Source organism: Sinomonas flava (assembly GCF_039531875.1).
GTDB classification, from domain to species: Bacteria; Actinomycetota; Actinomycetes; order Actinomycetales; family Micrococcaceae; genus Sinomonas; species Sinomonas flava.
In genome coordinates, this window is the sequence record NZ_BAAAQW010000003.1 from 834158 (window position 1) to 890761 (window position 56604).

At 69.1% G+C, this 56604-nt stretch carries 55 protein-coding genes (1 of these 55 running past the window's edge); 10 read left to right on the top strand and 45 right to left on the bottom strand.

The window, feature by feature from the left end; genetic code table 11:
• Positions 1-30: 30 nt before the first annotated feature.
• The 4 genes from rpsK to infA form a co-directional block, all read right to left on the bottom strand.
• Positions 31-435, bottom strand: coding sequence for a 30S ribosomal protein S11 (gene rpsK, locus ABD298_RS06500; RefSeq protein WP_043120112.1), 405 nt, complete (start codon positions 433-435; stop codon positions 31-33).
• Positions 436-475: 40 nt separating this feature from the next.
• The gene (gene rpsM, locus ABD298_RS06505) at positions 476-853 is read right to left on the bottom strand and encodes a 30S ribosomal protein S13 (RefSeq protein WP_066499470.1); all 378 of its coding nucleotides are present in this window, start codon (positions 851-853) and stop codon (positions 476-478) included.
• 218 nt (positions 854-1071) lie between these two features.
• The gene (rpmJ, locus tag ABD298_RS06510; RefSeq protein ID WP_011775570.1) at positions 1072-1185 is read right to left on the bottom strand and encodes a 50S ribosomal protein L36; all 114 of its coding nucleotides are present in this window, start codon (positions 1183-1185) and stop codon (positions 1072-1074) included.
• Positions 1186-1251: 66 nt separating this feature from the next.
• Positions 1252-1473, bottom strand: coding sequence for a translation initiation factor IF-1 (infA, locus tag ABD298_RS06515; RefSeq protein ID WP_011775571.1), 222 nt, complete (start codon positions 1471-1473; stop codon positions 1252-1254).
• A gap of 272 nt (positions 1474-1745) precedes the next feature.
• Between infA and ABD298_RS06520 the strand changes: the two genes are divergently transcribed.
• From ABD298_RS06520 to ABD298_RS06530, 3 genes are all read left to right on the top strand, one after another.
• Positions 1746-2855 carry an NYN domain-containing protein gene (locus ABD298_RS06520; RefSeq protein ID WP_344298829.1) on the top strand — a complete coding sequence of 370 codons (1110 nt, stop codon included), beginning with the start codon at positions 1746-1748 and terminating at the stop codon, positions 2853-2855.
• A 60-nt stretch (positions 2856-2915) separates the two neighbouring features.
• Positions 2916-3278 (top strand): hypothetical protein, encoded by a 363-nt coding sequence (locus ABD298_RS06525; protein ID WP_344298830.1) that lies wholly within the window; start codon positions 2916-2918, stop codon positions 3276-3278.
• 303 nt (positions 3279-3581) lie between these two features.
• Entirely contained in the window at positions 3582-4427 is an 846-nt protein-coding gene (locus tag ABD298_RS06530) for a type IV toxin-antitoxin system AbiEi family antitoxin domain-containing protein (RefSeq protein ID WP_344298831.1), read from the top strand.
• A gap of 424 nt (positions 4428-4851) precedes the next feature.
• On the opposite strand, the gene ABD298_RS06535 is transcribed toward ABD298_RS06530, so the two are convergent.
• Positions 4852-5901, bottom strand: a complete 1050-nt coding sequence (locus ABD298_RS06535; protein WP_344298832.1) for a P1 family peptidase — start codon at positions 5899-5901, stop codon at positions 4852-4854.
• 247 nt (positions 5902-6148) lie between these two features.
• On the opposite strand from ABD298_RS06535, the gene ABD298_RS06540 reads away from it, so the two are divergent.
• From ABD298_RS06540 to ABD298_RS06550, 3 genes are all read left to right on the top strand, one after another.
• The gene (locus ABD298_RS06540; protein WP_344298833.1) at positions 6149-7099 is read left to right on the top strand and encodes a carbohydrate ABC transporter permease; all 951 of its coding nucleotides are present in this window, start codon (positions 6149-6151) and stop codon (positions 7097-7099) included.
• The gene (locus ABD298_RS06545; protein WP_344298834.1) at positions 7096-7995 is read left to right on the top strand and encodes a carbohydrate ABC transporter permease; all 900 of its coding nucleotides are present in this window, start codon (positions 7096-7098) and stop codon (positions 7993-7995) included. The genes ABD298_RS06540 and ABD298_RS06545 overlap by 4 nt, the downstream gene beginning before the upstream one ends.
• A 75-nt stretch (positions 7996-8070) precedes the next feature.
• Positions 8071-9414: an ABC transporter substrate-binding protein gene (locus ABD298_RS06550; protein WP_344298835.1), complete on the top strand. Its 1344-nt coding sequence runs from the start codon at positions 8071-8073 to the stop codon at positions 9412-9414.
• Positions 9415-9492: 78 nt separating this feature from the next.
• Here ABD298_RS06550 and ABD298_RS06555 read toward each other — a convergent pair whose 3' ends face one another.
• Positions 9493-9726 (bottom strand): hypothetical protein, encoded by a 234-nt coding sequence (locus ABD298_RS06555; protein ID WP_344298836.1) that lies wholly within the window; start codon positions 9724-9726, stop codon positions 9493-9495.
• 144 nt (positions 9727-9870) lie between these two features.
• On the opposite strand from ABD298_RS06555, the gene ABD298_RS06560 reads away from it, so the two are divergent.
• Positions 9871-12807: an AAA family ATPase gene (locus ABD298_RS06560; protein ID WP_344298837.1), complete on the top strand. Its 2937-nt coding sequence runs from the start codon at positions 9871-9873 to the stop codon at positions 12805-12807.
• A gap of 4 nt (positions 12808-12811) precedes the next feature.
• On the opposite strand, the gene map is transcribed toward ABD298_RS06560, so the two are convergent.
• The 24 genes from map to rpsJ all read right to left on the bottom strand — a co-directional run bounded on the left by map (position 12812) and on the right by rpsJ (position 27239).
• Entirely contained in the window at positions 12812-13639 is an 828-nt protein-coding gene (gene map / locus ABD298_RS06565) for a type I methionyl aminopeptidase (RefSeq protein WP_344298838.1), read from the bottom strand.
• Between the two features lie 108 nt (positions 13640-13747).
• Positions 13748-14323 carry an adenylate kinase gene (locus tag ABD298_RS06570; RefSeq protein ID WP_208713057.1) on the bottom strand — a complete coding sequence of 192 codons (576 nt, stop codon included), beginning with the start codon at positions 14321-14323 and terminating at the stop codon, positions 13748-13750.
• Between the two features lie 5 nt (positions 14324-14328).
• On the bottom strand, positions 14329-15645 hold the full coding sequence (secY, locus tag ABD298_RS06575; protein WP_208709922.1) for a preprotein translocase subunit SecY: 1317 nt from the start codon (positions 15643-15645) through the stop codon (positions 14329-14331).
• Between the two features lie 305 nt (positions 15646-15950).
• Positions 15951-16418: a 50S ribosomal protein L15 gene (gene rplO / locus ABD298_RS06580; protein ID WP_208709923.1), complete on the bottom strand. Its 468-nt coding sequence runs from the start codon at positions 16416-16418 to the stop codon at positions 15951-15953.
• Positions 16418-16624: a 50S ribosomal protein L30 gene (rpmD, locus tag ABD298_RS06585; RefSeq protein ID WP_208709925.1), complete on the bottom strand. Its 207-nt coding sequence runs from the start codon at positions 16622-16624 to the stop codon at positions 16418-16420. Before rpmD ends, rplO begins: the two co-directional genes overlap by 1 nt.
• Positions 16625-16627: 3 nt before the next feature.
• Positions 16628-17293, bottom strand: coding sequence for a 30S ribosomal protein S5 (gene rpsE / locus ABD298_RS06590; RefSeq protein ID WP_344298841.1), 666 nt, complete (start codon positions 17291-17293; stop codon positions 16628-16630).
• A gap of 35 nt (positions 17294-17328) precedes the next feature.
• The gene (gene rplR, locus ABD298_RS06595) at positions 17329-17712 is read right to left on the bottom strand and encodes a 50S ribosomal protein L18 (RefSeq protein ID WP_208709929.1); all 384 of its coding nucleotides are present in this window, start codon (positions 17710-17712) and stop codon (positions 17329-17331) included.
• Between the two features lie 2 nt (positions 17713-17714).
• The gene (gene rplF, locus ABD298_RS06600) at positions 17715-18251 is read right to left on the bottom strand and encodes a 50S ribosomal protein L6 (protein ID WP_208709931.1); all 537 of its coding nucleotides are present in this window, start codon (positions 18249-18251) and stop codon (positions 17715-17717) included.
• A 19-nt stretch (positions 18252-18270) separates the two neighbouring features.
• Positions 18271-18669: a 30S ribosomal protein S8 gene (gene rpsH, locus ABD298_RS06605; protein WP_208709933.1), complete on the bottom strand. Its 399-nt coding sequence runs from the start codon at positions 18667-18669 to the stop codon at positions 18271-18273.
• An 88-nt stretch (positions 18670-18757) separates the two neighbouring features.
• Positions 18758-19336, bottom strand: coding sequence for a 50S ribosomal protein L5 (gene rplE / locus ABD298_RS06610; RefSeq protein ID WP_208709935.1), 579 nt, complete (start codon positions 19334-19336; stop codon positions 18758-18760).
• Positions 19336-19698, bottom strand: coding sequence for a 50S ribosomal protein L24 (gene rplX, locus ABD298_RS06615; protein WP_208709937.1), 363 nt, complete (start codon positions 19696-19698; stop codon positions 19336-19338). The genes rplE and rplX overlap by 1 nt, the downstream gene beginning before the upstream one ends.
• A 3-nt stretch (positions 19699-19701) precedes the next feature.
• Positions 19702-20070, bottom strand: coding sequence for a 50S ribosomal protein L14 (gene rplN / locus ABD298_RS06620; RefSeq protein ID WP_208709939.1), 369 nt, complete (start codon positions 20068-20070; stop codon positions 19702-19704).
• 456 nt (positions 20071-20526) lie between these two features.
• Complete coding sequence (locus ABD298_RS06625) at positions 20527-21573, bottom strand: type IV toxin-antitoxin system AbiEi family antitoxin domain-containing protein (RefSeq protein WP_344298843.1); 1047 nt, start codon at positions 21571-21573, stop codon at positions 20527-20529.
• A gap of 289 nt (positions 21574-21862) precedes the next feature.
• Positions 21863-22156, bottom strand: a complete 294-nt coding sequence (gene rpsQ / locus ABD298_RS06630) for a 30S ribosomal protein S17 (RefSeq protein ID WP_344299065.1) — start codon at positions 22154-22156, stop codon at positions 21863-21865.
• Between the two features lie 17 nt (positions 22157-22173).
• On the bottom strand, positions 22174-22491 hold the full coding sequence (rpmC, locus tag ABD298_RS06635; protein WP_208713058.1) for a 50S ribosomal protein L29: 318 nt from the start codon (positions 22489-22491) through the stop codon (positions 22174-22176).
• A 2-nt stretch (positions 22492-22493) separates the two neighbouring features.
• Positions 22494-22910 (bottom strand): 50S ribosomal protein L16, encoded by a 417-nt coding sequence (gene rplP, locus ABD298_RS06640; RefSeq protein WP_344298844.1) that lies wholly within the window; start codon positions 22908-22910, stop codon positions 22494-22496.
• The gene (gene rpsC, locus ABD298_RS06645; RefSeq protein WP_208709947.1) at positions 22911-23744 is read right to left on the bottom strand and encodes a 30S ribosomal protein S3; all 834 of its coding nucleotides are present in this window, start codon (positions 23742-23744) and stop codon (positions 22911-22913) included.
• Complete coding sequence (gene rplV, locus ABD298_RS06650; RefSeq protein WP_208709949.1) at positions 23745-24110, bottom strand: 50S ribosomal protein L22; 366 nt, start codon at positions 24108-24110, stop codon at positions 23745-23747.
• 54 nt (positions 24111-24164) lie between these two features.
• Positions 24165-24446 (bottom strand): 30S ribosomal protein S19, encoded by a 282-nt coding sequence (gene rpsS, locus ABD298_RS06655; protein WP_208709951.1) that lies wholly within the window; start codon positions 24444-24446, stop codon positions 24165-24167.
• Positions 24447-24458: 12 nt separating this feature from the next.
• Positions 24459-25298, bottom strand: a complete 840-nt coding sequence (gene rplB, locus ABD298_RS06660) for a 50S ribosomal protein L2 (RefSeq protein WP_208709953.1) — start codon at positions 25296-25298, stop codon at positions 24459-24461.
• A 30-nt stretch (positions 25299-25328) separates the two neighbouring features.
• A complete protein-coding gene (gene rplW / locus ABD298_RS06665) occupies positions 25329-25637 on the bottom strand; it encodes a 50S ribosomal protein L23 (RefSeq protein WP_208709955.1) in 309 nt (102 codons plus the stop codon).
• Positions 25634-26254: a 50S ribosomal protein L4 gene (rplD, locus tag ABD298_RS06670; protein ID WP_344298845.1), complete on the bottom strand. Its 621-nt coding sequence runs from the start codon at positions 26252-26254 to the stop codon at positions 25634-25636. The genes rplW and rplD overlap by 4 nt, the downstream gene beginning before the upstream one ends.
• Before the next feature lie 4 nt (positions 26255-26258).
• Positions 26259-26909 (bottom strand): 50S ribosomal protein L3, encoded by a 651-nt coding sequence (rplC, locus tag ABD298_RS06675; protein ID WP_344298846.1) that lies wholly within the window; start codon positions 26907-26909, stop codon positions 26259-26261.
• Between the two features lie 21 nt (positions 26910-26930).
• Complete coding sequence (rpsJ, locus tag ABD298_RS06680) at positions 26931-27239, bottom strand: 30S ribosomal protein S10 (protein ID WP_043119398.1); 309 nt, start codon at positions 27237-27239, stop codon at positions 26931-26933.
• A 415-nt stretch (positions 27240-27654) separates the two neighbouring features.
• On the opposite strand from rpsJ, the gene ABD298_RS06685 reads away from it, so the two are divergent.
• Positions 27655-29142, top strand: coding sequence for a GH1 family beta-glucosidase (locus ABD298_RS06685; protein WP_344298848.1), 1488 nt, complete (start codon positions 27655-27657; stop codon positions 29140-29142).
• 4 nt (positions 29143-29146) lie between these two features.
• Here the strand turns inward: ABD298_RS06685 and ABD298_RS06690 are convergent, their stop codons facing one another.
• From ABD298_RS06690 to rpoB, 7 genes are all read right to left on the bottom strand, one after another.
• A complete protein-coding gene (locus ABD298_RS06690) occupies positions 29147-33340 on the bottom strand; it encodes a hypothetical protein (protein WP_344298849.1) in 4194 nt (1397 codons plus the stop codon).
• Between the two features lie 187 nt (positions 33341-33527).
• Complete coding sequence (gene tuf, locus ABD298_RS06695) at positions 33528-34718, bottom strand: elongation factor Tu (protein WP_208709963.1); 1191 nt, start codon at positions 34716-34718, stop codon at positions 33528-33530.
• A gap of 202 nt (positions 34719-34920) precedes the next feature.
• Positions 34921-37035, bottom strand: coding sequence for an elongation factor G (fusA, locus tag ABD298_RS06700; RefSeq protein ID WP_344298850.1), 2115 nt, complete (start codon positions 37033-37035; stop codon positions 34921-34923).
• Between the two features lie 75 nt (positions 37036-37110).
• A complete protein-coding gene (gene rpsG / locus ABD298_RS06705) occupies positions 37111-37581 on the bottom strand; it encodes a 30S ribosomal protein S7 (RefSeq protein WP_077490634.1) in 471 nt (156 codons plus the stop codon).
• The gene (rpsL, locus tag ABD298_RS06710) at positions 37581-37955 is read right to left on the bottom strand and encodes a 30S ribosomal protein S12 (protein WP_077490633.1); all 375 of its coding nucleotides are present in this window, start codon (positions 37953-37955) and stop codon (positions 37581-37583) included. The genes rpsG and rpsL overlap by 1 nt, the downstream gene beginning before the upstream one ends.
• Positions 37956-38532: 577 nt before the next feature.
• Positions 38533-42432: a DNA-directed RNA polymerase subunit beta' gene (locus tag ABD298_RS06715; RefSeq protein WP_344298851.1), complete on the bottom strand. Its 3900-nt coding sequence runs from the start codon at positions 42430-42432 to the stop codon at positions 38533-38535.
• A 56-nt stretch (positions 42433-42488) separates the two neighbouring features.
• Complete coding sequence (rpoB, locus tag ABD298_RS06720) at positions 42489-45989, bottom strand: DNA-directed RNA polymerase subunit beta (protein WP_344298852.1); 3501 nt, start codon at positions 45987-45989, stop codon at positions 42489-42491.
• Positions 45990-46341: 352 nt separating this feature from the next.
• On the opposite strand from rpoB, the gene ABD298_RS06725 reads away from it, so the two are divergent.
• Together ABD298_RS06725 and ABD298_RS06730 are read left to right on the top strand one after the other, a co-directional pair.
• Positions 46342-47535, top strand: coding sequence for an acetyl-CoA C-acetyltransferase (locus tag ABD298_RS06725; RefSeq protein WP_344298853.1), 1194 nt, complete (start codon positions 46342-46344; stop codon positions 47533-47535).
• A 9-nt stretch (positions 47536-47544) separates the two neighbouring features.
• The gene (locus ABD298_RS06730; RefSeq protein WP_344299067.1) at positions 47545-48039 is read left to right on the top strand and encodes an aminoacyl-tRNA deacylase; all 495 of its coding nucleotides are present in this window, start codon (positions 47545-47547) and stop codon (positions 48037-48039) included.
• Positions 48040-48175: 136 nt separating this feature from the next.
• On the opposite strand, the gene rplL is transcribed toward ABD298_RS06730, so the two are convergent.
• From rplL to ABD298_RS06770, 8 genes are all read right to left on the bottom strand, one after another.
• Positions 48176-48556: a 50S ribosomal protein L7/L12 gene (gene rplL, locus ABD298_RS06735; protein ID WP_344298854.1), complete on the bottom strand. Its 381-nt coding sequence runs from the start codon at positions 48554-48556 to the stop codon at positions 48176-48178.
• Positions 48557-48627: 71 nt separating this feature from the next.
• Positions 48628-49209 (bottom strand): 50S ribosomal protein L10, encoded by a 582-nt coding sequence (gene rplJ / locus ABD298_RS06740; RefSeq protein ID WP_344298855.1) that lies wholly within the window; start codon positions 49207-49209, stop codon positions 48628-48630.
• A 243-nt stretch (positions 49210-49452) separates the two neighbouring features.
• Positions 49453-50988, bottom strand: coding sequence for an ATP-dependent DNA ligase (locus tag ABD298_RS06745; protein WP_344298856.1), 1536 nt, complete (start codon positions 50986-50988; stop codon positions 49453-49455).
• Between the two features lie 126 nt (positions 50989-51114).
• Positions 51115-52365 carry an MFS transporter gene (locus ABD298_RS06750; protein ID WP_425564334.1) on the bottom strand — a complete coding sequence of 417 codons (1251 nt, stop codon included), beginning with the start codon at positions 52363-52365 and terminating at the stop codon, positions 51115-51117.
• Positions 52366-52380: 15 nt separating this feature from the next.
• Entirely contained in the window at positions 52381-53136 is a 756-nt protein-coding gene (gene narI / locus ABD298_RS06755; RefSeq protein WP_344298857.1) for a respiratory nitrate reductase subunit gamma, read from the bottom strand.
• Complete coding sequence (narJ, locus tag ABD298_RS06760; RefSeq protein ID WP_344298858.1) at positions 53136-53765, bottom strand: nitrate reductase molybdenum cofactor assembly chaperone; 630 nt, start codon at positions 53763-53765, stop codon at positions 53136-53138. The genes narI and narJ overlap by 1 nt, the downstream gene beginning before the upstream one ends.
• Positions 53762-55489 carry a nitrate reductase subunit beta gene (narH, locus tag ABD298_RS06765; RefSeq protein WP_344298859.1) on the bottom strand — a complete coding sequence of 576 codons (1728 nt, stop codon included), beginning with the start codon at positions 55487-55489 and terminating at the stop codon, positions 53762-53764. The genes narJ and narH overlap by 4 nt, the downstream gene beginning before the upstream one ends.
• Positions 55489-56604 carry the 3' end of a nitrate reductase subunit alpha gene (locus ABD298_RS06770; RefSeq protein WP_344298860.1) on the bottom strand. 2622 nt of this gene lie beyond the right edge of the window, so the window shows 1116 of its 3738 coding nt (coding positions 2623-3738); its start codon lies off the right edge, out of view; its stop codon occupies positions 55489-55491. Before ABD298_RS06770 ends, narH begins: the two co-directional genes overlap by 1 nt.

A 56604-nucleotide genomic window follows, 5' to 3' on the forward strand; every position in this document is an offset into this window, starting at 1 on the left:
CGGGCGGGCACGCCGGCCCCGGCAACCTTGTTAGACGCGGCGGCGCTTCGGCGGGCGGCAGCCGTTGTGGGCGGACGGGGTGACGTCCTGGATGGACCCGACCTCGAGGCCAGCGGCCTGCAGGGCGCGGATCGCGGTCTCGCGGCCGGAGCCCGGACCCTTCACGAACACGTCGACCTTGCGGAGGCCGTGCTCCTGGGCACGCTTCGCGGCGGACTCGGCGGCCTGCTGCGCGGCGTACGGGGTGGACTTGCGGGAGCCCTTGAAGCCGACCTCACCGGCGGAAGCCCACGAGATCACAGCACCGGACGGGTCCGTGATGGACACGATGGTGTTGTTGAAGGTGCTCTTGATGTGCGCCTGACCGAGCGCGATGTTCTTCTTGTCCTTGCGGCGCGGCTTGCGGACCGACGTCGCACGAGTCTTTGGGGGCATGTGCTATCTCCTACCTAAGTCCTGGGTGACCTGGCCGCTATCAGCGGCCGGCCTTCTTCTTGCCGGCGACGGTGCGCTTCGGACCCTTGCGGGTACGAGCGTTGGTCTTGGTGCGCTGACCGCGGACCGGGAGGCCCCTGCGGTGGCGAAGACCCTCGTAGCTGCCGATCTCGACCTTGCGGCGGATGTCGGCGGCCACCTCGCGGCGGAGGTCACCCTCAACCTTGTAGTTGCCCTCGATGTAGTCGCGGAGCTGGACCAGCTCGGCGTCCGTCAGGTCCTTCACACGAACGTCGGCGCTGATGCCAGTGGCAGCGAGCGTCTCCTTCGCACGGGTGCGGCCCACGCCGTAGATGTAGGTAAGCGCGATTTCCAGCCGCTTTTCGCGGGGAATGTCAACGCCAGCGAGACGAGCCATAGTGGCGGTTCTCCTTGTGTATTCCGGAGGTGGTAGGCAGTACACCCGCTCTTGCTGTAGCGGCCCCAGCCTCCGGGCCGGGGGTTAGCTGTCCGGGCCCTGTATGTCGTCCCAGCGCAGCTTGTGCTGCCTTCTTCAGTTGTTGCGTGGGCGTCGCCCGGCCTGATCCTCGTTGCGGGGTCCCGTCCCGTTCGTTACGGGGTCCCGTCCCGGGGGAATCAGCCCTGGCGCTGCTTGTGGCGCGGGTTCTCGCAGATCACCATGACCCGGCCGTTACGGCGGATCACCTTGCACTTGTCGCAGATCTGCTTGACGCTCGGCTTGACCTTCATGGCGTTCCTTTGCGTGTTGATAGCAGGTGGTCAGCATGAACGCCCGGGTGCCCCCGGGCGCGCTGCTTACTTGTAGCGGTAGACGATCCGGCCGCGGGTCAGGTCGTACGGGCTGAGTTCCACCACCACGCGATCCTCAGGGAGGATGCGGATGTAGTGCTGGCGCATCTTCCCAGAGATATGAGCGAGTACGACGTGCTTGTTCGTCAGCTCAACGCGGAACATCGCGTTGGGCAGCGCTTCAGTCACGACGCCCTCGATCTCGATGACACCGTCCTTCTTGGCCATAGCCTCCGCTAACTGTCAGTGCCGCTGGGCGCGCTGGGCCCCCGGCGGACGTGTATGGTTGACGACTGGACCGGCCCCAGCCCTCAAAAGGGCATAGCTGGGCCGACAGCCAACACACAACTGTACGCCAGTGCGGGCCGGAAGTTAAATCCGCCCATGGTACACGGTGCCCTCGGTGGGCCGGCCGCGGGGGGCGCGGGGAGACTACCGTGTGCCTACGCGCGTCATACAGGGGGAACTCGATGGGCACTGGATCTCTGCCACCGAGGAACGTGGCCGTCTTCATCGATCTGGAGAACCTCTTCGGAGGGTACGCGAAGGACGTGGGGTCCGTGCCCCTCGCCGCCATCATGGAGCAGCTGACCGCGGTGATCAGCCCGCCGGGCGGCGTCTCACGCACGACGACGGTACGCGCCTACGCGAATTGGGCCCAGCCCGCGATGCGCGCCTATGAGGACGACCTGCTTGCCCACGGCATCGAAGCCGTACAGGTCTTCTCCTTCACGAAGAGCGTCAAGAACGCGGCCGACATCCAAATGTGCGTCGACGTCCTGGCCGAGGCGCAGGACAGGCCGTGGACCGGGACCTTCGTGATCGTGAGCGGCGACGGCGGGTTCGTGCCGCTGGTCCGGCGGCTGCGCCAACTCGACAAGCGCGTCATCGTGGCGTCGACGAACCACGCTGCGGCCGGGACCGTGAACCACCTGCTGGCCTCCGCAGCGGACGAGTACCACGTTCTCGAGGTCGCGCCGTCGGCGTCCCCAACCCGCCCGAGCAAGCCGGCTGCTCCGACCCTCGCCCAGTACCGCGACGAGATCAAGGCGGTCGTGAAGGCCAACCCGGGCATGCGCGTCGGGAAGGCCGTCAACGCCGGCCCTCTGGGCGTGCACCTCCGGCAGAAGTGGCCCGAAACGACGTTCAAGGACTTCGGGTCGGCGACCCTCGGCAACTTCGTGGAGCAGCACTGCGGGCTGACAGTCCATCGTCCCGCGCCAGCCAAGACTCCCGAAGCCACCCCCGCAGCCGCGGCACCTCAGGCGCAACCACCGGTCGCTGAAGCACCCCATCCGAAGGCGGCGGCGGTGCCCGCGAAGGCGACCGTGCCGCCGTCGTCCGCCGAACGCGGCGCATATCTCCGAGCCATCCGCCGGCTCTTCCTCAACGGCCCGCTGTCCGCCGCCGTAGATGCGGCGACGCGGTTGTCCCTTGCCACCGCGGGCTCCCTCGTGCGCCAGCACGTCCCCGGCAAGACCTACAGCGACGCCGGATACGGCAAGTTCGCCGACATGCTGCGCGACGCGCTCGTGGGCACGCCGTACTCGCTCGGTCGGGACGAGAAGCACGCGTACGTGGAGCGGTCCGCGAGCCTGCTCCAGACCTAGTAGGGGCGCTGGCTCCTCCGTAGTATGGGCCGGGCCACACCGGAGACGAAGCGGGGAATCATGGGATCGATCGAGTACGGGCTGGGCTTCACCCTCGACGCCATCGATGACGTCGAACTCAGGCAGGTGCAGGGGGCCGTCCTCGAACACCTCCTGGACGGGAAGTCGATGTGGATCGCCGCCGGCCGGGAGGGCAAGGGCATGACCCTGTTCCTCAACCCCAGCTCGCAGCTCGTGTTCACGTACGGCTCGGCGCCGATCCCGGAGGTGGACCAGCGCCGGGTCGACGTCTACAGGGCTTTGATCCGGAAGTTCGGCGGGATCTTCATCAACCACGGTGTGGTGCCCGATGAGGACGCCATGGTGGATGCGATCGGCGAGGATCTGGACGCGGGCGGCCGGGCGGGAGACGAGGGACGCTGACTCGGGCGACCGGGGCTGCCTAGCCCCCGCCTCACGCGGCGCGGGCGGTCGTCCCCAGCTTTCGGGCCGTTCCTCCCCGGCTTTCAGCCGCAACCCGCCCGGGCACTGGGGCTGCCGTCGGCTCTAGCCGGCCGGGGCGTCAAGAACTGGGGAGGACGGTTCGGGAGTCGGCGCTGCCAGACGGGGACTGCTGCTCACGTGGACGACCCCGATTGCTCCTCCACAGGTGGTTACTTGAGGCCCACCGTCCACACAGGAGAAGCCGGAGCTTCAGTCCCAGGTCAGTGCTGGCCACGATGAGGCATGGCCGATGTGACCCAAGAACTGAGCGCGAGGAACGGTGCTGCCCGCACGGGGGAGCTCTTCGCGGCGGGGATCAGTCGGCGTCAATTGCAGGCGGCCATCGCGAAGGGGGCGATCGAGCGGCCGGCGAGGGGCGTCGTCGTGCTTCCCGGAGCCGATCCGCTGCTCGTGCGATGCCTGACGACCAATTCCCTCCTGACCTGTGTCTCCGCAGCGGAGGGCCACGGCCTCTGGGTTCTGCAGAGGCCTGAGCGGGTGCATCTGCTCCGGACGGACGGGCGGCTCATGTCCGAGCGGGCCGTGGTGCACCGGCAGTCCTGGGTCACCGCTGATCCTGGGAGCCGGTTCGCCTCCCTGGCCGACGTGGTGCTGCACGCGCTCTCCTGCCTGCCTGAACTCGAGGCGCTGGTCATCGCCGAGTCCGCTGTGCAGAAGGGGCTGTCGAAGGACTTCCTCCGGGCCCACCTCCCGGGGCGTCGCAACGGGCGGGCCCGCGCCGTTCTGGATCTCATCGACACGGGAGCCGATTCCCTTGTCGAGACACTGGCCCGAACCCACCTGCGAAGGGCCGGGCTGCGGGTGCGGCCGCAGGTCCAGGTGAAGGGGGTGGGGTGGGTGGACCACCTCGTCGAGGAATGCGTCGCTGTCGAGACCGACGGGAAAGAGCACCAGAAGCCCGCCAGACGGTACGAGGACTACGCGCGGGATGCCCGCGCCCAGGCTCTCGGTCTGCCCGTCGTGCGTTTCGGCTACGCCGATGTCGTCCACCGTCCGGGCGAGATGGTCGAGCGCGTAAAGGCTGTCGTGGCCGCTCGGCGTTCTCTGGGCGGACCGCCGGTCCTCTGAGGCGGGCGTTCCTTTGAGGGAGGCTCCTCTGAGGGAGGCTCCTCTGAGGCGGGCGTTCCTCCCCACCTTCTGAGGCGTTCATCCCCAGTTTCAGCTTCCGACCCGCGCGATCCGTGGGCTCGGAACCTGCCGAGCGCGCAGGTGGCCCCAAGAGCTGGGGAAATCAGTACGCCTCCCGCGGGTCTCGACCCCCACACGCGGTGACCTCGGCGGCACACGCGGTGACCTCGGCGGCACACGCGGTGACCTCGGCCCCACACGCGGTGACCTCGGCCCCACACGGGGTGACCTCGGCGGCACACGCGGTGACCTCGGCGGCACACGCGGTGACCTCGGCCCCACACGCGGTGACCTCGGCCCCACACGGGGTGACCTCGGCGGCACACGCGGTGACCTCGGCGCCACACGGGGTGATCTCGGCGGATCAGGGGGTCGGGTAGGGGGCCCAGCTGCCGAAGGGGGTCGTGACGGGGGTCGCCGCGAGGACGCCGTCAAGGATGGCCTCCCGGGTCGCCTCCGCCGCGGCGATCTGCACGGCCATCATGAGGGAGACCCGCGCCTGGTCGCTCGAACGGTCGGCGGCGATCTCCCGCGTCGAGACGGCGAAGACCGTGTCCCCGTCCACGAGGGTGTGGCTCGGGTCGAGCGCCCGGGCTAGACCGGCGTGTGAGGCCGTCGCAAGCCGCTGGCACTCGGCGGGCGTCAGCGCGGCGTTCGTCGCGACCACCACGAGGGTCGTGTTCAGCCCGCCTCCAGCGCCGCCTCCGCCGCCAGGCCCCCCGGGCCCCGCCGGCCGGACCTTGGCCGCCGCGCTCGCCTCCTCGGCGACGGCCGTAGCCTGGGCGCCGGGGAACACCGGCAGGCCGGCGGCATTCACCACCGCGAGCGCCCCCACCACGATGCCCTCCGGCAGCGACACCTCGGGCATCCCGGGCGGCCCGGGCACGGGGCCGCCGGGCACCCGCACGGACGCCATGCCGACGCCTCCCTTGTACTGCATCCTGCCGAGCACCGCCCCGGTGCCGGCACCGACGCAGCCGCGGAGGCCGGCGTCGTCCGCGTCCGCGGGCCCGACAGCGGCGGCCGCGGCAGCGAACCCCATCGCGGTGTCGGGCCGGGCTGAGAAGTCCCCGCCGCGCCCGAGGTCGAAGATGACGGCCCCCGGCACGATCGGGACCACCCCGCCCATCACCGGGTGCCCCTGCCCCTGCGACTCGAGCCACAGCTGGACGCCGGTCGCGGCGGCGAGCCCGTACGCGCTTCCGCCGCAGAGCGCGATCGCGTCAACGGTCTGGACGAGGGTCGAGGGGTCGAGGGCATCGGTCTCGGTAGTGCCGGGGCCACCGCCCCGTACGTCCACCCCGCCCGCGCTGCCGGGCGGAAGCACGACGGCGGTCACCCCGGTGAGCCATCCGTCGCCGACGCGCTGGGCGTGGCCCACGCGGATGCCAGGTACATCAAGGAGGGAACCCATGGGGCCATTCAACGCCTCCCCTCCGACTCTGCTCAACAGCCCGCCGCACAGGGCTGAACCGGCCCCGCGCGAACTCAGCGTGAACTCTTGGATACGTCCGGCGGAATTAACCGGCAGAACCGGCCACCGTGGTCAGTCCACCCAAGCCGGGCGTGGTCCACTACTCGGCGGGGGGAATTCCGCACCAGCCCCGAGAACCATGAAGGAAAAGCTTGTCAACGACTCATTCCGGTCGCAGGATACGACAATGAGCGACCTCACCGCGGAGCGCCGCCGCAAGGGCGCAGCACCCACGTCGCCGCCGGCCAAGCGCACCCACTTCTCCGGACGCACCCGCCGCGACTTCTTCGTCTTCCTCGCCTTCGCGCTGCCGAACCTGGCCCTCATCGCCGTGTTCACCTACCGGCCCCTGTTCGCGAACCTCCAGTACTCGTTCCTCGACTGGACCCTCGGCTCGCCGAGGGCCCGGAACATCGGCTTCGACAACTACGCGACGTTCTTCGGCAGCGACGACGCCGCGCGCGTGCTCGGCACCACCGCAATCTTCACGGTCCTGACCGTGGGGCTGTCCATGGTGCTGGGCCTCCTCGTTGCCCTCGCGCTCAATGCGAGGGTGCGCGGCACCACATTCGCCCGCTCGGCCGTGTTCGCGCCCTACGTGCTCTCCGGCGTCGGCGTGGGCCTGGTCTGGATGTTCATCTTCGACCCCGGGTACGGCGCGCTGTCCTGGATCCTGCGCAGCTTCGGGGCGCGCAGCCCCGAGTGGTTCAACGACCCACAGCTCGCGCTGACCATGGTGATCCTCGTCTACGTCTGGAAGAACCTGGGCTACTGCGCGGTGGTGTACCTCGCGGGGCTGCAGTCCCTTCCGAGCGACATCATGGAGGCCGCCGCGATCGACGGCGCCGGGTCCGCCCGCCGCTTCTGGAGCATCAGCCTCCCGCTGCTCTCCCCCACGACGTTCTTCCTGCTCATCACCACGATCCTGTCGAGCCTCCAGGCGTTCGACCTCATCCGGATCATGACCCCCCTCGGCACCGGCACGAGCACCCTCATCTACGAGGCCTACCTGCAGGCCTTCGGCTCGTACAACCGCGCAGGCTACTCCGCGGCCATCTCGGTGGTGCTCTTCGTGATCCTGCTCGTGATCACGGTCGTGCAGCTCCGCTTCGTCGAGAGGAAGGTGCACTACGCGTGACCGCCCCCGCACCCGCCCCCGTCGCTGAGCACGCCGGCGAGCCGCTGAGGGAGCGGCCGTTCTCGAGGCAGAACCTCGTCCGCACGATCGCGGGCGGGTACCTCCCGCTCATCATCGCCACCCTGATCGTGGCTCTGCCCCTGCTGTGGATGGTGCTGAGCTCGTTCAAGACCCCCGGTGAGATCGTCACGACCGAGCTGCAGGTCCTCCCCCAGTCCCTCAACCTGGACAACTACCGCGACGCCATGACCACTGTCCCGTTCGGGCGGTTCTTCCTGAACTCGGCCATCGTCACGGCTGCCGGGGCCACGGTCAAGGTGACGCTGGCGATCATGACCGCCTACGCGCTGGTGTTCGTGCGCTTCCCGTTCAAGAACCTGATCTTCATCCTGATCCTCGTGGCGCTCATGGTGCCCCCGCAGGTCTCCATCCTGCCGAACTACATCCTCGTCGCAGGGATCGGCGGCAAGAACACCCTGTGGGGCATCATCCTCCCGGGCCTCGGCACGGCCTTCGGCACGTTCCTCCTGCGCCAGCACTTCATGACGCTCCCGGCCTCGATCCTCGAGGCCGCGGAGATCGACGGGGCCGGGCACTGGAAGCGGCTCTGGCAGATCGTGGTGCCCGTCTCGGTGCCCTCGATCGCCACCGTGGCGCTCGTGACGATCGTCTCCGAGTGGAACGACTACATCTGGCCGCTCATCATCACCGACCGCCCGGAGGTCATGACCCTCCCGGTCGGCCTGACCCTCCTGCAGAACTCCGAGAGCGGGGGCGGGGCGTGGGGCATGCTCATGGCCGGCGCGGTCCTCGTGATCATCCCCGTCCTCGTGGTCTTCGCGATGCTGCAGCGCTACATCGTGGCCGGACTCACCCAGGGCAGCGTCACCGGGTGACGCACGACGGCGGGCGCGCACCCGCCGTCGGCCGCCTCCTTCCCCACTCCAGCACCCACCCACGAAAGGCAGACCATGGCATTCCGACTCGATCGCCGTCACTTCCTCGCGCTCGTCGGCGCAGGGACCGGCGCCGCGGCCCTCGCCGCCTGCGGCGGCCCGGACACCTCCGGCGGATCGGCGTCCTCCGCCGCCGCGGACCTCGACTTCAAGGACGTCAAGCCCGCCGCCTCCATCGACTTCTGGACCAGCCACCCCGGCAAGTCGCAGGACGTCGAGAAGCAGCTCGTCGACAAGTTCCAGGCAGCGAACCCCACCATCAAGGTCAACCTCGTGACCGCGGGCGCGAACTACGAGGAGATCGCGCAGAAGTTCCAGACTGCGCAGGCGGCGAACTCGGGCCTGCCCGGCGTCGTCGTGCTCTCCGACGTGTGGTGGTTCCGCTACTACATCAACGGCAACATCATCCCGATGGACTCGCTCATCAAGCAGCTGAACTTCGACCTCGGCGACTACCGCGACTCCCTCGTGAAGGACTACCAGTACGCCAACAAGCAGTGGGCCATGCCGTACGGGCGCTCGACCCCGCTGTTCTACTACAACAAGGACCACTTCAAGGCCGCCGGGCTGCCGGACCGCGCCCCGAAGACCTGGTCCGAGTTCGCCGACTGGGCGCCGAAGCTCAAGGCCGCCTCGGGCGCGCAGTACGCGTACATGTACCCGGCCCTCGCCGGGTACGCGGGCTGGACGCTGCAGAACAACCTGTGGGGCTGGGGGTCCGGCTGGTCCAAGGACTGGGACATCACGTGCGACTCGGACGACGCCGTCGCCGCGATGCAGTGGGTCCAGGACTCGGTGTACAAGGACAAGTGGGCGGGCGTCTCCTCGAAGGAGTCCGCGGATGACTTCTCCGCCGGGATCGCCTCGACCACGATCTCCTCCACGGGCTCGCTCGTGGGCATCCTCAACAGCGCCAAGTTCAACGTGGGCGTCGGCTTCCTCCCGGGCGGCCCGAAGTCGGAGAAGCCCGTCTGCCCGACCGGCGGCGCCGGCCTGGGAATCCCCTCGGGCATCTCGAAGGAGCAGCAGCTCGCGGCCGCGATGTTCATCAAGTTCGTGGGCGAGCCGGAGAACACCGCAGCGTTCTCCGCCGCGACCGGCTACATGCCGAACCGCAAGTCCGCGGACATGACCCAGGTCCTGGCCAAGACGCCCCAGATCCAGACCGCGATCGACCAGCTCGCCGTCACCCGGGTCCAGGACAACGCCCGCGTGTTCCTCCCCGGCGCCGACCAGGAGATGGCGAAGTCCGTGGCCAAGATCGTCACCCAGCAGGGCGACGTGAAGTCCACGATGTCCGACCTCAAGAAGACCCTCCAGGGCATCTACGACAGGGACGTGAAGCCGAAGCTCAAGTAGCGTCACCGCGGCAACCCCGCACGACGGCGCCGCCGGCCTTCCACGGCTGGCGGCGCCGTCGCGCGTCGACGGGCGCCCCTACGGCTGCTCCGGGATCCAGAAGGGGGCCGGCGCGCCGTGCCCGGTGAGCTGGTCTGCCCGGGTCAGCTGGTCGCCGATGCGGGTCAGCGGGGCGAACGACGAGTCGTAGGGGACCGCGGGCGGGGTCGCCCCTCCCGCCGGCCCGGGCGCCAGAACGGCGAGGAGGAGGGCTGCCACGGCGGCGGCCGTCATGCCGATGGTCCTCATGTGGGATCCGGGTGCTGCGATCATCGGACTCACCTTCCGTCAGATGTTGGGGTGATGCTTCAACAGTCCTCCCGGGCGCGCTGCGCCACATCGGGAGCATCCCCTCAGATCCGCTCGCCGGACCCTCAGATCTGGCCCGCCCGGGCACGCCGGTGGCACGCTGGAGACGTGGCGGAACAGGGGCGCGGCGGCGGCCCCGGCGTGGTGGGACGCACGGAGGAACTGGCCGGGCTGGCCGGGGTGATCAACGCGGCCTGCGCGGGCCAGGCCGGCACCGCCCTCATCCTCGGCGACCCCGGAGTGGGCAAGACCGCCCTCGTCGCGGCGGCGTGTGCGACGGCGTCTGCAGCCGAGGACAGCCGCGTGCACGTCCTCAAGGGCGCGGCGCTGCCCATGGGCTCCTCGGCGGTCCCGTACCTCGCCCTCCGCTCGGCGTTCCGGTCCGCGCCGGCCGACCGGGGGCCGGTCCCGCTCCTGCACCGGGCCTCCGGCGAGTCGCTTGCGAACATGCCGCTGCTCATCGACGACTGGCTCACCGCCCTCACCGAGGACGGCCCCGTTGTCCTCGCCGTCGACGACCTGCACTGGGCCGACCAGGGGACCCTAGACGTCCTGATGTACCTCATCGCCGGGCCCGCTGAGCGCCGCCTGGCCGTCCTCGCGACCTCACGGCTCAGCGAGGCCCACTCGGCCTCCCCGCTGCGGGAGTGGCTTGCGGACGTGCGGCGGCTCCCCGGCGTCGAGGTCAGCACGCTCCAGCCGCTCGACCGCCCGGGCACGGAGGCCCTGCTCGCCCGTCTCCTCGGAGCACCGCCGCGCCAGTCGCTGGTCACCGAGGTCTTCGCCCGCTCGGCCGGCAACCCGTACCTCACGTCCCTCCTCGCCCGCGGCCTGACCGCAGCCGACCGGCGCCTCGGCCCCGGCCTCCCCACCGACCTCCGGGCAGCCGTGCTCAGGTCGTGGCACGGGCTCCCGGACCAGGCGCGGCTCCTGACCGCGATGCTCGCCGTCGGAGGCCGGGAGGTGGACGTGCGGGACCTCCGCCGGGCCGCGGCAGGCGAGGTGCCGCCCGACGCCGTCGTGCCCCTCCTGCGCGCGGCCGCCGCCGCGGGAATCCTCGACCTCTCCCCCGACGGGACCTACTGGTTCCACCACCCGCTCATCGCCGAAACGCTCGTGCAGACCCTCTCCGCGGACGAGCGGCAGCGCTGGCACGGCGCCTTCGCCGCGGTCTACGGGGAGCTCGCCGAGGCGCACGACGCCGAGCGGTTGCCGCTGCGGCTCATCGCCCTCGCCGACCACCACCACTACGCCGGGAACACGGAGGCAGCCTACCGGTGGGCGCTGCGGGCCGCCGGTACCGGCGACGGCTCGATCACCCCGAGCGACAGGCTGCGCATGCTGCGGCGCGCCGTCGCCCTCCGCGAGCGGGTGCCAAGCGCCCCGGAGGCGCCACGCGAACTGTGGGAGGCGGTCCGCTCGGCCGCCCGCGACGCAGGGGACTTCACCGCCGAACTCGAGGCGGTCGACGCCCTGCTGGCTGTGCTCGACCCGCAGGCGGACCCGCTCGCGGTCGCGGAGCTCATGATCCGCCGCATGCACCTGCGCTGGTCCACGGGGGAAGCCTTCTTCGACCCGGCCGTCGCGGCGCAGGCAGTCCGGCTCGCCGAGGCGGAACCGCGCAGCTGGCAGCATGCCTATGCGCTCTCGGAGCACGCGCATGCCCTCATGTGGAGGGACCGGAGGCAAGGCGGCGCCCTGGCTCAGCGCGCGCTCGCCATCGCCGTCGCCGCAGGGAATCCCCTCGCGCTCACCTACGCGCGGGCTGCCTCGGCGATGGCCGCCCTGGCCGAAGGGCGGAACCAGGAGGCCGTCGCGCTGACCGCGGAGGCGATCGCGGACGCCCTCAGCGCGCGGGACTTCTGGGCCGCCATCCACGCCGTGATGTGGCACGCGAACGCCCAGCTCCCGACCATGTTCCTCAGGGAGTACGCGGACATCATCGCCGAGGGCCGGCGGCGGCTGGAGGCCCACGGGTCCCCGCACGCCTACACGGCGAAGCTCGCTGCGATCGAGGCCGAGAGCTGGCTTGCCGTCGGCGAGTGGCGGCGGACCCTTGCAGCACTCAGGAACACCCTCGGCGCTGACCCCGGGCCCATCGCCGACGTCTCGGCACGCCTCACCGCGGCCCGGCTCGCCGCCCTTCAGGGCCGGAACGACGACGCGCTCGCCCACCTCGCACGGGCCGAGGAGCTTTCGGACAACGGCGAGGCGTACCTTAACCTGGACTTCGCCGCGATTCGGGCAGAGGTGTACGCCGCGTGCGGCCGGCCCGCGGAATCATTCGCGGCGGCCATGGCAGGAGCGACGCGGCCGGGGCCCCCGCCCACCATGTGCGAGTGGCTCGTGATGCAGGCAGCGCGGGCCCTCGCCGACCAGGCGCAGGACGCGAGGGACAGCGGCCGCCACGCCGACAGCTTCGTGAGCGCCGCCGACGACCTCCAGAGACGCTTCCCCCGTGGGCTCCACGAAATCCACGGCGACCATGAACTCTATCTGTCCGTGCTCACGGCGCTCCACAGCCTCTACCTCGCAGAGCTCGGCCGCGCCCGCGCAGACCGGGACAACGCGGCAGCCTGGGCCGCGGCCGCGGACGCGTGCGGAGCGGCCTCGCTGCGCTGGGAAGAGGCATATGCCTGCCGCCGGACGGCCGAGGCGTTCCTGCTCCACCGCCGCGCCTCCAGGGCACAGGGCAGCGCGTTCCTCCGCCGCGGCCTCGCCCTGGCTGCCGAGCTTCAGGCTCGGGCCGTCCTCGAGGCGCTCGACCAGCTCGCGTCCCAGGCGAGGATCCCCACCGGGCCGGTCGCCCAGACGCACGACGCCGGCCCTGCCCGCCTCCCCGGGCTCACGCCCCGCGAGGCGGCCATCCTCGACTACGTCGTGGCGGGCAGGACCTACGGCGAGATCGCACGGGAACTGGTGATCAGCGAGAAGACCGTCAGCTCCCACATTTCGAGCCTGCTGCGGAAGACCGGGGCCGCGAACCGCGTGGACCTCGCGCGGATGGCCGCGCATGCGCAGCGGGACGTCGCCGAGAAGGGGTGAGGAGTCAGGCGGGGATGGGAACAGGCGTGACGCCGAGCGGCGCGAGCTCGGAGGCCCCGCCGTCGGGCGCTGTGAGCACCCAGATGCCGCCCGCGTGCCGGGCGACCGAGTGCTCCCACTGCGAGGCGTGGGAGCCGTCCGTGGTCACGACCGTCCACTCGTCGTCGAGCACCTTGGTGTCGATGGACCCGCGCACCAGCATCGGCTCGATCGCGAGGGCCATGCCCGGCTTGATCTTCGCCCCCCGGTGCCCGGTGCGGTAGTTCAGCACGTCCGGCGCCATGTGCATCTGGGAGCCGATCCCGTGGCCCACGTAGTCCTCGAGGATGCCCAGCGGGGCGCCCTCCTGGGCGGAGACGAAGTCGTCGATCGCGTCCCCGATGTCCCCCACGAAGGAGCCCTTCGCGAAGGCGGCGATCCCGTGCCACATGGCCTGGCGGGTCACCTCGGACAGCCGCACGTCCTCGGGGTCGCCCTCGCCGACGATCACCGTCCGCGCCGAGTCCGCGTTCCAGCCGCGGACCACGCAGCCGCCGTCGATCGAGATGATGTCGCCCTCGGCGAGCACGCGGCTGCCCGGGATGCCGTGCACCACCTCGTCGTTCACGGAGGCGCAGATGTGGCGCGGGTAGCCGTGGTAGCCGAGGAAGTTGTACTGCGCGCCCGCCTCGTCCACGACCGCGGCGAAGGCGGCGTCGAGGTCGTCGGTCGTGGCACCGGGCACGGCGGCGGCCACGGCGGCATCGAGGGCACGGCTCAGCAGCACGCCGGCCTGGGCCATGATGCGCAGCTGCCCGTTGTTCTTGTACTCGATCTTCCGCTGGCCGATCACAGCCGCTCCCTTCCTCCAGTGGGCCCGATGGCCCACGCTCCACAGGACAAGGCGCCGCCCGCGGGGAGTGACCCGCGGACGGCGCCTGTCGTCGTCGTGCGCGTCCCCCTAGGAGGCGGAGCGCACCGTCGTCTCGATCGCGGCGAGCACACGGTCGGTGACCTCGTCGATGGCGCCGATGCCGTCGACGCGGGTCAGCGTGCCGCGCTCGTCGTACTTGGAGACCACGGCCTCCGTCTGCGTGTGGTACAGCTCGAGGCGGTGACGGATCACGTCCTCGGTGTCGTCGCTGCGTCCCGTCTCCTTGGCACGGTTCAGCAGGCGCGCCACGAGTTCCTCGTCGTCGGCGGTGAGCTGGAGGACCACGTCGAGGGACTGGCCCTTCTCCGCGAGGATCTCGTCCAGGTACTCAACCTGCGCCACGGTGCGCGGGTACCCGTCGAGGAGGAAGCCGTTCGCGGCGTCGTCCTGCGCGAGGCGGTCGCGCACCATGCTGTTCGTCACCGAGTCCGGGACGAAGTCGCCGGCATCCATGTACTTCTTCGCCTCGATGCCGAGGGGCGTCTGCTCCTTGACGTTGAAGCGGAAGATATCGCCCGTCGAGATGGCGACGATGCCGAGGCGGTCGGAGATCCGTTCCGCCTGGGTGCCCTTGCCGGAACCGGGCGGGCCAATGAGCAGCATTCTCGTCATCGCAGTAGTCCTTCGTAGTGTCGCTGTTGGAGCTGAGCATCGATCTGCTTGACGGTCTCGAGGCCCACGCCGACCATGATGAGGATCGACGTACCGCCGAACGGGAAGTTCTGGTTCGCGTTGACGAGCACGAGGGCGATCAGCGGGATCAGGGCCACGATGCCCAGGTACAGGGCGCCCGGCAGAGTGATGCGCGAAAGTACGTACTGCAGGTAGTCCGCAGTGGGCTTCCCGGCACGGATGCCGGGGATGAAGCCGCCGTACTTCTTCATATTGTCGGAGACCTCTTCGGGGTTGAAGGTGATCGCGACGTAGAAGTATGTGAAGAAGAGGATCATCAGGAAGTAGATCGCCATGTACACCGGGTGGTCGCCGCGGGTCAGGTTGTTGTTGATCCACTCCACCCAGCCGGGGATCGGCGAGCCGTCGTGGGGCGTGTTGAACTGCGCCACGAGGGCCGGCAGGTACAGCATCGACGAGGCGAAGATGACCGGGATGACGCCCGCCATGTTCACCTTGATCGGGATGTACGTGCTCGTCCCGCCGACGGTCCGGCGGCCGATCATGCGCTTCGCGTACTGCACCGGGACGCGGCGCTGCGACTGCTCGACGAACACGACCAGCGTCATCGTGATGATGCCGATGACGATCACGAGGAAGAACGTGCCCGGGCCCTTCGAGGACCAGATCTGACCGAGCGAGGTCGGGAAGGTCGCGGCGATCGAGGTGAAGATCAGCAGCGACATGCCGTTGCCGATCCCCTTCTCCGTCACGAGCTCGCCCAGCCACATGATCAGGCCCGTGCCGGCCGTGAGCGTGATGATCACGAGGATCGTCGTGATGATGCTCTGATCCGGGATGATCTGCAGCTGGCAGTTCGGGAACAGCTGGCCCGAGCGGACGAGCGAGACCAGCGTCGTCGCGTTCAGCAGGCCGAGCGCGATCGTGAGGTAGCGCGTGTACTGCGTGAGCTTCGTCTGCCCCGCCTGGCCCTCGTCGTACAGCTCCTGGAACCGCGGGATGACCACGCGCAGCAGCTGCACGATGATGCTCGCCGTGATGTACGGCATGATCCCGAGCGCGAAGATCGACACCTGCAGCAGCGCACCGCCGCTGAAGAGGTTCATCATCTGGTAGATGCCCTGCTGGTCGCCCGTCACCGACGGGGATAGGCACTGCCGCACGTTCGCGTAGTTGACGCCCGGCGCGGGGATGAAGGCGCCCAGGCGGAAGATCGTGATGATGCCCAGCGTGAACAGCAGCTTGCGCCGCAGGTCGGGCGTCCGGACAGCCCGGCCGATCGCAGAAAGCACGCTTCTCCTCCCCATCCGAGGAATGTAGGGTCATTGGCTCCAGGGCATGGATGGCGGCCCGGAGTCGAGGGTCCAGCTCACGAGTTTACCGTTACGGGGCCGTGAGCAGTGAATCGGCGCCCGGGCGAGCGGCGAGCGGCACCTCCGGCGCGGCGAATGCGGAAGGCCCGCGGCGCCGTCGTGCGCCGCCTCCTCCCGCACTCGGCGCGCGCCTTAACGCGAAGGGCCCCCACCGCCGTCGTGGGTGATTCACGACGGCGGCAGGGGCCTCACGTCTCACAGCGTCAGCTGCGCTCCGGCGAAGGTCAGAGGACGTTCGCGGAGCCGCCGGCGGCGGCGATCTTCTCCGAGGCGGACGCGGAGAAGGCGTGCACGGTGACATCGACCTTGACGGTGATGTCGCCCGAGCCGAGCACCTTGACCGGCTCGTTCTTGCGAACGGCGCCCTTGGCCACGAGGTCCTCGACCGTCACGGTGCCACCCTCCGGGAACAGCTCGGAGAGCTTGTCCAGGTTCACGACCTGGAACTCGACCCGGAACGGGTTCTTGAAGCCGCGGAGCTTCGGCAGGCGCATGTGCAGCGGAAGCTGCCCGCCAGCGAAGCCGGCCTTGACCTGGTAGCGGGCCTTCGTGCCCTTGGTGCCACGGCCGGCGGTCTTGCCCTTGGAGCCCTCACCGCGACCCACACGGGTCTTCGCGGTCTTGGCGCCGGCGGCGGGACGCAGGTGGTGGACCTTCAGCGCGGAAGACTTCTCAGTCTCGTTCTCTGCCATTACTTCGCCTCCTCAACCTTCACGAGGTGCGGAACCGTGTTGACCATGCCCACCGTCACGGCGTCGGCCTTGCGGGTGACCGTGTGGCCGATCCGCTTGAGGCCGAGCGAACGAAGGGTGTCGCGCTGGTTCTGCTTGGCGCCGATGACGCCCTTAATCTGGGTGATCTCCAACGTGGCGTCGGAGGGAGCCAGGTTCTTCGCCATGACTCATGCACCTGCCTTCGAGTTCTGGAGGTTGCGCACCATCGCGGCCGGGGCGACCTCGTCCAGCGCGAGGCCACGGCGGGCAGCCACAGCCTGCGGCTCCTCAAGGCCCTTGAGCGCCTCGACCGTCGCGTGGACGATGTTGATGGCGTTCGAGGAACCCAGGGACTTGGACAGCACGTCGTGGATGCCGACGCACTCGAGGACGGCGCGGACCGGACCACCGGCGATCACACCGGTACCCGGGGCAGCCGGGCGCAGCATGACCACGCCTGCGGCGGACTCGCCCTGCACACGGTGCGGGACCGTGGTGCCGATGCGGGGGACGCGGAAGAAGGACTTCTTGGCCTCCTCCACACCCTTGGCGATGGCCGCGGGGACCTCCTTGGCCTTGCCGTAGCCGACGCCGACCATGCCGTTGCCGTCACCCACCACCACGAGGGCGGTGAAGCTGAAGCGACGGCCGCCCTTGACGACCTTGGCGACGCGGTTGATGGTCACGACGCGCTCGATGAACTGGCTCTTCTCGGCGTCGCGGTTGTCGCGACCGCCACGGCCGCCGCGGTCACCGCGGCCGCCCTGGCCGCGACCCTCGCCACGACGACCGCCGCGGCGCTCCTCGGTGGCGGGAGCGGTCTCAGCAGCCTCCGCTGCATTCTGCTCGGTCACGTTCACCTTCTCTGCATTCGCTGCGTTGTCTGCGGTCACAGTGCCAGCCCACCTTCACGTGCGCCGTCCGCGATCGCAGCCACGCGGCCGTGGTACTTGTTGCCACCGCGGTCGAACACGACGGCCTCGATGCCAGCAGCCTTCGCACGCTCGGCGATGAGCTCGCCCACGCGCTTGGCCTTGGCGGTCTTGTCGCCCTCGAAGGAACGGAGGTCGGCCTCGAGAGTGGAGGCGGAGACCAGCGTGATGCCCTTGCTGTCGTCGACCACCTGGACGAAGACGTGGCGCGAGGAGCGGTTCACGACGAGGCGCGGACGCTCGGCGGAGCCGACGATCTTCTTGCGGAGGCGGAAGTGGCGACGAGCCCGAGCCTGCTGCTTGGACTTGGCCACGCGCTTCTTGTTGATGCCCAGACCCATGGTTACTTACCAGCCTTTCCGACCTTGCGGCGGATAACCTCGCCGGCGTAGCGGATGCCCTTGCCCTTATACGGGTCGGGCTTGCGCAGCTTGCGGATGTTGGCAGCGACCTCGCCGACCTGCTGCTTGTTGATGCCGGACACGGAGAGCTTGGTGGGGCCCTCGACCGTGAACGTGATGCCCTCGGGCGCGTTCACCGTGACCGGGTGCGAGTAGCCGAGCGCGAACTCGAGGTCCGAGCCCTTGGCCTGCACACGGTAACCGGTGCCGACGATCTCGAGCTTCTTCTCGTAGCCCTTGGTCACGCCCTCGATCATGTTGAAGATGAGCGTGCGGGTCAGGCCGTGGAGCGAGCGAGCGATGCGCTCGTCGTTCGGGCGGGTCACCGAGAGGGTCGAGTCGTCGAGGGAAACCTCGATCGGGCTGGCCACAGTGTGGGTCAGCTCGCCCTTGGAGCCCTTCACGGTCACCACGGAGCCGTCGATCTTGACCTCGACGCCGGCGGGGACGGTGATGGGGAGACGTCCAATGCGGGACATATCTTCTTCCTTCCTTCCCTTACCAGACGTACGCGAGGACTTCGCCGCCCACGCCCTTCTTGGCGGCCTGACGGTCAGTCAGGAGCCCAGAGGACGTGGACAGGATGGCGATGCCGAGGCCGCCCAGCACATGCGGGAGGTTCGTGGACTTCGCGTACACGCGGAGGCCCGGCTTGGAGATGCGGCGGACACCGGCGATCGAACGCTCGCGGTTGGGGCCGAACTTGAGGTCCAGGGTCAGCTTCTTGCCGACCTCGGCGTCCTCTTCCTTGTAGGCCGAGATGTAGCCCTCGGCCTTCAGGATCTCAGCAACCCGGACCTTGAGCTTCGACGACGGCATGGTCACCGAGTCGTGGTAGGCCGAGTTGGCGTTGCGCAGACGCGTCAGCATGTCTGCGACGGGATCAGTCATAGTCATTGTGGGCTCGTGCCCTTCCTCATGACGGTTTCCGCCCTGCCCGGGAGCCTGCTGCTCTCGGTGCGGCGCGGACCTTTCACGTAGTGATTCAGTCTTCGTTCTTGAACGGGAAGCCGAGGTGCTTCAGGAGCGCACGGCCCTCGTCGTCGGTCTTGGCGGTCGTGACGACCGTGATGTCCATGCCGCGGAGGCGGTCGATCTTGTCCTGATCGATCTCGTGGAACATCACCTGCTCGGTGAGGCCGAACGTGTAGTTGCCGTTGCCATCGAACTGCTTGCCCGAGAGACCGCGGAAGTCGCGGATACGGGGCAGGGCGAGGGACACGAGGCGGTCCACGAACTCCCACATGCGGTCGCCGCGGAGCGTCGCGAAGGCGCCGATCGGCATGCCCTCACGGAGCTTGAACTGGGCGATCGACTTGCGGGCCTTGACGACCTGCGGCTTCTGGCCCGTGATGAGGGTCAGGTCGCGCACAGCGCCCTCGATGAGCTTCGAGTCCTTGGCGGCGTCGCCGACGCCCATGTTCACGACAACCTTGACCAGGCGCGGGACCTGGTTGACGTTCTCGTAGTTGAACTCATCCTGGAGGGCCTGCTTGATGCTCTCGGCGTACTTCGCCTTGAGGCGGGGCACGACCTTGACCGGAGTCTCGACAGTCTCAGTCATCAGATGTCCTTCCCGGTGGCCTTGGAGTAGCGGATGCGGACGGTCTTGGAGACGCCGTCCTTCTCCACGGTCTCGAGGCGGAAGCCGACGCGAGTGGGCTTCTTGGTCTCGGGGTCCACGAGGGCCACGTTCGAGATGTGGATCGGGGCCTCGACCTGCTCGATGCCGCCGGTCTTGGTGCCGCGCTGGGTCTGGCCGGCCTTGACGTGCTTGGTGACACGGTTGATGCCCTCGACGAGAACACGGTTCTCGGTTGGGAACACCTTCAGGACCTTGCCCTGCTTGCCCTTGTCACCGCCCTTGTCCTGCTTGGTGCCGGTGATGACCTGGACCAGGTCGCCCTTCTTGATCTTTGCGCCCATGAGTCAGAGCACCTCCGGAGCCAGCGAGACGATCTTCATGAACTTCTTGTCGCGCAGCTCGCGGCCGACCGGGCCGAAGATACGCGTGCCACGGGGGTCGCCGTCGTTCTTGAGGATGACTGCCGCGTTCTCGTCGAAGCGGATGTAGGAACCGTCCGGACGACGGCGCTCCTTCTTGGTACGGACGACGACGGCCTTGACCACGTCGCCCTTCTTGACGTTGCCGCCAGGGATAGCGTCCTTGACGGTGGCGACGATGACGTCGCCGATGCCTGCGTAGCGGCGGCCGGATCCACCGAGAACGCGGATGGTAAGGATTTCCTTGGCACCCGTGTTGTCGGCGACCTTGAGCCGCGACTCCTGCTGAATCACTTTTACTCCTTACGTCTCGCCGGTTCTCGCACTGCGGTCCTGCTGCAGAGCGAGCCTTGCGGAACGGTTGATGGGGTGTCTCTCGACCCGCCTGGATGTCGCCAGAACGGGCCTGAATCGCCGTGCCACGCGCATGTGTCCCCTTCCTGCTGCGAAAGAGCAGCGCCGGGGCGCTCCCCTTCGGCAGAAGGGCATTATGCGGTGGCACGATGGTTCACGAGGTTTGTCACGGCATGGCGAAGCCAGCCGTACAAGCTCAATATCGTACCACGCCGCCGCTGTCCACCCCGCATCCCCGGGGAGCGTGGGGCCGCGGCCGCTCTAGGACTCTAGCCAGGGGCCCTCACACGCGGTTTCGCCGGCGCGACACTCTTCGAGCATCCGCGGGGTTTGCAGGAGCCGCCTTCCCTAAGGCCCTTTGGCCCCGCCAGTGCCGCTACCGCGGACAAGCGCGCTTCAGGAGCGCTTGTCGGCCATAGCGGCACTGCCCGTTGGCCGAAGACCCACTGCCCGCAGCTTTGCCCGGAACTGTGCGGGGCGTTCGAGATCCAGCCAGTCCAGCCGCAACACTGGATGCCCGAGCCCGAGCAGGCGATTTTCCCGCCTCTTCTCCCGGCGGATGATCTCCCGGGGGTCCTCACCACGTGTCATCGTTCGGCGGAAGTACTTGCCCCAGCCATCGAACTCACCTACGGGGTCCAACCGTTCGCGCGAATGCACGGCGCATTCGGCCTCCGACTGACCCCAGTAATAGTCGGTCCTGCCCACGAAGCCGAGAGCGTCGTAATGCGCCACCTGCAGCTTCGGTTCCGGGAAACCAAAGAGATGCATGAGGGCTCGTCCGACCGACTCACCGGGCGACTCGGCCCCCGATCGGGCAAGGCTAGCGATGAGCTCAGACCTGAGCCGGTGCGACCGATGTGGAAGGTTGCTGATGGCCGCGACCACGTCGGATCGGTCAAGGAGCGGCACATCTGGCTGCAGCCGGAGGACGCCGTCGGCGACAGTGAGTCCGCGGGCGAACTTGCCGGCAGCGAGCACCTCAACCAGGGCCAGCGCCACAGGGACTGTCGCGAACTCTCCGACGGTAACAGGTTCGATGTCATCGTGATGGTGGCGACGGATCGGGTGCCCGCCGAGCTCGCGTGCCTTGGCGGCGAGGCAGCCGTCTCCGCGAGCCTCGAACGTACTCGGGCGCACCCCCAGTCGGCTCGTCGTCGGCGTTGCGACCTCTACCGCCACGGGAGCCTTGACCGTTGGGATGCCATGGAGGAACAGCGCCGTCTCCCCACAGAACACGGTGTCAGGATTGGCTTGGGCGTGGGCTGCAAGCACGAGCAGAAACCGGTCGTGAACCTCGAGGCTGACCCATAGGTCCGTCGGTACATAGAACCCCCGGCGTAGTCGGGAGATGGCACCAGAGGCGAAGAGCCGACGAGGATCGGAAGCCCCACCCTGAAGCTCACGGCGCGAAGTGTCGATGAGGTGGCCAAGAGGGTCCATGACCCGAGTCTCGCGTCCATCGCCGTGGCCCCGGGGCGTGGTACGCCCTATGTGGACGACACTCCGCCCAAGAAGGTTGTGGAGGAGAAATGCCGATGCTGGCTGACAGTTCAGCAGTCGTCATCAAGCGCTCCACGGTGGCACTGCACGACGATAGGCGCGCTTCCGACGGCGGCGACGCCCCCGCCCCCGCCGCGCACCCGCCGTCGTGCGCCCCCGAGACGGCGGAAGGCCCGCCCCCACGAGGGGAACGGGCCTTCCGGCATATCCGCGAGAAACGCGAGGAGGCTTACTTGGCCTTCTCGAGGATCTCGACGAGGCGCCACCGCTTGGTGGCGGACAGCGGGCGGGTCTCCGCGATGAGAACGAGGTCGCCGATGCCGGCGGTGTTGTTCTCGTCGTGGGCCTTGCGCTTCTCGGTGCGGCGGATGACCTTGCCGTACAGCGAGTGCTTCACGCGGTCCTCGACCTCGACGACGATCGTCTTGTCCATCTTGTCGGACACGACGTAGCCGCGGGCGGTCTTGCGGTAACCGCGCTGGCGCTCGGCGGCGGCGTTCTCCGTCACGGAGTTCTCCGTCACCTTGTTCTCCTGATCGCTCACTTGGCGTCCTCCTCGGCCTCAGCCTTGGCGGACTTCTTCTCGGCCTTCGCCGCCTTCTTCTCGTCCTTCGCGTCGACGACGGCTGGGGCCGCCTCGGCGCGGATGCCGAGCTCACGCTCACGCATGATCGTGTAGATGCGGGCGATGTCCTTCTTCACGGCGCGCAGGCGGCCGTGGTTCTCGAGCTGGCCGGTGGCCGACTGGAAGCGCAGGTTGAACAGCTCTTCCTTGGCCTTCTTGAGCTCCTCGAAGAGACGCTCGTTGTCCAGCTGGTCGAGCTTCTCAGCCGTCAGATCCTTCGAACCGACTGCCATTCTCATTCACCACCTTCGCGGCGCACGATGCGCGCCTTCAACGGGAGCTTGTGGATGGCCAGGCGCAGGGCCTCGCGAGCCACCTCGTCGGACACACCGGAGAGCTCGAAGAGCACACGGCCGGGCTTGACGTTGGCGACCCACCACTCCGGCGAACCCTTACCGGAACCCATGCGGGTCTCGGCAGGCTTCTTGGTCAGCGGACGGTCCGGGTAGATGTTGATCCAGACCTTGCCGCCACGCTTGATGTGACGGGTCATGGCGATACGAGCGGACTCGATCTGACGGTTGGTCACGTACGCCGGGGAGAGGGCCTGAATGCCGTACTCGCCGAAGGTGACCCTGGTGCCACCGGTCGCAGCGCCGGAACGACCCGGGTGGTGCTGCTTGCGGTGCTTCACACGACGCGGGATAAGCATTTAAGCCTCTCCTCCTTCTGCTGCCGGGGCAGCGGCCTCGGCGGCCGGAGCGGCGGTCTCGGCGGGAGCCGAGGACTGCTGCTGGCGGTCGCCAGACGGACGACGGCGGCGCTCGCCACCGGGGCGACCCGGACGGTCGCCGCGGTCGCCACGGCCGCGGGACGGAGCGGCGGCGGCCTGGGCAGCCAGCTCCTTGGAGGTCACATCGCCCTTGTAGATCCAGACCTTCACGCCGATGCGGCCGAAGGTGGTCTTGGCCTCGTAGAAGCCGTAGTCGATGTTCGCGCGCAGGGTGTGCAGCGGCACACGGCCTTCGCGGTAGAACTCCGAGCGCGACATCTCGGCGCCGCCGAGACGGCCGGAGCACGCGATGCGGATGCCCTTGGCGCCGGCGCGCTGCGCCGACTGCATGGCCTTCTTCATCGCACGGCGGAACGCGACGCGGCTCGAGAGCTGCTCCGCGACGCCCTGGGCGACGAGCTGGGCCTCGACCTCGGGGTTCTTGACCTCGAGGATGTTCAGCTGGACCTGCTTGCCGGTGAGCTTCTCGAGCTCGCCGCGGATGCGGTCCGCCTCGGCGCCGCGGCGGCCGATCACGATGCCCGGACGGGCCGTGTGGATGTCCACGCGGACGCGGTCGCGGGTGCGCTCGATCTCGACCTTGGCGATGCCGGCGCGCTCCATGCCGTTGGTCATGAGCTGGCGGATCTTGACGTCCTCACGGACGAAGTCCTTGTAGCGCTGACCCGGCTTGTTGCTGTCGGCAAACCAGTGCGAGACGTGGTCGGTGGTGATGCCGAGTCGGAACCCGTGCGGGTTGACCTTCTGTCCCATTTACCGGGCCTCCTCGTTCTCGGGCGTCGCGACGACCACGGTGATGTGGCTGGTGCGCTTCTTGATGCGGTAGGCGCGGCCCTGGGCGCGCGGCTGGAACCGCTTCATGGTCGGACCCTCGTCGACGAACGCCTCAGAGATGTAGAGGTCGCTCTCGTCGAACGCGACACCGTCGCGGTCGGCGAGGACACGGGCGTTGGCCATCGCGGATGCGAGGACCTTGTACACCGGCTCCGAAGCCGCCTGCTGGGCGAACTTCAGGATCGCCAGAGCCTCATTCGCCTGCTTGCCACGAACAAGGTTGACGACGCGCCGGGCCTTCATCGGCGTTACGCGGATGTGGCGCGCAATTGCCTTGGCTTCCATTGCTTTCCTTCTCTTTCTCAGAGCTCAGCGCTGCTGCTGCCGTGAGGCAGGGGGTCAGCGGCGCTTGCCCTTCTTGTCGTCCTTCACGTGGCCGCGGAAAGTCCGCGTCGGGGCGAATTCGCCGAGCTTGTGCCCGACCATCGACTCGGTGACGAAGACCGGGATGTGCTTACGCCCGTCGTGCACGGCGATCGTGTGCCCGAGCATGTCGGGGATGATCATCGAGCGGCGGGACCAGGTCTTGATGACGTTCTTGGTGCCCTTATCGTTTTCCCTGGCGACCTTCACAAAGAGGTGCTGGTCAACGAAAGGACCCTTCTTCAGGCTGCGTGGCATGTGTCCAGGCTCCTATCGCTTGTTCTTGCCAGTACGACGACGACGGACGATGAGCTTGTCGCTCGCCTTGTTCGGGCGGCGGGTGCGGCCCTCGGGCTTGCCGTTCGGGTTGACGGGGTGACGGCCACCGGAGGTCTTGCCCTCACCACCACCGTGCGGGTGGTCAACCGGGTTCATCGCGACACCGCGGACGGTCGGGCGGACGCCCTTCCAGCGCATGCGGCCGGCCTTGCCCCAGTTGATGTTCGACTGCTCGGCGTTGCCGACCTCGCCGACCGTCGCGCGGCAGCGGACGTCGACGTTGCGGACCTCGCCCGACGGCAGGCGGAGCTGGGCGTACTTGCCCTCCTTCGCCACGAGCTGGATCGAGGCGCCGGCGGAGCGGGCCATCTTGGCGCCGCCGCCCGGGCGGAGCTCGACCGCGTGGATGACCGTACCGACCGGGATGTTGCGCAGCGGCAGGTTGTTGCCGGGCTTGATGTCGGCGTCCGGGCCGGACTCGACGATGTCGCCCTGGGAGAGCTTGTTGGGCGCGATGATGTAGCGCTTGGTGCCGTCCACGAAGTGCAGCAGCGCGATGCGCGCGGTGCGGTTCGGGTCGTACTCGATGTGCGCGACCTTGGCGTCGACGCCGTCCTTGTCGTGACGACGGAAGTCGATCAGACGGTACTGGCGCTTGTGCCCGCCACCCTTGTGGCGCGTGGTGATCTTGCCGGAGTTGTTGCGGCCGCCCTTCTTGGGGAGCGGACGAACCAGGGACTTCTCCGGCGTCGAGCGCGTGATTTCTGCGAAGTCGGCCACGCTCGAGCCGCGGCGGCCCGGGGTGGTCGGCTTGTAGTTACGGATTGCCATTTACCTGTTCCTCGTTAAAGTGGTCTCCGCTCAGGCGAGCGGACCGCCGAAGATATCGATCGTCGCGCCGTCCTTGAGGGACACGATGGCGCGCTTGGTGCTCTTGCGCTGGCCCCAGCCGAACTTGGTGCGCTTGCGCTTGCCAGCACGGTTGAGGGTGTTGATCGAGTCGACCTTGACCGAGAAGATCTTCTCGATCGCGAGCTTGATCTCGGTCTTGGACGAGCGCGGGTCCACCAGGAAGGTGTACTTGCCCTCGTCGATCAGGCCGTAGCTCTTCTCGGAGACGACTGGCGCGAGGATGACGTCGCGCGGGTCCTTGTAGGTGGCTGCGCTCACTTGGAGCCCTCCTCGTTCTGGGACTTCGATGCGACGAACGCGTCGAAAGCGGCCTTGGTGAAGACCACGTCGTCGGAGACGAGCACGTCGTACGTGTTGAGCTGGTCCGCGTACAGCGCGTGCACCTCGGTGAGGTTGCGCACCGAGAGGGCGGCGAGCTCGTCGTTGCGGTCGAGGACGACCAGCAGGTTCTTGCGCTCCGAGAGGGCGCGCAGGACGCCGAGCGCGGCCTTGGTGTTCGGCTTGTCACCGGAGACCAGGGACTCGACGACGTGGATCCGGCCGTTGCGGGCGCGGTCCGACAGGGCGCCACGGAGCGCAGCGGCCTTCATCTTCTTGGGGGTGCGCTGGCTGTAGTCGCGCGGCACGGGGCCGTGGACGACGCCGCCGCCGGTCATGTGCGGAGCGCGGACCGAACCCTGGCGGGCGCGGCCAGTGCCCTTCTGCTTGAACGGCTTGCGGCCGGCACCGGCCACCTCGCCGCGGGTCTTCACCTTGTGCGTGCCCTGGCGTGCAGCGGCCAGCTGGGCGACGACAACCTGGTGGAGCAGCGGGACGTTCGTCTGGACGTCGAAGATCTCGGCGGGGAGATCAACTTTGACAGTTGCGTTAGCCATGAGTTCAGGCTCCCTTCACGGCGGAGCGGACGAGGACGACCGAGCCGCGGGCACCGGGGAGGGCGCCCTTGATGAGGAGCAGCGAGTTCTCGGCATCCACGGCGTGGACGGTGAGGTTGAGCGTCGTGTGGCGCACGTTGCCCATGCGGCCGGCCATGCGGAGGCCCTTGAAGACGCGGCCCGGGGTGGCGCAGGCACCGATGGAACCGGGCTTGCGGTGGTTCTTGTGGGCACCGTGCGAGGCGCCGACGCCGGAGAAGCCGTGACGCTTCATGACACCGGCGAAGCCCTTGCCCTTGGTGGTGCCGACAATGTCGATCTTCTGGCCCGCCTCGAACTGCGCGACGGCGAGTTCCTGGCCGAGCTCGTAGGAGCCGGCGTCGGCGGTGCGGATCTCGACGAGGTGGCGGCGGGGGGTCACGCCGGCCTTCTCGAAGTGGCCGGTGAGCGGCTTGTTGACCTTGCGCGGGTCGATCTGGCCATAGCCGATCTGGACGGCGGTGTAGCCGTCGGTCTCGGCGTTGCGCAGCTGGGTGACGACGTTGGAGTCGGCCTTAACGACAGTGACGGGGATGAGCTTGTTGTTCTCGTCCCAGACCTGGGTCATGCCGAGCTTCGTGCCCAGCAGGCCCTTCACAGTACGGGTTGCGGTCATAGTTCTCTCAGCACCTCCCTACTAGAGCTTGATTTCGATGTTGACGTCGGCCGGCAGGTCGAGACGCATGAGCGAGTCGACGGCCTTGGGCGTCGGGTCGATGATGTCGATCAGCCGCTTGTGCGTGCGCATCTCGAAGTGCTCACGGCTGTCCTTGTACTTGTGCGGAGAACGGATGACGCAGTACACGTTCTTCTCCGTCGGGAGCGGGACGGGGCCCACCACCGTTGCGCCTGCGCGCGTGACCGTCTCAACGATCTTCCGAGCCGAAGTGTCGATGACCTCGTGGTCGTACGACTTCAGCCGGATGCGGATCTTCTGTCCCGCCATATCGCCTGACTCGCTTTCGTCTGTCTAGCACTGCACTTTTCTGTTGGCTGTGGCTGCCGAAGCATTCAAGGTCGAGACCACCACGGGCCGCACTGCCTGAATCCGGTCCCCCGGGTTCCTCAGACAGTCGACCTCTCCGACCCCCGCGGTCGGGCGTGTCGCACTGTGTGCGCGCACGTACCCCTAGCCTCGTTCGCGAAGGTGGGTCATATTTGGGCCCCAGCCTGGCCCCCGCATCCGGCATTATCCGGATCGGGACACGAAGGAGCGCTTGAACAACTCATCTAGTCTGCCAGAGATCTGCGCAGCATGCCAATCGGGGGCACGGGACAGGCTCGCACGGCCGCCGGACGGGGGCCGGGGAGCCGGAAACGCGATCTTGCTCTCACGGCACTCGCTGAGGATGATTGGTCCCATGCTCCCCGCGGACCAGTCGCCCACCCCGGAACCGGACCGCGACCCGACAGCGCCGGGGGCCTCCGCCGTCGAGGTCCTGGCCGCCAGGATCCCCGAGGACTTCACGCTCGGAGTGGCGACAGCCGCGTTCCAGATCGAGGGCGCCGTGGACGAGGACGGGCGCGGGCCGGCGGGCTGGGACGAGTTTACCGAACGCCCGGGGGCCATCGCGCACGGCGACAACGCGCGGCGCGCCTGCGACCACTACCACCGTGTCGGCGAGGACCTGGACCTCATCCGGGATCTCGGGGTGGACTCCTACCGCTTCTCGATCGCGTGGCCGCGCGTCCAGCCGGATGGTCGTGGCGCCTGGAACCAGAAGGGCTGGGACTTCTACGACCGGCTGATCGACGCGATGCTCGCGCGCGGCATCTCCCCCATGGCCACCCTCTACCACTGGGACACCCCGCTCCCCCTCGAGCACGACGGCGGGTGGCTGAGCCGGGAGACCGCGCTGCGGTGCGGCGAGTTCGCGGCCGAGGCGGGGCGGCGCTTCGGCGACCGGGTCGATCGCTGGATCACCCTCAACGAGCCTGTCTCGGTGACGCTGAACGGCTACGCGGTGGGCATCCACGCCCCGGGCAAGCAGCTCCTGTTCGACTCGATGCCAGCCGTCCACCACCAGCTCCTCGCACACGGCCTGTCGGTGCAGGCGCTGCGAGCCTCGGGCACCCAAGGGGCCATCGGCATCACGAACATGCATGCTCCCGTGCACCCTGCGGGCCGGAACCCCCTCGACTGGATCCACGCCCGCGTCGTCGACCTCATGGTCAACAGGCTCTACGCGGACCCCGTACTGCTGGGCCGCTATCCCAAGCCGCCGCTCATGGCGCGCAAGTTCTTCCACGCCCTCCGGGACCCCCGGCCCGAGGACCTGGCGACGATCCACCAGCCGCTCGACTTCTACGGCGTCAACTACTACTACCCGGCCCGCATCCGCTCGGGCCCGGGGCCCACCCCTGAGGGTGTCAAGCCCACGAAGGCGATGAAGAAGGTCCCGTTCCACCTCGCCGACTTCCCCGAGCATGCGAGCACCGGCTTCGGGTGGCCCATCTCCCCCAAGTACTGCGGTGTGGTGCTCGGAGAGCTCAAGCAGCGCTACGGGGACGCCCTGCCGCCCGTGTACATCACGGAGAGCGGCGCGAGCTTCCCCGAGCCGGCCCAGGCGGACGGCCTGCTGTACGACGACGAGCGGATCGACTACCTCGCCTCGCATCTGGGCGCGGCGCTTGACGCCGTAGCCCCCGGCGGTCCCGCCGACGGCGTCGACCTGAGGGGCTGGTACGTATGGACGCTCATGGACAACTTCGAGTGGGCGGCCGGGTACAGCCAGCGGTTCGGCCTCGTGCACACCGACTTCGCCACGCTCGAGCGCACTCCCAAGGCCTCCTACTACTGGCTGCGGCGCCTGGCCCGGACCCGGGCGGGCTCCCAGAGCGCCGCCTAGCCCCTCACTCCCCGGGGCGGGGCGCACGGGGCCTGCGCGCGAGCCACCAGATGGCCGCGCCGATGAGCGCGAGCCCCAGCACGCCCAGGAGCGCGTAGGCGTAGGAGCGCACGGCCCACAGGATGCAGGCCAGGACGCCGAGGGCGCCCCAGACCGCGAACGGCCGCTCGCCGAAGACCACGCCCAACCCCGTGAGCGCGGCGAACGCCACGAGCAGCCAAACCTGCTCCGCCGTGTCCCCGTACAGCGCAGTGCCGAGGCCCCAGAAGCTCAGCTGCGCCGCGGCAGCCCCGAGCCAGATCCGCGGTGCCATCGCCCGCGGCTCCTCGTCGCGGGACCGGGCGACATAGCGCAGGAGCGCCACACCCGCGGTGACCACGACGTACCACTGGCCGAGCCAGAAGGCGCGGGCGGCGCCACGATCGACCAGCGCTTCCCTCCACTGTTCGAGCCAGACGGGGCTGTGCATGTCCGCGGAGAGGATCGCACGCTGCACCGCTGCCGTGGCGAGGACCGCGCCGAGCTCCACAGCGAGTCTGCGGTGCCCGGGTGCGAGCTCGGCCACGACCACCGCGACCAGGGCCGCAGCGAGGACTGGGAGCACGATGCTGGCCGGCGCACTCCACGACGTCCCGCCCGCAACGCCGAGCGCTCCGACTGATGCTGCCAGAATCGTCCAGCGGCGCAGCGGCTCGCCGAGGCGAGCGGACCGCGCGAGGCGCGCACCAATGTCGCCCGCCCAGACACCGGCCCAACGGGCCGCGAGCCAGAGGCCCGCCGGCACCAGCGTGCCCACGAGCGCAACGAGCGGCTCATGCCAGGGCGCGGCGACGCCGTCGAACGCGCTGCGGGCGGTCCAGCTGCCGGCCCCGAGGGTCAGCAGCACACCGAGCGGGAAGCTGACGGCAGGCACGGCACGCACGCGTGCCCAGACGTAGCTGACGGCGACGAGCACGGCCGCGCAGACGCCGTACGCGAGCCCGAGGAGCCAGTGCTCGTGGAGTTCGGAACGCGGCGCGTAGTCGCTCGCCACCGCGAAGGCCAGGACGGCGAACACGGCCGCGCCCGTCGTCCACGGCCGCGGCCAGCCCTCGGGCCCCGACTCGCCCCACCGGGCCATGCCGACAACATGGACCGCCGCGAGGGCAGATGCGATCAGGATGAGGCCCGCGGTGGTGACGAGCGGATCGGCGAGGGCCGTGCCCTCGGCGAAGGCCAGGAACGGGCTGGCCGCGACGAGCGCGAGCGCGGCCGCAACCACACCTACCTGCGCTGCGCCACGGTGCGTGCGGGCCGTCGCCGCGGCGCTGAGCACCACCAGCAGCAGTTCGAGGAGGAGCACCCAGCGTCCGCCCTCGGGTTCACGCCAGTTCCCGGCCCCGTAGGCGAACGGCAGCGCCAGCTGCGCGGCGAGCCCCGACCAGTACGCGGCCCTCTGGAAGGGGATGTCCGCGTGCCGCCCGAGCAGGGCCCGCACCGCGTGCTGGGCCGTGAGCCCGAGCGCCAGGACGAGGTGCGTGATCGCGACCGAGGCGGCGGCATCCCACGTGATCACGGCGGCGAGGACCAGCGGGAGGGCTCGGGCCGCGACGAGGTGGGCTCCCTTGAGCCGGCGGCTTGGGGCGAGCAGCACCATGAGGGCCGAGTAGACCGTGAACAGTCCGAGCAGGACCTCGATCAGCCGCAGGTCCTCGCCGGCGAGCAGCCAGGTCGCGACGAGGCCGACCGCCCCGAAACCTGCCGCAGCCCTGCGGGCGTGCAGCATCAGACCGGCGGCTGCGGCGGCCACGCCGAGGGCGACGACGAACCCCGCCGTGAGCGGCGACGTCGCGCGACCGCCGACGACATCCCCCGCGCGGAGGACCACACCCGCGAACAGGGCGACCGTCAGCGTGGTGGAGGAGTCCTGGAGGGCCCACTCGAACGATCCCCCGCGGGCCCGGCGGACGGCGTCGGCCCCGAGCGGCACCGCCATCTGGAGCAGGGCTGCCGCGGCCACGATGTGCCACTCGGTCAGCGCCTCGCCGGCCACGGCCGGATGGAGGCCGTCCGCGAGGAGGGCGTGGAAGGCCACGGTGACAGCGATGGTGCCAGCGGTCCGCGCGAGCCAGACGTAGGGCCAGAGCCGGCCGGCGCGTGCCGTGCGCCGGGCGCAGGCCCCGAGCACGACGGCGAGCACCGTGAGCACGACGGCGGCGCCCCACCACCGCTCCTGGACGAGGGCGGTCAGCGTGGCCGCGCTGAGCAGGAGCGGCGGAGCGAGCTCGCCGACGGTTATCGGCCCTGCCCCGACGGCGCGACGGGCTGCGTCGGACGGCACGAGCACGAGCCCTGCCGAGAGGCCCAGGCTCCCGGCGCAGACCGCCGAGACCGCCAGCGAGTACCGCCAACTCCCCGGGTCCCGCTCGGCGGCCGCGACGACCGCCAGTGCCGCGACCGCGACCATCCCGAGGACAGCGACGAGGCCTGGCCTCCAGCGGGCGGGCCGGTCGAGGAATCCGAGGACCGCGACGACGAGAAGCTCGGCCACGGCGGTCAACACCACCGACAGCGCGACAGAGGCGACTCGGACCGCGGCGTCGCTCGCGGCGAGGCCGGCATCGACGAGCGCCGCGACCGCGACGATCGAGACCAGCCCGGACGCCGTCAGGAAGTGCCCGCGCCTCCAGTAGCCCTCGTTCCCGGCCGGACGGCCGGCGTCACCGACCAGCGGAGCCGGCCAGGCCGCGCGGACCCCGAAGTACACGGCGTAGGCCGCCGCCACGCTGGCGAACCACGTCTCCCCCACCTCGGACCCGATGGTCCACACCCCGAGCAACGCGGCCACCGGCAGGAACTCGCTGCGCATCCCGTACCACGACGCGATCAGGACGGCCGTCGCGAGGACGCTTCCCACCTCGATCCGGCCGAGCGCCGCCGTTCCGGGCGCGGCTATCGCGGCCGGGACCGCCACGAGCATCACGAGGATCTGGAAGCCCGCCGCGACCGACTGCTCGGCCACGCCGAACCTGTGGACGCGGTCCGTGCCCTTGGCCGGCCCGAGCGCGGCGGCGAGCCGCCTGCCGAGCAGGCACACTGCCGCGGTCTCGGCGGCCAGCGCCACGATTCCCGCGGCAAGGGCTGCGTCAACGGCGCTCGGGTAGCGCACCACCCCCGTGTCGACGGCGTCGCCGACGGCTCCCACCGCCGCCACGAACCCCAGGGCCCGTGCGCCCCACCACGCCGCCCGACGCGTACGGAGACCGCCGGGCAGGAATGTCTCGATGCCGAGGTACACGGCCATGATCCCCACCAGCAGGGCGTACTGGCCCGGGGCCAGCCGCCCGGCGGACACGGTGGCTGCCACGAAGGTCGCCGGGACCACGAAGGGATGGACGACGGCGATCGGCCGCAGGACGAGCGGCGGAACCCAGGCGGGGCGCACCAGGGAGACGGCGCCGAACAGCGCCGAGACCCCGAGGACGGCCCCGAGCGCCGAGGCGAGCGGCCCGCCGAGCGCGGAGGCCCCGGACCATGCCCCGGAGATGAAGAAGGCCAGCGTGAGGAACACCAGGACGCGGCTCTCGATCCGCAGCGCGGCCAGGCCGTACGCCAGGATCCCGATGAGGCTCGTCACGGCGACGGTCGCCGCTGGGTCGTGGACCGCGAGGAGGTCGAAGGCCAGCCCCGTGACGGGCAGCAGCGCCAGGCCAGTGCCGGTGAGGGCAACGGCGGCGGGGCGGAGCCTCGCATAGCGCGCATGCACGACGAGGCCCGCGACGTAGAAGAGGGCCGTGATCACAGCCAGCCCGGTGAGCCTGGCGCCTTCGGACGTGGCGCTGTACAGGAACAGCGACCCCGCGGCCACGATGAGGAGCGACGCCGCGTAGAGGGCGATGTTGGCGCTCTGGATCCCGCGCCGCTCGCGGCGCCTCCGGTCTGCCTCGGCCTGGGCCGCCCGCTGCTCGGGGCTAGGCGGCACAGGACCCTGCAGCGGCGGGGCCTGCACCGGCGGGGCGAGGATAACTGCGGGATGGGGTGCTCGAGGCTCCTGCGGCCGGAGCGGCTCGTCGGCCGTGGCGGGGTGGTGACCTGCGGGCGCGGCCTGCCGGGAGGCGACACCGTCCGACCAACCGGCCCGGTGCCCCTCAAACCAGCCGGCGCGGTGGCCCTCGAGCCAGCCGGCCCGGAAGCCCTTGTCATAGGCGTCGCGTTTCACCACGGCCCCCTTCCAGTCAGCCCCCTGGTACGGGTGGTCCTGACTGGATTCTATGGACGGCGCGGGCCTCCTCCGCAGAGGCTAAAGACACGAGAAGGACCCCGCCGCGGATGCGACGGGGTCCTTCTCGAATCAGGCCGTCAGGCCGTGCGGCCCTCGGACCAGTAGTACCTCTGAGGCGAGATGACTACTTGATGATCTTGGTGACGCGGCCCGAGCCAACGGTGCGGCCACCCTCGCGGATGGCGAAGCCGAGGCCCTCTTCCATGGCGATCGGCTGGATGAGCGCAACGGTCATCTCAGTGTTGTCGCCAGGCATGACCATCTCGGTGCCCTCGGGGAGGGTGATGACACCGGTAACGTCCGTGGTGCGGAAGTAGAACTGCGGACGGTAGTTCGAGTAGAACGGGTTGTGACGCCCACCCTCGTCCTTGGAGAGGATGTAGACGTTCGCCTCGAAGTCGGTGTGCGGGGTGATCGAACCCGGCTTGACGACAACCTGGCCACGCTCGACGTCCTCGCGCTTGATGCCGCGGAGCAGCAGGCCACAGTTCTCGCCGGCCCACGCCTCGTCGAGCTGCTTGTGGAACATCTCGATACCAGTGACCGTGGTCTTCTGGATCGGGCGGATGCCGACGATCTCGACCTCGGAGTTGAGGGCGAGCGTACCGCGCTCGGCGCGGCCCGTCACGACCGTGCCACGGCCGGTGATGGTGAAGACGTCCTCGATCGGCATGAGGAACGGCTTGTCGCGGTCACGGACCGGGTCCGGAACGTTCTCGTCGACGGCCTCCATGAGGTCCTCAACCGACTTGACCCACTTCGGGTCGCCCTCGAGAGCCTTGAGGCCCGAGACGCGGATGACCGGAGCGTTGTCGCCGTCGAAGCCCTGCGAGGAGAGGAGCTCGCGCACCTCCATCTCGACGAGGTCGAGGAGTTCCTCGTCCTCGACCATGTCAGCCTTGTTCAGCGCGACAAGGAGGTACGGAACGCCGACCTGGCGGGCGAGCAGGACGTGCTCGCGCGTCTGGGCCATCGGGCCATCGGTCGCGGCGACCACGAGGATCGCGCCGTCCATCTGAGCCGCGCCGGTGATCATGTTCTTGATGTAGTCGGCGTGACCCGGAGCATCGACGTGAGCGTAGTGGCGCTTCTCCGTCTGGTACTCGATGTGCGAGATGTTGATGGTGATGCCGCGCTGGCGCTCCTCCGGAGCCGAGTCGATCTGCGCGAAGTCGCGCTGCTCGTTCAGGTCCGGGTACTTGTCGGCAAGCACCTTCGAGATGGCGGCAGTCAGCGTCGTCTTACCGTGGTCAACGTGGCCGATGGTGCCGATGTTGACGTGCGGCTTGGTCCGCTCGAACTTTGCCTTCGCCACTTGTTCCTCCTAGAACTGATTCAGAAGACTTGCTTCCAGCCGCGTCTTTCGCAACTGAAACTCTCGCAAGTCTACTGTGGGCTGTGTTTCTTCGTGAAATCACGCGGAAGCAGGCCTTCCGCGCGGAGGGCGACCCGCCGCCGTCGTGCGTGCCGGTCCGTGAGGACCGCACCCACGGCGGCAGGCGAGCCGCTGTCCAGAACTACTCGCCGCGCGACTTCTGGATGATCTCGTCGGCCACGGCCTTCGGGACCTCAGAGTAGCTGTCGAACTGCATGGAGTAGACAGCGCGGCCCTGGGTCTTCGAACGCAGATCGCCGATGTAGCCGAACATCTCGGAGAGCGGCACGAGGGCACGCACGACCTTGACGCCGACAGCGTCCTCCATGGCCTGGATCTGGCCACGGCGGGAGTTGAGGTCGCCGATCACGTCGCCCATGTACTCCTCCGGGGTGCGAACCTCGACGGCCATGAGCGGCTCGAGGAGCACAGGGTTGGCGCGGCGTGCGCCCTCCTTGAACACCTGCGAACCGGCGATCTTGAACGCCATCTCCGAGGAGTCGACGTCGTGGTAGGCGCCGTCGACGAGCGTCGCCTTGACGCCCACCATCGGGTAGCCCGCGAGGATGCCGAACTGCATGGCGTCCTGGATGCCGGCGTCCACGCTCGGGATGTACTCGCGCGGGACGCGGCCACCGGTGACGGCGTTCACGTACTCGTAGAACGTGCCCTCGGAGGTATCGAGCGGCTCGAAAGTGACCTGCACCTTCGCGAACTGGCCAGAACCGCCAGTCTGCTTCTTGTGCGTGTAGTCGACCTTCTCGACCTTCTTCTTGATCGTCTCGCGGTAGGCCACCTGCGGCTTGCCCACGTTGGCCTCGACCTTGAACTCGCGGCGCATGCGGTCCACGAGGATGTCGAGGTGGAGCTCGCCCATGCCGCCGATCTCGGTCTGGCCGGTCTCCTCGTTGAGGGAGACGGTGAACGTCGGGTCCTCAGCGGAGAGCTTCTGGATGGCGGTGGAGAGCTTCTCCTGGTCGCCCTTGGTCTTCGGCTCGATGGCGACGAAGATCACCGGCTCCGGGAAGGACATCGACTCGAGGACGATCGGGTTGTTGATGTCGCAGAGCGTGTCACCCGTGGTGGTGTCCTTGAGGCCGATCACCGCGTAGATGTGGCCCGCGTGGACCTCGTCGACCGGGTTCTCCTTGTTGGCGTGCATCTGGAAGAGCTTCCCGATGCGCTCCTTCTTGCCCTTCGTCGAGTTCAGGACCTGGAGGCCCGAGGTCGCCTTGCCCGAGTAGACGCGGATGAAGTTGAGCTGGCCGAAGAACGGGTGCGCCGCGATCTTGAACGCGAGAGCCGAGAACGGCTCGTCCTCGCTCGGCTTGCGGGTGAGCTCGATCGACTCGTCCTTGGGGTCGTGGCCGATCATGGCCGGCACGTCCAGCGGGGACGGGAGGAAGTCGATGACCGCGTCGAGCATCGGCTGCACGCCGCGGTTCTTGAACGCGGAGCCACAGAAGACCGGGTAGATCTCCGAGTTGACCGTGAGCTTGCGGATGCCCGCCTTGAGCTCGTCGATGGTCAGCTCTTCGCCCTCGAGGTACTTCTCCATGAGCTCCTCGGACGCCTCGGCGACGGCCTCGACGAGCTCGTGGCGGTACTGCTCGGCCTTCTCCTGGAGGTCAGCAGGGATCTCCTGCGTCTCGTAGGAGGCACCCATGGTCACGTCGCCCTTGGCGTCGCCGGGCCACACGAAGGCCTTCATGGTCAGCAGGTCGACGACGCCGACGAAGTCGCTCTCGGAGCCGATGGGCAGCTGCATGACGAGCGGCTTGGCGCCGAGGCGCTTCACGATGGTGTCGACCGTGAAGTAGAAGTCGGCACCGAGCTTGTCCATCTTGTTGACGAAGCAGATGCGCGGGACGTTGTACTTGTCGGCCTGACGCCAGACCGTCTCGGACTGCGGCTCGACGCCTTCCTTGCCGTCGAAGACGGCGACGGCGCCGTCGAGCACGCGCAGGGAGCGCTCGACCTCGACCGTGAAGTCCACGTGGCCGGGGGTGTCGATGATGTTGATCTGGTTCTTGTTCCAGAAGCAGGTGACCGCGGCGGACGTGATGGTGATGCCGCGCTCCTTCTCCTGCTCCATCCAGTCGGTCGTCGAGGCGCCGTCGTGGGTCTCGCCGATCTTGTGGCTCACGCCCGTGTAGAAGAGGATGCGCTCGGTCGTGGTGGTCTTGCCGGCATCGATGTGCGCCATGATGCCGATATTGCGGACCTTGCTGAGGTCGGTAAGCACGTCGAGTGCCACGGTGTCTCCCTGTTTGTCCCTGATTGGCTGCACGTTCGCCGCCGGCTCACTGGGAGCCGGCGGCGAGCACTGGGTTTACCAGCGGTAGTGGGCGAAGGCCTTGTTCGACTCGGCCATCTTGTGAGTGTCCTCGCGGCGCTTCACCGCGGCACCGAGGCCGTTCGAAGCGTCGAGGATCTCGTTCTGGAGACGCTCGGTCATCGTCTTCTCGCGGCGGGCCTTGGAGTAGCCCACGAGCCAGCGGAGGGCCAGCGCCGTGGCGCGGCCCGGCTTGACCTCGACCGGAACCTGGTAGGTGGCGCCACCGACACGGCGGGAGCGGACCTCGAGGGTCGGGCGGACGTTGTCCATGGCCTTCTTGAGCGCGGCGACGGGGTCGCCGCCCGTCTTCTGGCGGGCACCCTCGAGGGCGCCGTAGACGATGCGCTCGGCCGTGGACTTCTTGCCGTCCACGAGGACCTTGTTGATGAGCTGCGTCACGAGCGGCGAGCCGTAGACCGGGTCGACGACGAGAGGACGCTTGGGGGCAGGACCCTTGCGAGGCATTACTTCTTCTCCTTCTTGGCGCCGTAGCGGCTGCGGGCCTGCTGGCGGTTCTTGACACCCTGGGTGTCGAGGGCACCGCGGACGATCTTGTAGCGGACACCCGGAAGGTCCTTCACACGACCGCCACGGACGAGCACGATCGAGTGCTCCTGGAGGTTGTGGCCGACACCCGGGATGTAGGCCGTGACCTCGACGCCGCCGGTCAGGCGGACACGGGCGACCTTGCGGAGAGCAGAGTTCGGCTTCTTCGGGGTCGTCGTGTACACGCGGGTGCACACGCCGCGGCGCATCGGGTTGCCCTTGAGGGCAGGAGCCTTGGTCTTGGAGACCTTCGGCGTGCGGCCCTTGCGGACCAGCTGCTGAATAGTAGGCACTTTCGCTCCGTCTTCGTACTTGCGTACTTCGTTGAACTTCCGCCCACGCGGATACCTGCAGTCGCAGGACCGGCGGACGCTGTCGGTTGCTTCGCACTCACTGCGGCAGCCGACCGTAGGCGTGCAAAAGTGTGGCATTCGTTGCGCACCAACCCCGCAACCCGGAAACAGGCCCCGTCGCTCTTCGGTTAACACCGGCTCTCGACGGCCTTCATCCACTGCCACACAGAAACAATCGAAGAAAGCCTATCACGGGCGGAGCCGAGGACGTTAAACGGGGGGGCACGACGCCGCCGCCCGCCTCCCGCTTGCCCCTCCCCCGCCGCCCGAAGTCACCCCTGGTGGGCGCGAAGTCACCCCTGGTGGGCGCGAAGTCACCCCTGGTGGGCGCGAAGTCACCCCTGCGAAAACAGGAGGGGGGTGACCTCGGCGCCACACGGGGTGACCTCGGCGCCACAGGGGGTGACCTCGGCGGGAGGAGCTGGGACGGCAGCGGCCGGCACCCGCGAAGGGTACCGGCCGCCGTCGTGCGCTGGACTGGCGGCCTAGGGCCGCCCGTCCGGCAAGGGCTGGGAACTCAGCGGAAGTCTCCGCCGAGGTCGTAGTCGTCCAGCGGGATCGCGTGGAACTCCTGGACGCCGTCGCCGTTCAGCGGGTCGTAGGCGAAGTCGCTGAACGCGCTCGGACCGGTGAAGAGCGTCGCCTTGGCCTCCTCGGTCGGCTCGACATTGACCTCCGTGTAGCGCGGGAGGCCGGTGCCGGCCGGGATGAGCTTGCCGATGATGACGTTCTCCTTGAGGCCGAGCAGCGGGTCGCTCTTGCCCTCCATGGCGGCCTGCGTGAGGACACGCGTGGTCTCCTGGAACGACGCGGCGGACAGCCACGACTCGGTCGCGAGCGAGGCCTTCGTGATGCCCATGAGCTCTGGACGGCCGGAGGCCGGACGCTTGCCCTCGGACACGACGCGGCGGTTCTCGTCGCGGTAGCGACGGCCTTCCGCGAGCTCGCCCGGGAGCAGGTCCGTGTCGCCGGACTCGATGACCGTGACGCGCCGCAGCATCTGGCGGACGATGACCTCCACGTGCTTGTCGTGGATGCCGATGCCCTGGCTGCGGTACACGCCCTGGACCTCGTCGACGAGGAACTTCTGCGCCTCGCGCGGGCCCTGGATGCGCAGGACCTGCTTGGGGTCGACCGGCCCGTTGACGAGCTTCTGCCCGACCTCGACGCGGTCGCCGTCCTCGACCAGCAGGCGCGAGCGGCGGGAGACCGGGTAGGCGATCTCCTCGGTGCCGTCGTCCGGCGTGAGGACGAGACGCAGCTGCTTCTCGGTGTCCTCGATCGTGATGCGGCCGGCAGCCTCGGAGATCGGGGCCACACCCTTGGGGGTGCGGGCCTCGAAGAGCTCCTGGATACGGGGCAGACCCTGCGTGATGTCCTCGCCGCCCGACGCCGACACGGCGCCGCCGGTGTGGAAGGTACGCATGGTCAGCTGCGTGCCGGGCTCACCGATCGACTGGGCGGCGATGATGCCGACCGCCTCTCCGATGTCCACGAGCTTGCCCGAGGCGAGCGAGCGGCCGTAGCACTTCGCGCAGGTGCCGACGGCGGACTCGCAGGTGAGCACGGAGCGCACCCGGATCGTGGTGATGCCGGCGTCCACGAGGCGGTTGATCAGCACGTCGCCGAGATCCGCACCGGCCTCGGCGAGGACGTTGCCCTCCGAGTCCGTGACGTCGACGGCGAGCGTGCGCGTGTAGGCCGTGTTCTCGACGTTCTCGTCGCGGACGAGCTCGCCGTTGTGGTCCGGCACCGCGATCGTGACGTTCAGGCCGCGCTCGGTCCCGCAATCCTCCTCGCGGACGATGACGTCCTGCGAGACGTCCACGAGACGACGGGTCAGGTAGCCCGAGTTGGCCGTACGGAGAGCCGTGTCGGCCAGACCCTTGCGGGCACCGTGCGTGGCGATGAAGTACTCGAGGACCGAGAGGCCCTCACGGTACGAGGACTTGATCGGGCGAGGGATGATCTCACCCTTCGGGTTGGCCACGAGGCCGCGGATACCGGCGATCTGACGGACCTGCATCCAGTTACCACGGGCGCCCGAGGAGACCATGCGGTTGATGGTGTTCATCTTCGGCATGGAATCGCGCATGACCGAGGCGATCTCGTTGGTGGCCTTGTCCCAGATCTCGATGAGCTCGGAGCGGCGCTCCTCGTCGTCGATGAGACCACGGTCGTACTGGCTCTGGATCTTCGCGGCGCGGTCCTCGTAGCCGGCCAGGATGGCCGGCTTGGCCTCCGGGACGGCGATGTCGGAGATCGCGACCGTGACGCCAGAACGCGTGGCCCAGTAGAAGCCGGCGTCCTTGAGGTTGTCCAGCGTCGCCGCCGTGACGACCTTCGGGTAGCGCTCCGCGAGGTCGTTGACGATCCGGGACAGCTGGCCCTTGTCGGCCACCGACTCGACCCACGGGTAGTCCGCAGGCAGCGTCTCGTTGAAGACCACCTGGCCGAGCGAGGTCTCGATGAGCGCGGGCTCACCCGGCTCCCAGCCCTCGGGCGCAGGACGGTCCTTCGACGGCACGAAGCCCTCGAGGCGGATCTTCACCTGGGCGTTCAGGTGCAGCTCGCGCGCATCGTGCGCCATGATCGCCTCGGCCACCGAGGAGAACACGCGGCCCTCGCCGGCGGCGCCCTCACGCTTGGTGGTGAGGTGGTACAGGCCGATGATCATGTCCTGCGACGGCAGGGTGACCGGGCGGCCGTCCGACGGCTTGAGGATGTTGTTCGAGGAGAGCATCAGGATGCGCGCCTCCGCCTGGGCCTCCGGGCTCAGGGGCAGGTGCACAGCCATCTGGTCGCCGTCGAAGTCCGCGTTGAACGCCGCGCAGACGAGCGGGTGCAGCTGGATGGCCTTGCCCTCCACGAGCTGCGGCTCGAACGCCTGGATGCCGAGGCGGTGCAGCGTAGGTGCGCGGTTGAGCAGCACCGGGTGCTCGGTGATGATTTCCTCGAGCACGTCCCACACCTGCGGGCGGTAGCGCTCCACCATCCGCTTGGCGCTCTTGATGTTCTGCGCGTGGTTGAGGTCCACGAGCCGCTTCATGACGAACGGCTTGAACAGCTCGAGCGCCATCTGCTTCGGCAGGCCGCACTGGTGCAGCTTGAGCTGCGGGCCGACGACGATGACCGAACGGCCCGAGTAGTCGACGCGCTTGCCGAGCAGGTTCTGGCGGAACCGGCCCTGCTTGCCCTTGAGCATGTCCGAGAGCGACTTCAGCGGACGGTTGCCCGGGCCCGTGACGGGGCGGCCGCGGCGGCCGTTGTCGAACAGCGAGTCCACAGCCTCCTGGAGCATGCGCTTCTCGTTGTTGACGATGATCTCCGGCGCGCCGAGGTCAAGCAGGCGCTTGAGTCGGTTGTTGCGGTTGATCACGCGGCGGTACAGGTCGTTCAGGTCGGAGGTCGCGAAGCGGCCACCGTCCAGCTGGACCATCGGGCGCAGCTCCGGCGGGATCACCGGGACGGCGTCGAGGACCATGCCCTGCGGCTTGTTGTCCGTGGTGAGGAACGCGTTGACGACCTTGAGGCGCTTGAGCGCGCGGGTCTTGCGCTGGCCCTTGCCGTTCTGGATGATCTCGCGGAGCGTCTCCGCCTCACCCTCCAGGTCGAAGGTCTCGAGGCGCTTCTGGATCGCCTCGGCGCCCATGGAGCCCTCGAAGTACATGCCGTACTTGTCGCGGAGCTCGCGGTAGAGCGCCTCGTCGCCCTCGAGGTCGGCGACCTTGAGGTTCTTGAAGCGGTCCCAGACGGCCTCCATGCGCTCGATGTCGGCATCCGCACGCTTGCGGATGGTCGCCATCGTCTTGTCGGCGAGGTCGCGGGCCTTCTTCTTGTCCGCGGCCTTCGCACCCTCGCCCTCGAGCCGAGCAAGCTCCTCCTCGAGGTCACGGGCGACGGCGGCGATGTCGGAGTCGCGGGTGTCCACGAGGCGCTTGCGCTCGAGGTCGTGCTCGGCCTGGAGGTTGGGCAGCTGCTCGTGGCGGCGCTCCTCGTCGACCTTGGTGATCATGTAGGCCGCGAAGTAGATGACCTTCTCGAGGTCCTTCGGAGCCAGGTCGAGGAGGTAGCCCAGACGCGACGGGACGCCCTTGAAGTACCAGATGTGCGTCACGGGCGCGGCGAGCTCGATGTGGCCCATGCGCTCGCGGCGGACCTTGGCACGGGTCACCTCGACGCCGCAGCGCTCGCAGATGATGCCCTTGAAGCGCACGCGCTTGTACTTGCCGCAGTAGCACTCCCAGTCACGGGACGGGCCGAAGATCTTCTCGCAGAAGAGGCCGTCCTTCTCGGGCTTGAGCGTGCGGTAGTTGATGGTTTCCGGCTTCTTGACCTCGCCGTGTGACCAGTTGCGGATGTCTTCCGCGGTCGCGAGGCCGATCTGCATGAGGCCGAAGGAGGATTCGCTGGACAATGTGGTCCCTTATCTCTCGTGTCTCTAAGTCGTTCGTCTGCCGGTGCGGAAGGGGGTCAGACCTCTTCGACGGAGCTGGGCTCGTCGCGGGAGAGGTCGATGCCGAGCTCTTCCGCGGCAGTGAAGACTGCATCGTCCGCGTCGCGCATCTCGATCGTCTGGCCGTCGGCGGAGAGGACCTCCACGTTCAGGCACAGCGACTGCATTTCCTTGATGAGGACCTTGAAGGACTCGGGCACACCCGGCTCGGGGATGTTCTCGCCCTTGACGATCGCCTCGTAGACCTTCACGCGGCCGTGGATGTCGTCCGACTTGATCGTCAGGAGCTCCTGGAGGGTGTACGCGGCACCGTAGGCCTCGAGGGCCCACACCTCCATCTCACCGAAGCGCTGGCCGCCGAACTGCGCCTTACCACCGAGCGGCTGCTGGGTGATCATCGAGTACGGGCCGGTGGAGCGGGCGTGGATCTTGTCGTCCACGAGGTGGTGGAGCTTCAGGATGTACATGTAGCCCACGGAGATCGGGTCCGGGAACGGCTCGCCGGAGCGGCCGTCGAACAGCTGGGCCTTGCCAGAGGAGTCGATGAGCCGGTCGCCGTCGCGCGTGACGTTCGTCGAGTCGAGCAGACCGGAGATCTCCTCCTCGCGGGCGCCGTCGAACACCGGCGTGGCGAGGGTCTGGTTGGGACCGACCTCGCGCGGCATGTTCGGCAGGTTCTTCATCCACTCCGGATCGCCCTCGACCTTCCAGCCGGTCTTGGCGATCCAGCCGAGGTGGAGCTCGAGGACCTGGCCGACGTTCATGCGGCCGGGGACGCCGAGCGGGTTGAGGACGACGTCGACCGGGGTCCCGTCGGGCAGGAACGGCATGTCCTCCACCGGCAGGATCTTGGAGATGACGCCCTTGTTGCCGTGGCGGCCGGCGAGCTTGTCGCCGTCAGTGATCTTGCGCTTGGCGGCCACGTAGACGCGCACGAGCTGGTTGACGCCCGGGGGCAGCTCGTCGTCGTTGTCGCGGTCGAACACGCGCACGCCGATGACCGTGCCGGACTCGCCGTGGGGAACCTTGAGGGACGTGTCGCGGACCTCGCGGGACTTCTCGCCGAAGATCGCGCGCAGGAGGCGCTCCTCCGGGGTCAGCTCGGTCTCGCCCTTCGGGGTGACCTTGCCGACGAGGATGTCGCCCGCCTCGACCTCGGCACCGATGTGGATGATGCCGCGCTCGTCGAGCTGGGAGAGCACCTCCTCCGAGACGTTCGGGATGTCACGGGTGATCTCCTCGGCGCCCAGCTTCGTGTCGCGGGCGTCGATCTCGTGCTCCTCGATGTGGATCGAGGACAGGACGTCCTCGGCCACGAGGCGCTGGGAGAGGATGATCGCGTCCTCGAAGTTGTGGCCCTCCCACGACATGAACGCCACGAGGAGGTTCTTGCCGAGCGCGAGCTCGCCCTGATCCGTCGCCGGACCGTCGGCGATGATGCCGCCGACCTCGAGGCGGTCGCCCTCGTTCACGAGCACGCGGTGGTTGTAGCAGTTGCCCTGGTTCGAGCGGGCGAACTTGCCGATCCGGTAGTTCGTCTCGGTGCCGTCGTCGTTGAGCACGACGACGAGGTCCGCCGAGACCTCGGTGACGACGCCCGCCTTCTTGGCCACGACGACGTCGCCCGCGTCCACGGCGGCCGAGCGCTCCATGCCGGTGCCGACGACCGGCGCCTCGGAGCGGACGAGCGGCACGGCCTGGCGCTGCATGTTCGCGCCCATGAGAGCTCGGTTGGCGTCGTCGTGCTCGAGGAACGGGATGAGGGCGGTCGCGACCGACACCATCTGGCGCGGGGAGACGTCCATGTACTCGACCTCGTCGGCCGGGACGAGCGTGGGCTCGCCGCCGCCGCCGCGCTGGCGGACGAGGACCATCTCCTCAGCGAAGGAGCCGTCCTCGTTCAGCGGCGAGTTCGCCTGGGCGATCTGGACCTCGGCCTCGTCGTCCGCGGTGAGGTAGTCGACCTGGTCGGACACGACGCCGTTGGACACCTTGCGGTACGGCGTCTCGATGAAGCCGAACGGGTTGATGCGGCCGTAGGAGGCGAGCGAGCCGATGAGGCCGATGTTCGGGCCTTCAGGGGTCTCGATCGGGCACATGCGGCCGTAGTGCGACGGGTGGACGTCACGGACCTCCATGCCCGCGCGGTCGCGGGACAGGCCGCCGGGGCCGAGCGCCGAGAGGCGGCGCTTGTGCGTCAGGCCCGAGAGCGGGTTGTTCTGGTCCATGAACTGCGACAGCTGGGAGGTTCCGAAGAACTCCTTGATCGCGGCCACGACGGGACGGATGTTGATGAGGGTCTGCGGCGTGATCGCCTCGACGTCCTGCGTCGTCATACGCTCGCGCACCACGCGCTCCATGCGGGACAGGCCCGTGCGGACCTGGTTCTCGATGAGCTCGCCGACGGCGCGGATGCGGCGGTTGCCGAAGTGGTCGATGTCGTCGACCTCGACGCGGACGTCGATCTCCTCGCCGTCGCGCGTGCCCTTGATCGACTTCTCGCCGGCGTGGAGCGCGACGAGGAACTTGATCATGGCGACGATGTCCTCGATGTGGAGGATGGACGCCGTCGGGTCCGAGAGCGGGCGGTCGATGCCCAGCTTGCGGTTGATCTTGTAGCGGCCGACCTTGGCGAGGTCGTAGCGCTTGACGTTGAAGTAGAGGTTGTCCAGGAGGGACTGGGCGGCCTCGACCGTGGGCGGCTCGCCCGGACGGAGCTTGCGGTAGATGTCGAGGAGCGCGTCCTCGCGGGTCTCCGTGGTGTCCTTCTCGAGCGTGGCGCGCATCGAGTCGTACTCGCCGAACTCCTCGAGGATCTGGCCCTCGGTCCAGCCGAGCGCCTTGAGGAGCACGGTGACGGACTGCTTGCGCTTGCGGTCGAGGCGGACGCCGACCTGGTCGCGCTTGTCGATCTCGAGCTCGAACCATGCACCGCGCGACGGGATGATCTTCGCGGTGTAGATGTCCTTGTCGCTCGTCTTGTCTGCGGTGCGCTCGAAGTAGGCGCCCGGCGAGCGGACCAGCTGGGAGACGACGACGCGCTCGGTGCCGTTGACGACGAACGTGCCCTTGTCCGTCATGAGCGGGAAGTCGCCCATGAACACGGTCTGCTGCTTGATCTCGCCCGTGTTGTTGTTCATGAACTCGGCCTTGACGTACAGCGGGGCCGAGTAGGTGGCGTCGCGGTCCTTGCACTCCGCCATCGTGTACTTCGGGTCGGCGAACTCAGGATCCGAGAAGCTCAGGGACATGGTTCCCTGGAAGTCCTCGATGGGTGAGATCTCCTCGAAGATGTCCGCGAGGCCGGACGTCGTCGCGACGCTGTCATCGCCCTCGGCCTGCGCCTTCGCGACGCGGGCCTGCCAGCGCTCGTTGCCGACGAGCCAGTCGAAGCTCTCGGTCTGGAGGGCCAGCAGATTCGGAACATCCAACGGTTCGTGAATCTTGGCGAAAGAGAGCCGGCGGTTTGCACCGTCGGTGGTAGCGGTTTGGGTTTCAGAGGTGCTCGAGGCGACCAAGAGGGATCCTTCCACAGACCTTCAGGATTGTCCGCACCCTCCCCAGACGAGGCATGACCCACCCAACCTGTTTCAGTTGAGCGTGATGCCGTCCCGAGAGCCCACCGCTATATGAAGGCAACGGTTTAAAGGGAGAACGCAAAGAATCACCATACCGCAGAAAGGCACACGTGTCTAGCGCACGCAGCGGCCAAGGTCAAGTGCACCGTTCGGTGCCCGCCGGCCGCGCGGTTCGCTCCGTCGCACGCTGACCACTGTACACCCGCAGCTGCGCCGGTTTCAGGGTGTCCGGGCTGTGCGGTGGGGGCTTCCCCGGCTGTAGCCTTTCTCACAGAGAGCAAAGGAGAGAACCATGAGCGAAGGCACCAACGACGTTGTCATCCTGTCGGCCGTCCGCACCCCGCAGGGCCGCCTCAACGGGCAGCTCGTCTCGTTCACCGCGGTCGACCTCGGCACCCATGCCATCCACGCCGCGCTCGAGGCCAGCGGGGTCGGGGCCTCGGCGGTCGACGCCGTCATCATGGGCCAGGTCCTCCAGGCCGGGGCCGGCCAGAACCCGGCCCGGCAGAGCGCCATTGGCGCCGGGATCGGCTGGAACGTCCCCTGCGTCACCATCAACAAGGTCTGCCTCTCCGGCCTCACCGCGGTGATCGACGCCGCCCGGATGATCCGCGCCGGGGACGCGACCGTCGTCGTCGCCGGCGGCCAGGAGTCGATGTCCCGCGCCCCGCATCTGCTGCCCGGCTCACGCCAGGGCTGGACCTACGGGACGGTGGCGGCGCTCGATGTCGCCGCGCACGACGGCCTCACCGACGCCTTCGACGGCGAGTCCATGGGGCTCTCCACCGAGACCCGGAACCTGACGCTGGGGATCGACCGGAAGTCCCAGGACGAGGTCGCCGCAGCGTCCCATGTCCGCGCCGCGATCGCCCAGAAGGAGGGGGTCTTCGAGAAGGAGATCGCCCCCATCGAGGTCAAGCAGCGCAAGGGCGATCCCATCGTGATCGCCGAGGACGAGGGCGTGCGGCCCAACACATCCCTCGAGACCCTCGCCCCGCTGCGCCCCGCCTTCGCGACCGACGGCACCATCACGGCAGGCAACTCCTCGCCGCTCTCCGACGGCGCCGCGGCCCTCGTGCTGACGAGCCGTGCGTACGCCGAGGAGCACGGCCTCGAGTGGCTCGCCGTCGTGGGCAGGCCGGGGCAGGTGGCCGGGCCGGACAACTCGCTGCACTCGCAGCCTTCGCACGCGATCCAGAACGCGCTCTCCCGTGCGGGCTGGACGACCGCGGACCTGGACTTCATCGAGATCAACGAGGCCTTCGGGTCCGTCGCGGTGCAGTCGCTCAAGGATCTGGACTACCCGCTCGAGAAGTGCAACCTCCACGGCGGGGCGATCGCCCTCGGCCACCCGATCGGCGCCTCCGGCGCGCGCCTTGCGGGGCACGCCGCGCACGAGCTCGCCCGCCGCGGCTCGGGCCGCGCCGCCGTGTCACTGTGCGGCGGCGGAGGGCAGGGCGAAGCGCTCCTGCTCTACCGAGACTGAGTGGCGGCCGTGACGCACGACGGCGCCCCTCCGCCGGGCGCGGACGGCCACGCCCGCTTCCTGGCGGCCGCGCGGCAGCACGGGCTCGACGTCGAGGTTGCCGACCGAGGCCGCGCCCGCAGCCTCGAGGAGGCCGCGGCGAATCTGGGGATCTCGCCGCGGGAGGTCGTGAAGTCCCTCGTGGTGAAGCGGCCGGACGGGACGTTCCTCTTCGCCCTCATCCCGGGCGACCGGCAGATCTCCTGGCCCAAGCTGCGCGCGCTGCTGGGGGTGAACCGGCTCTCGATGCCCCCGGCCGACGTCGCGCTCGAGGCCACGGGGTACGAGCGCGGGACGATCACTCCCCTGGGGTCCACCACAGAATGGCCGGTCGTCGCCGACGCGGCAATCAGGGGCAGGGTCTCGATGGGCGCGGGGGCGCATGGGCGCAGCGCGTTCGTGGATGCCGACCAGCTTGTGCGGGCCTTGGATGCGACGGTCGCGGACATCAGCGACCCCCTCTGAGGCAACGGGGTGACCTCGCGCCCACACGGGGTGACCTCGGCACCACACGGGGTGACGTCGGCGAGGGCTGGGACGCGGAAGGGCCCCGCCGCCGACGGGAGTCGGCTGCGGGGCCCTGGCGCAGGAAGCGCGGAGCTTACTTGAGGGTGACCGTGGCGCCGGCGGCCTCGAGGACCTCCTTGGCCTTCTCGGCAGCCTCCTTGTTGGCGCCCTCGAGGACGGCCTTCGGAGCACCGTCGACGAGGTCCTTGGCCTCCTTGAGGCCGAGCGACGTGAGGGAGCGGACCTCCTTGATGACCGCGATCTTCTTGTCGCCAGCGGCCTCGAGGATGACGTCGAAGGAGTCCTTCTCCTCCTCGGCAGCGGCCTCGCCGGCACCGCCGGCCGGGCCGGCAACGGCCACGGCAGCAGCGGTGACCTCGAAGACCTCCTCGAACTTCTTCACGAACTCGGAGAGCTCGATGATGGTGAGCTCCTTGAAGGCCTCGATCAGCTCGTCCTGGGTGAGCTTCGCCATGGTTGGCGTCCTTTCGCTAGGTGGCGCCCGCCGTCAGGCGGCACGCCGGAGTATGGGGTGGGGGAAGAGGCTCAGGCCTCTTCGGCGGCCGCCTCGGGGGCCTCGGCCGGAGCCGCAGCCTCGTCGGAAGCCTCAGCAGCGGGAGCCTCGGCGGCAGCCGAAGCGCCACCCTCCTCCTCGAGCTTGAGACGCAGGGCGTCGATGATGCGTGCAGCCGCGGCCATGGGCGCCTTGAGGACGCCGGCAACCTTGGCGAGCTGCAGCTCGCGGGACTCCAGCGCCGCGAGAGCGGCAACCTCGCCGGCGTCGAGGGCCTTGCCCTCGAAGAAGCCCGTCTTGATGATGAGCTGCTTGTTGTCCTTGGCGAAGTCAGTCAGGCTCTTGGCGGCCGCAACGGCGTCACCCTTGATGAACGCGATCGCGGTCGGACCGGCAAGCTGGCCGTCGAATGCCTCGACGCCAGCCTCCTTCGCGGCGATGGCGGTCAGGGAGTTCTTGACGACCGAGAACTTGTTCTCAGTGCCGAGCGAACGACGCAGCTGCTTGAGCTGGGCGACGGTGAGCCCGCGGTATTCGGTCAGGACCGCAGCGTTCGACTCCTGGAAATCCTTGGTGATCTCCTCGACAGCTGCCACCTTGGTAGGCGTTGCCATAACCCTCCTTCCGGGGAATTGACGCCGGAGGGGGCGGTCCGCAACACGGAAAACGCCCCGCGCAGATGCACAGGGCGTTGGAGTCTCGGCCGGGGCCGGGAGCGTTTCGCTCGGTTCACCTGCGCAGGCCGCCCCTGTCGGGGACCTTCGATGGGTGCCGTGCCCCGCCTTTCGGCACACGACAGCCAACGACCGGCGGTCTTTGGTCCTTCCACTGTACTGGACGCCGCCCAGCGCTCCAAATCAGCGCAGCAGGGTCCGCAGCGCCTGGATCGTGTCGGCATCGTCGGGGCGCTTGTCGTCGCGGTACCGCTTGACCCGCGCGAATCGGAGCGCGATGCCTCCCGGGTAGCGGGGCGAGCGCTGTACGCCGTCGATGGCGATCTCGACCACGGTGATGGGCTCGAGGTAGACCGTGTGCGCGTCGCGGCTGGCCTCGAGCGTGGGGAAGTGCTCGGTCTGCCAGCGCAGGAGGTCGTCGGTGAGGCCCTTGAACGTCTTCCCGACCATCACGAATCCGCCCGGTTCGCCGAACTCCCCCGCCGGGTCGTACGCGCCGAGGTGGAGGTTGGAGAGCCAGCCGCGCCGGCGGCCGCTGCCCCATTCGGCGGCGAGGACGACGAGGTCATAGGTGTGGACCGGCTTGACCTTGATCCAGCTCGAGCCGCGGCGCCCGGCAGCGTACGGCGAGCCGATCGCCTTGACCACGACGCCCTCGTGGCCCTCCGCGAGCGCCTCACGGGAAATCCGCTCCGCGGCCTCGGGATCGTCGGTCACCTCGCCGGGAATGACATGGTCCGGCGCGAGCGTCGCGAGCTCGGCCCGGCGCACGGCGAGCGGCTCGTCGAGGAGGTCCCTCCCGTCGATGTGGAGCACGTCGAAGAACCAGGGCCGCAGCACGGTTTCGCGCGCCTGCTCCGCGCCGAATCGGGACATGGTCTCCTGGAACGGCCGCGGCGCCCCGCCCTCGTCGAGGGTGAGCGTCTCGCCGTCGAGGATGACGTCACGCACAGGCATGCCCTGCACCACCGCGACCACCTCGGGCACACGGTGGGTGATATCGGCCAGGCTGCGGGTGAAGACCCGCACGTCGTCGCCGGCGCGGTGGACCTGGATCCGGGCGCCGTCGAGCTTGAACTCCACCGACGCCTCCCCAGTGGAGGTCAGTGCCTCGGCCGCGGTCTTCGCCGAGGCGGCGAGCATCGGCAGGACCGGGCGCCCGACGACGAGCCCGACACCCGTCAGGTCCTCCTCGGTCCCGGCGAGGGCGATCCGCGCAGTCTCGCCGAGATCGCCCGAGAGCATCGCCGCGCGCCGCACGAGCGCGATGGGCCGGCCGCTTGCCGCTGCGACCGCATCGGCGAGCACGCCCTCGAGGGCTCCCGTGCGCATCTCCCCCAGCAGGACCCCGATGGCGAACCGCTGCTCGCGCTCTGTCGCCCGGCGCAGGAAGCCGCCCAGGAGGTCGGTCCGCGCCGCCGCGGACCCTGCCCCTGACGTGCTGGCCAGCCGGTCGAGCAGCTCGTCGAAGTCGCGGACCGTGAGCGACGGCGCCTCGGCGGCTGGGGTGGCGTCCCGCACCTGCGCGAGCCCCCGCCAGCCGACTCCCACCCGGCCCTGCCGCGGCTTCGCGACGAGCATCCCGACGGCGGTGGCGACCTCCGACGGCGACTCGTCGGCGACCCGGCGCAGCAGCTGCGCGAGCGCCTCGACCTTGGCCAGCCGCGACCGGGTGGACGTGACCGCCTCCGCGGTGGCGACGAGCTCGTCGAGCAGCATGGGGCCCAGTCTCGCACCCGGGGCGGTCCTGGCGGTACAGGGCTCGCGCGACTGTGGCGCGCACGACGCCGGGTGGGCCGCACCCGCGGGCCGCCCACGCGGCGTCGTGCGCGGGTGGGGGCCGGGTCAGGCCCGTGCCCCGGCCGGCGAGGCCGAGGCCTGCCTGCGGGCCATGAGGAGCGTCAGGACAAGGGCGACGATCGCGGTCCCGGCCAGGAGCAGGAGCCCGATCGCGTACGAGCGCTCTGCGGCGTTGTAGGTGGCGCCCATGATCAGTGGCGGGAAGTAGCCGCCTAGGCCGCCCGCGGCGCTCACCACGCCCGTCACGGCGCCGACCATCCCCGCCGGCGAGCGCCGGCCGACCCACGCGAACACGCCCCCCGTGCCCAGACCGAGGGCTGCGGCCATCGCGAGGAAGGTCGCGCCCGTCGCGACCTCGCCGGAGGGCTGCAGGTTCACGATGAACGCGAGCACGGCCACCCCGGCCAGGGCGACGGCGACGACCGGCTTGGGGCCGAGCCGGTCCGCGATGATCCCGCCGATGGGCCGTGCCACGACTGCGGCGAGCGCGAAGCCCGCGGTGCGGGTCCCGGCATCGGTGAGGTTGAAGTCGTAGATGTCCCGCAGGTACGTGGGCAGGTAGGTGCTGAAGGAGACGAACCCGCCGAACACGACCGCGTAGAGGAAGCACAGCTGCCACGTCACAGGCAGCTTCGCGGCTTGGACGAGCTTGCCGAATGTCCCCGCGCCGGCGGGCCTCCACGTCGGCGACTCGCGCATCGCGAAGTGCACCATCAGGCCCGTCACGACGAGCAGCACCGCGATCGCGATGTGCGTGGGCCAGTACCCGATCCAGCCGACGAGGCGCGGGGTGAGGAATGCGGAGAGGGCCGTGCCGCCCATTCCCATGCCGAAGATGCCGGTGGCGAAGCCCTGCCGGGAGGCCGGATACCAGGCCGCGGAGAACGGGATGCCGGCCGTGAAGACCGTGCCGCCGACCCCGAGGAAGAACCCGAACAGCAGCATGAGCCCGAAGGACTTGAGGCTCCCCGCGAGCGCCACGAGCACGACGAGGGGGGCGGTGGCGAACAGGATCCAGGTCAGCAGCCGGCGGCCGCCGAACCGGTCCGTGAGGACGCCGACGGCGATGCGGCCGAGGGATCCGACCAGGACCGGCATCGCGACGAGGAGGCCGGTCTGGGCGGCGTTGAGGCCCATGTCCTTCGCGTAGAACGTTCCGAGCGGGGCGATCACGGTCCACCCCCAGAACCCTACGACCGAGGCGAGGGTCGCGAGGGTCAGGTTGCGGGGCGCGCCGGGTCTCGCAGCGTCCGGGTCGGACTGGCCGGTGCGGGCGGGCTCAGGTGCGGTGCTCACAGTCGTTGTCCCCTCTCAGCGGGCGCGGTCGCGGTCCCGGGCGCCGGTCCGCTCCCAGCCGCGCTGGGGCGCGCGGCTCCCGGGCGCGGGCCCGACGTCGCGCGAGCGGTACACGATGTACGGGCGGAACAGGTAGTGGAACGGCGCGGTGAAGGCGTGGACGAGGCGCGTGAAGGGCCACATCGCGAAGAGGACCATGCCCACGACCGTGTGCCACTTGAACTCGAACGGCGCGGCGGCCATGGCGGCGACGTCCGGCTGGAAGACGAACAGCGACCGGAACCAGGGGCTCACGGTCTCGCGGTAGTCGTAGGCGTGGGGGTTCGGGGACACGGTGCTCACGAGGGTGGTCCAGACCCCGAGCGCGATCGCGCCCACGAGGAAGATGTACATCGCCTTGTCATTCTTGGTGGTGGCCATGAACACCGGGCCGGTGCGGCGGCGCCGGTACACGAGCAGCACGATGCCCAGCAGCGTGCACACGCCGGCGATGAGCCCCACCGACAGGGCCAGGAAGTGGTACAGCTCCTGCGTCACCCCGAGCGCCTCGGTCCACGCCTTGGGGATGACGAGACCCACGAAATGGCCCGCGATGACGAAGACCAGCCCGAAGTGGAACAGGGGCGAGGCGATGCGCAGGAGCCGGGACTCGTACAGCTGCGAGGACCGGGTGGTCCAGCCGAACTGGTCGTAGCGGTAGCGCCAGATGCTCCCGCCGATGAGGAGCACCACCATCAGGTAGGGGGCCACGCCCCACAGCAGGACGTCCATCAGAGGTTCCCTTCCTGGGCCATGGGGAGCAGCCTGGGGTCGTACGGGTCGAGCCCGACCGCCTCGCGCGGGGGCCCGGCGAGCGCCATGGCCTCGGCCCGGCTCGTCGGAGACGCCCCGGGGAGGGACCGGCACACGGCCTCGAGCACGGACGCGTACGGCGAGCGAGCATCGGCGAGGGCCATCCTCAGGAGCTCGAGGCTCGCGCGGTACTCCGCCAGGAGCGCCCGGCCAGAGCGGTAGTCCGCGCGGGCCGTGAACTCGAGGACGAGGGGAAGGTAGTCCGGCAGCTCGCCGTCGAGGTCCACGAGCCAGCCGGAATCGCGGTAGCGCCGCTTGAACGAGCCAAGGACCTCTCCCCTGCGCCTCGTGTCGCCGTCGGTCCAGTAGGAGAGGTAGAGGGCGTGCTTGCGGGACATGTCGAACGTCTCGACGTAGCAGCGGCGGGCGGCCTCGGCGGCGTCGTCCGCGATCTGGGCCGCGGCCGACTCGAGGAGCCGCGGCAGCGGGCCCCGCTGCTCGGCGAGGGCCGCGAGCACGAGCCCGAGACCGTCGCGCCAGCGTTCGTCGGGGTACTCGAGGAGGCGCGCCGCGGCGGCGTAGAGGACCGCATGCTCGTGGCGTCTCATGACCCCGGGCCCTTCTCCCCCGGCGCGCCGTTCCCCTCCGGGAAGAGGCCCTCGGGCACGCCCCGGCCGTCCCAGTTGAGGAGGTTCACGCGGCCGCGCAGCGACCCGGGCTGGGACTCCCCCTCTGTGGTCTGGCGGTCCTTGAGTGCGTGGAACGTCTCGACGGCGACCGGCACGGGGCGCCCGCTGGCCTCGCCGAACGCGTCCGAGGGATACATCCCCGGACCCTCGTCGAAGTCGAGGGCGCAGCCGAGCTCCTCGAGGTTGTGCGCCTCCTCGACGTGGGCCTTGGGGATGACGTACCGCTCGCTGTACTTGGCGATCGCCATGAGGCGGTACATCTCCTGGACGTCCGCGCCCTCCATGCCGACGCTCGCCGCGATCGACTCGTCCGCGCCCGTGCCGAGGGAGATCCCGCGCATGTATGCGCGCATCGCCGCGAGCCGGCGCAGCACGCGGTCGACGACGGCCGTGTCGCCCGCCGTGAACAGCTCCGCGAGGTACTCGCGCGGGATGCGCAGGGCCTCGATGGCACCGAACAGGGTCCCGGCGTCCTCGGCGTCGTGCCCCTGGTCGGACAGGAGGTCGATGACGGGCGAGAGCGGCGGCACATACCAGACCATCGGCATGGTCCGGTACTCCGGATGCAGCGGGAGGGCGACCTCGTAGACCTTCGCGAGCTTGTAGACCGGCGAGCGCCGGGCCGCGTCGAGCCAGTCCTCTGGGATGCCGTCCCGCCGCGCGGCGGCGATGACCTCCGGGTCGTCGGGGTCCAGCATGAGGTCGAGCTGTGCGCGGTAGAGGTCCTTCTCGTCCGGCACGGACGCCGCGGCGGTGACGGCATCGGCGTCGTACAGGAAGATGCCCAGGTACCGCAGCCGGCCCACGCACGTCTCCGAGCACACCGTCGGGAGCCCGATCTCCACCCGCGGGTAGCAGAAGGTGCACTTCTCGGCCTTGCCGCTCTTGTGGTTGAAGTAGATCTTCTTGTACGGGCAGCCCGTGATGCACTGGCGCCAGCCGCGGCAGCGGTCCTGGTCGACGAGCACGATCCCGTCCTCGCTGCGCTTGTAGATCGCGCCCGAGGGGCATGAGGCCATGCACGAGGGGTTGAGGCAGTGCTCGCAGATGCGCGGCAGGTAGAACATGAACGTCTTCTCGAACTCGAAGCGGATCTTCTCCTCCGCCTCGGCCCGCTGCTCCTGCGCCCTCTCCTGCTGCGCCTTCTCCTGCTCGCGCAGCTTCGCCACGATCGGGTCCTGCAGCCCATGCTCAGCCGACCCGCCCAGGTTGTCGTCCCAGTTGGCGCTCCAGGTGACCTTCATGTCCTCACCGGTGATGAGGGACTTCGGGCGGGCCACGGGGAAGTCGTCGCCGAGCGGCGCCTCCACCAGGTTCCTGTAGTCGTAGGTCCAGGGCTCGTAGTAGTCCTTGAGCTCGGGCTGGACGGGGCTGGCGAAGATGCCCAGGAGCTTCTTGACCCGGCCGCCGCCCTTGAGTCGGAGCCGGCCGCGCTTGTTCAGCTCCCAGCCGCCGCGCCAGCGCTCCTGGTCCTCGTACTGGCGGGGGTAGCCCTGGCCGGGGCGCGTCTCGACGTTGTTGAACCACACGTACTCGACCCCGGCGCGGTTGGTCCAGGCCTGCTTGCAGGTCACCGAGCACGTGTGGCACCCGATGCACTTGTCCAGGTTCATCACCATGCCCACTTGGGCCATGACCCTCATCAGTACTGCACCTCCTGGGAACGCCTGCGGATGGTGGCCACCATGTCTCGCTGGTTCCCCGTGGGGCCCAGGTAGTTGAACGCGTACGCGAGCTGCGCGTACCCGCCGATGAGGTGGGTCGGCTTGACGAGCAGCCGGGTCGCTGAGTTGTGGATGCCCCCGCGGCGGCCGGTCGCCTCTGACTTCGGGACATCGATCGTGCGCTCCTGCGCGTGGTGGACGTACACGACGCCGGCCGGCATGCGGTGGCTCACGATCGCCCGCCCCACGAACACGCCGTTGGCGTTCACGCACTCGATCCAGTCGTTGTCCTTCACGCCGATCGCCTCCGCGTCCTCGCGGCTCATCCAGCACGTGGGGCCGCCGCGGGAGAGCGAGAGCATGAACAGGTTGTCCTGGTACTCGGAGTGGATGGACCACTTGTTGTGGGGGGTGAGGTACCGGACGGTGATCTCGAGGCCGTCGCCGCCGAGCCTCGGCTCGCCGAACAGCCGGTTCATGTCCAGCGGCGGCCGGTACAGCGGCAGGGCCTCCCCCAGGTCCCGCATCCAGTCGTGGTCCAGGAAGAAGTGCATGCGCCCCGTGAGCGTGTGCCACGGCTTGAGCCGCTCGACGTTGATGGTGAACGGCGCGTACCGCCGGCCGCCGGTCTCCGAGCCGGACCACTCCGGCGAGGTGATGACGGGGACGGGCGCAACCTGCGTGTCGGCGAACCGGATCGTCTTCTCCTCGGACCCTTCGGCGAGGTCGGCGAGCCGCCGGCCCGTGCGCACCTCGAGGTCCTTGAAGCCCTGCACCGCCAGCTCGCCGTTCGTGGTCCCGGAGAAGGCGAGGATGGCCTCGGCGAGCTTGGCGTCGGTGTCGATCGCCGGCAGGCCCGCGGCCGGCCCGTGGGACATCACCCCGTTGCTGCCGGCCAGCCGGTCGAGGGTGTGCCCGAGCCGGTAGGTGACGTTCTTGACCGTGAAGCCCTTCTCGCGTGCCAGCGGCCCGACGGCGGCGAGCTTGTCCGCGATCGCCGTGTAGTCGCGCTCAACGACCGTGAAGACGGGCATGGTCTTGCCCGGCACAGCGGGCACGTCGCCGTCGCGCCAGTCGCGCACGACGCCGCCGGG

Excerpts from the sequence above, each read along its gene's own strand:
- rpsK (WP_043120112.1), bottom strand. The coding sequence starts at position 435 with ATGCCCCCAAAGACTCGTGCGACGTCGGTCCGCAAGCCGCGCCGCAAG.
- rpsM (WP_066499470.1), bottom strand. The coding sequence starts at position 853 with ATGGCTCGTCTCGCTGGCGTTGACATTCCCCGCGAAAAGCGGCTGGAA.
- rpmJ (WP_011775570.1), bottom strand. The coding sequence starts at position 1,185 with ATGAAGGTCAAGCCGAGCGTCAAGCAGATCTGCGACAAGTGCAAGGTG.
- infA (WP_011775571.1), bottom strand. The coding sequence starts at position 1,473 with ATGGCCAAGAAGGACGGTGTCATCGAGATCGAGGGCGTCGTGACTGAA.
- ABD298_RS06525 (WP_344298830.1), top strand. The coding sequence starts at position 2,916 with ATGGGATCGATCGAGTACGGGCTGGGCTTCACCCTCGACGCCATCGAT.
- ABD298_RS06530 (WP_344298831.1), top strand. The coding sequence starts at position 3,582 with ATGGCCGATGTGACCCAAGAACTGAGCGCGAGGAACGGTGCTGCCCGC.
- ABD298_RS06535 (WP_344298832.1), bottom strand. The coding sequence starts at position 5,901 with ATGGGTTCCCTCCTTGATGTACCTGGCATCCGCGTGGGCCACGCCCAG.
- ABD298_RS06540 (WP_344298833.1), top strand. The coding sequence starts at position 6,149 with ATGAGCGACCTCACCGCGGAGCGCCGCCGCAAGGGCGCAGCACCCACG.
- ABD298_RS06550 (WP_344298835.1), top strand. The coding sequence starts at position 8,071 with ATGGCATTCCGACTCGATCGCCGTCACTTCCTCGCGCTCGTCGGCGCA.
- ABD298_RS06555 (WP_344298836.1), bottom strand. The coding sequence starts at position 9,726 with ATGATCGCAGCACCCGGATCCCACATGAGGACCATCGGCATGACGGCC.
- ABD298_RS06570 (WP_208713057.1), bottom strand. The coding sequence starts at position 14,323 with ATGCTGCTCATTGGCCCGCCCGGTTCCGGCAAGGGCACCCAGGCGGAA.
- rplO (WP_208709923.1), bottom strand. The coding sequence starts at position 16,418 with ATGGCAGAGAACGAGACTGAGAAGTCTTCCGCGCTGAAGGTCCACCAC.
- rpmD (WP_208709925.1), bottom strand. The coding sequence starts at position 16,624 with ATGGCGAAGAACCTGGCTCCCTCCGACGCCACGTTGGAGATCACCCAG.
- rplR (WP_208709929.1), bottom strand. The coding sequence starts at position 17,712 with ATGGGTCTGGGCATCAACAAGAAGCGCGTGGCCAAGTCCAAGCAGCAG.
- rplF (WP_208709931.1), bottom strand. The coding sequence starts at position 18,251 with ATGTCCCGCATTGGACGTCTCCCCATCACCGTCCCCGCCGGCGTCGAG.
- rpsH (WP_208709933.1), bottom strand. The coding sequence starts at position 18,669 with ATGACTATGACTGATCCCGTCGCAGACATGCTGACGCGTCTGCGCAAC.
- rplE (WP_208709935.1), bottom strand. The coding sequence starts at position 19,336 with ATGACTGAGACTGTCGAGACTCCGGTCAAGGTCGTGCCCCGCCTCAAG.
- rplX (WP_208709937.1), bottom strand. The coding sequence starts at position 19,698 with ATGGGCGCAAAGATCAAGAAGGGCGACCTGGTCCAGGTCATCACCGGC.
- ABD298_RS06625 (WP_344298843.1), bottom strand. The coding sequence starts at position 21,573 with ATGGACCCTCTTGGCCACCTCATCGACACTTCGCGCCGTGAGCTTCAG.
- rpmC (WP_208713058.1), bottom strand. The coding sequence starts at position 22,491 with ATGGCAGTCGGTTCGAAGGATCTGACGGCTGAGAAGCTCGACCAGCTG.
- rplP (WP_344298844.1), bottom strand. The coding sequence starts at position 22,910 with ATGCTTATCCCGCGTCGTGTGAAGCACCGCAAGCAGCACCACCCGGGT.
- rpsC (WP_208709947.1), bottom strand. The coding sequence starts at position 23,744 with ATGGGACAGAAGGTCAACCCGCACGGGTTCCGACTCGGCATCACCACC.
- rplV (WP_208709949.1), bottom strand. The coding sequence starts at position 24,110 with ATGGAAGCCAAGGCAATTGCGCGCCACATCCGCGTAACGCCGATGAAG.
- rpsS (WP_208709951.1), bottom strand. The coding sequence starts at position 24,446 with ATGCCACGCAGCCTGAAGAAGGGTCCTTTCGTTGACCAGCACCTCTTT.
- rplB (WP_208709953.1), bottom strand. The coding sequence starts at position 25,298 with ATGGCAATCCGTAACTACAAGCCGACCACCCCGGGCCGCCGCGGCTCG.
- rplD (WP_344298845.1), bottom strand. The coding sequence starts at position 26,254 with ATGGCTAACGCAACTGTCAAAGTTGATCTCCCCGCCGAGATCTTCGAC.
- rplC (WP_344298846.1), bottom strand. The coding sequence starts at position 26,909 with ATGACCGCAACCCGTACTGTGAAGGGCCTGCTGGGCACGAAGCTCGGC.
- rpsJ (WP_043119398.1), bottom strand. The coding sequence starts at position 27,239 with ATGGCGGGACAGAAGATCCGCATCCGGCTGAAGTCGTACGACCACGAG.
- ABD298_RS06685 (WP_344298848.1), top strand. The coding sequence starts at position 27,655 with ATGCTCCCCGCGGACCAGTCGCCCACCCCGGAACCGGACCGCGACCCG.
- rpsG (WP_077490634.1), bottom strand. The coding sequence starts at position 37,581 with ATGCCTCGCAAGGGTCCTGCCCCCAAGCGTCCTCTCGTCGTCGACCCG.
- ABD298_RS06725 (WP_344298853.1), top strand. The coding sequence starts at position 46,342 with ATGAGCGAAGGCACCAACGACGTTGTCATCCTGTCGGCCGTCCGCACC.
- rplL (WP_344298854.1), bottom strand. The coding sequence starts at position 48,556 with ATGGCGAAGCTCACCCAGGACGAGCTGATCGAGGCCTTCAAGGAGCTC.
- rplJ (WP_344298855.1), bottom strand. The coding sequence starts at position 49,209 with ATGGCAACGCCTACCAAGGTGGCAGCTGTCGAGGAGATCACCAAGGAT.
- ABD298_RS06745 (WP_344298856.1), bottom strand. The coding sequence starts at position 50,988 with ATGCTGCTCGACGAGCTCGTCGCCACCGCGGAGGCGGTCACGTCCACC.
- narI (WP_344298857.1), bottom strand. The coding sequence starts at position 53,136 with ATGGACGTCCTGCTGTGGGGCGTGGCCCCCTACCTGATGGTGGTGCTC.
- narJ (WP_344298858.1), bottom strand. The coding sequence starts at position 53,765 with ATGAGACGCCACGAGCATGCGGTCCTCTACGCCGCCGCGGCGCGCCTC.
- narH (WP_344298859.1), bottom strand. The coding sequence starts at position 55,489 with ATGAGGGTCATGGCCCAAGTGGGCATGGTGATGAACCTGGACAAGTGC.